Raw genomic sequence first — 57,671 nt, 5'->3', positions numbered from 1 at the left:
AAATTAAGGCCGATCCTTATGATGATACCGAAGAAAAGCAATTAAAATTGATGTACGATGCAGTGCGGGAGTTGGGCGATATTGACAAAGCCTTGGTCTTCCTTTATCTGGAAGACAAAAATTATTCTGAAATCGCTGAGACACTCGGTATAACCGAGGTGAATGCCCGAGTGAAAATGAATAGGGTAAAAACTAAATTAAGAACCATATTAAATCCTTAGGTTATGGTGGATGAACTGGAACTTTTAAAAAGAGACTGGCAAAAAAAGGAAGCCACCCTTCCCAAATTGTCCTATGACCAAATCTATAAGATGATCTGGAAAAAATCATCGTCCATCGTAAAATGGATTTTTTACATCAGCATTATTGAATTCATTTTTTGGGCTGGATTGAACATTATTTTCAGCGATGCCGAATCCATGCAAGAGCTAAAGGCCATGCATATCTACTGGGTCATCATGGTTCTGAATTTCATTAATTATGGAATTATTTTATACTTTATCTATAAATTCTACATCAATTACCGGAAAATCTCCTTTACGGATTCATCCAAAAAACTGATGGGAACCATATTGAGCGTCAAAAGAACAGTGACCCAATACGTTTGGTTTAACCTGAGCATCTTCACTATTTCAATGCTCATTAGTATTTATGGAGCCTTTGTATACGGTCCTGAAGGCGAAAAGCTTATGGAAGCCGCTTCCCAAGATGGTAACACCACCATGTTTTGGGTAATACTGATTGTGGTTTCCATGGTTTTTATTGCCGTACTATTGGTGCTTATATGGCTTTTCTACAAACTGCTCTACGGAATTCTTTTAAAGCGGTTGCGGGAGAATTATAAAGAGTTGAAAAAGTTGGAGGTTTAATTCCCTTTGTAGCTATATCTTCTTTTTTGGTTCTCCTCCTCATAAGCGGCCAACTCTTCTTTAGAGATTACTTTTAAGAAAGATGGATGTTGCTCAATGGCGTATTCCAATTTTTCCAAAATGGAATCAATGGATTCATTATCGTAATCAATTTCCAGAGGAGCCTTGATCTGCATGGACTGTAAAATACCTTTCTTTTTTACCCGAAGTCCCTTTTTGTCAAAAGAGCGTCGAAACCCATCGATTACCACTGGCACAACTACAGGTTTGTATCTTTTTATGATATGGGCCGTGCCCTTGCGCAAAGGTTTCCATGGAGTTGTGGTCCCTTGTGGGAAGGTAATCACCCAACCATCATCCAAAGCTTTGGCAATATTGCTGATGTCACTGAACTTCACTTGCCGGTTCACTTCTTGGCCATCGGCACGCCACGTCCGTTCAATACTTATGGAACCCGCGTAGGCCAGAATCTTGGTGAGCAGACTTTTCCCCATGGTTTCCTTAGCGGCCACATAATAAATATTGAGTTTAGGCTTCCACAAATACCCCAAGTTCTTGATGTTGTCATCCCTCCCTTTTAGACTGGCATTAAATACATGGAACATGGCCACTACATCGGCAAAATAAGTTTGATGGTTGCTCACAAAGAGCACATTGGTTTCGGGCAGATCCCGTATAATCTGGGAACCTTCAATTTCAAGGGTATTGAATCCCTTATATCGTTGGTGGGTGATCATACCGGCAATACGAATCAACCAACGTTTTAAGAACAGAATATGACCGAAAGGATTTGTTTTGAATAGGCCCATGGGGTAACTGTTGTTGGCAAATTTACAAAATAGCCGTCAAAGCACTTGCCGTAAAAGCTCCCTGATTTCACTCAACATCATAGCTGTGGCGCCCCAGACCGTATAACCGTTTAATTTATAAGCAGGTACGTTTATACTTTTTGCATACGATGTGCTCAATAATTCTTCAATGAGATTGGCATCGTCCAAAAAATCCTTCACGTAGGCCTCCACTACCTGTTCCACTTCATCCTCTTGGGGTACAAAAGGTTGGGGGTTTGGATAAATTCCCATAAAGGGTTGAACCATAAAATTGCTTGGCGGTATATAGACCTCGCTCAATTCCCGTATCACTTGCACCGATGAGGGCGGTACGCCTACCTCTTCATGGGTCTCACGAAGCGCCGTATGCATTAAATCTTTATCCTGTTTTTCAACCTTCCCTCCGGGAAAACCAATCTGGTTGGAGTGCACTCCCTCATACGTTTTACGTAAAATGAGCAGCAATCGGGTCTGCATGTATACATCGGGGTAAAAAAGAGCCATTACCCCTGCTCTTTTAGGGTTTATTTTTTTGATATTGTTCTGCTTTAACCACTGTATCCGCTCTGCAGGCGACATTTTATAGTGGGATTCTTCTCCTGGAAGAGGGAGATTTTTTAATTTTAAAGCTATTTCACAAAATTCATCAAAATTCATGTTGTTAAGACCATCAGCTTTAACTACAAGTATACTACTAATTTTTTTCGTCTCCTGTGGAGAGGCACCAAAAAAGAAAACTGTTACCAAAGAAGAAACAGCTGTTAAAATAGATTCTGTACAACAAAAGGCCCCTGAAGATACATCCGAAGAGGAGGAGGAAGAGGATACATTTGTTTTGACCGAGGAAAATGCCATAGATTTCTTTTTTGATTATGCCAAAAAGCTCAAAAAAAATAGGGTAAAAATCACCACTACCATGGGCAGTTTCACCTTACAGTTATATGACGATGTGCCGTACCACAAAGCCAACTTTATCTATCTGGCACGAAAGAAGTATTTTGACAGCACCCAATTTCACCGTGTGGTGAAGGATTTTATTATCCAAGGTGGTAATTCAGATGACAGAAAAACCGCAAGAAAACGTGGTGATATTGGAAGATACCTGCTACCACCCGATGCCAAAAAGGGCTATAAACATCATAGGGGTACTATATCCATGCCCAGCAGTGAGCGGGACAATCCACACAAATTGGCCTCACCTTATGAGTTCTTTATTGTGGTCACCAATCCTGGTTCCTATCATTTAGATGGTTCCTATACTCCTTTTGGGCGTGTCATTGAAGGGATGGACGTAGTGGATGCCATAAACAATGTTCCCGTTGGAGATGGCGATTGGCCCCTAAAAAATGTTTACATTCTAACAGTTGAAGTGTTGTGAACCAATTAAAAAATACTATAATTTAGACAACCTATGGAATAACTCAAACTAATGATACAAACAACTCAACTCACTTACTCAGACAAACAACAATCCTACGAAGGCGTAATTGCCTATGACGACACCATTAAAGGCAAACGTCCCGTGGTTTTGATTGCCCACACTTGGGTAGGACAATCCGATTTTGAAGAAGACAAAGCCAAGGAATTGGCCAAATTGGGCTACTTGGCCTTTGCCATTGACGTTTTTGGACAAGGACGGCGGGCAAAAAATGCCGATGAGGCCGAAGCCTTGATGAACGAAATGTTGGAAGACCGACAAGAACTCTTGAACCGCTTACTTCTGGCAGTGGATACCATAAAAGAAAATGAAATGGCCGATACCAAAAAAATGGGGGCCATAGGCTTCTGTTTTGGTGGAAAATGTGTCCTGGATTTGGCACGCTCCGGAATCAACATGAAAGGTGCGGTCTGTTTCCACGGTATTTTTGACCCGCCAGGCATTGAACACGAAGGCGATATTAAGGCCAAAATTCTGGTGCTCCACGGTTGGGAAGACCCACTGGCGTTTCCAAAAGATATTGTTTCATTGGGCTATGAGCTTACCGAACGCAATGCCGTTTGGGAAATGGATGTTTTTGGAAATACAGGCCATGCCTTTACCAACCCAAAAGCCAATGACCCTGATGGAGGAATGCAATTTAACCCATTGGCCAATGATCGCTCGTGGCAACGGATGACCCACTTTTTTGAAGAGGTTTTTAAATAAAAAGTAGAACATTTTTGGGGTCACTACATTTTTAGGTTGACCCCAAAAATGATTTGTCGAAAACCGCCTGCAAAAACTCCGGACGTGGCTCGGTTTAATCTAGAGGCCCGGTACACTTGGTCGGTTATGTTTTTACCATTCACAAAGACCGTGGCGTCTATCTTTTTACCCATTTTAAAATCGTAATTGACAAAGGCATCCACTGTGGTGAACGATGGAAGTTGACCAATAGCGCCATCCGCTGACTCCGACTCAAAATTATGGAATTCGGTGAATTGCTCGCCAACATGGTGCACGTTAAAACCACTGGAAAGCCCCTTCCAATCATAATTGAGGCCTATGCTCATGTTTATTTTTGGAGTATAGGGTGCTTCTGCGTCCTTGATCCCCCCATCTCCAAAAGTGATGATACCTCGGGTGATATTGGGAAAATCTGCAGCATCGATGGTCTCATCGGTAAGTAAGGTTTCTCCTCCCCCATCATCCACATAAACTTCATAAGCATTTCTATTGGAATTTACTTTGGCGACGTACTCATTTTGAGTGGCCGCACCATGAATTACTTGTGAAAAGAGGTCTCTGTCCTCCAATCTGCCGTCTATTACCTTGGAATGCATATACGTTGCGTTTCCCAAGAGATGAATTTGGTGCTCCTCATTTTTGAACAATTCGGCATCAAACGCCAATTCCACACCTCGCACATTTACTTTGCCCAATTCTTGGAACACCTCGTTACGGCCTCCGGCATAAAAATTTCTGCTCGCATTATGGAAATAGGTCATCTGTCCATTGATACAATTGTTCAATAGGCTACCACGCCATCCCAATTCTTTGTTCCAACTCAGCTCAGGATCAATGTTGATGCTCTGTCCTTCCAACGGATTGGTCACAACACCATCTTGCTCCACCAGAAACCCAAATACTTTTGAAGGCGCAATCATACCTTGGTACACACTTCCAAAAATTTCTCCTCTACTCTTTTTGTAATTTATGGTGATTCCTGGTAAAAACTGATTGTAGACATTGGGCTCCCTTCCTTCTGAAGTACTTCCCAAATTAGGATCTTCTGCTAGGACCATAAGGTCCTGTCGGTACATATCTACATGCTCAAACCGTAAAATGGGGGTCACACCCAAATTTCCAAAGTTGAATTCATTACGGATATATCCATTAACGGACCATAATCGATACCATAAGTCTTTGGTGGTTGTTCCACTGCGGGCCCAACGGGAATTATCCGCCACCAAAAAGACATCTTTAAAGGTCTCCCGGTGCAAATTGAAACTGGCTTCCAGTTCGCTGGGCGCATCAAAAACTTCCCACATGGCCCTCATGGTTTCTTTTATTCCGGATACTTTGTAAATCCAACGGCTATCCGTTGTACTTTCAAGCCCGTTCATCACTCTACCAACAATCACATAATCTTCATCATTAAAAGTTCTACCGTCCAAGTACCTATATCGGTCATTGTAAATGGCATCCCCCACATAATCCTGTACGTCTGAAGCCCTAACTTTTGCGGTAACTTGCCTCCACCAGTCCCGTTCAAAATCCGAAGCATATAGTTTTGATGTGAAACTGAGTTTTTCATTGGGCAACCATTTATGGATGATATCCAGTCCATATCGCCGCATGGTAAACTGATCAGCATCCAAGGGATTTTGAGTAGGGTCGGTCTCAAAAGTAAAAGGCGTTTGCGAACTCAAAGAGGCTTGGTTATCCTCAAATTGGCCACTCACCTTAAAATAAAGGGATTGATTTTCGGATAATTGGGCAAATACCTTGGCATTAAGATTCAAGACTTCCACTGAGGAATTATCCGTAAACCCATCAAATTTTTTATAAACCCCTTCCACCAAGGCTCCCATATTGTTCCAAGTACCACCATAGGAGAACAGGCCAGAAGCATAATTGCGCTGCCCTCCAGTCAATTTCAACCGTAAAGTTGGTTTTTGGGGTGGCAAGGCCGTAATATAATTGACGGCTCCGTACATATTGTTGGGACCAAATCGTAATAAATCTGCTCCTTTGTAGACTTCAATTGAGGTGATTCGGTCACTGACGGGGTTGTAATATGCCCCAGGTGCAATGTATGGCGCTGGTGCCGATGGCGTTCCGTCTTCCATTAGTAGAACTTTCTTGGACCGTCTGCCCCAAGATCCCCTTATACTTATATTGGGCCTGTTGGACAAACCCATATCACCCACAATATTCACCCCCGGAATGGTTCGCAATACCTCCTCCGTGCTCAACGGATTTATATTTTGTAGCGTAACTGGATTGATTCTAAAATTACTTCCCTTAAACTCGGTCTTATAATTATGGGGCGAGGCACTAACGATGACCTCATCCAATGTAGTGTTGGCCCTAACAAGTTCAATTGTTCCTAAATTGGTAGTGGACGATGAAAAATCCAATGTTTTTTCCTCGTAACCCAAATACTTTATAGTGATTGCCCCTGCTTGTGAGCGTGGGATGATTTCAAAATGTCCAAAATCATCGGTTACAACTCCCAATTGTTCCTCTTGAATTATAATCTGTGCTCCAATCAAAGGTTGAAGATCGGTAGCACCAATTACCTTACCTGTGAGTTTGGTTTGGGAGAAAACCGAAAAACTGCATAAAATGGTTAATAAGAACAATACTTTGAGGTGGGGAAATCTTTTTTTCTTCATTATCCTTGATCGGGATGTTTTTGAGTAGTTCCATCATCTGCAGGACTGAACTTAAAGGTTCGCATAAATAATGGAAATTGTTGCTTAAAACTGATTTTAGTTTTGAATGAGAAGGCTCTCGAATCAACATTAAGCAATGAGAGCAATGCTGCGATAATAATCAGGTTCTTTATGATGTACTGCCCCAATAAGGTTAAATACAACGGTCCTTCATTAAATACTTGATCGGGGAAAAACATTAGGGGCGTAAATGTAAAAACGATATGCACCAAAGCGAACATTGTGACTGTTTTCCTTGCCACATTGAAGATCAAAAAGATGCCTATCCCTGTTTCCCAGAGTGCCAAAAGTATAATGGACACATTATCAGGAATCAATCCAAAGGTAAGGACATGTATGGTACTTTTGGCCAATCCTTCGGCCGGGCTGAGGTCTGGAAAAAACTTTAGCATTCCAAACCACAAATAGACCAAGCCTATGGAAATTGCCAAAAGGTTGTTTTTTGGGGTTTGTTTCAAAATATTTAAACGTATTAATTACTGAATTCGTTCATTAGTTCTGGGTCTACCTTTACCTTTTTGTTTGGGAAACGGAACGAAACCCCAACATTGATCAAGTAATCTGCAAAAGCCGCATCCCCAGCCCTTGGATTCCCAGTTGCTTCCTGTGTTTGTAAATCGGTAACACTTTGGGGACGCTCTCGTCGCACTGCAAAAGGTACATTCAAATTGAGTGAAAAGTTATCCTTCATAAAGGCAATTCCAGGGTCAATGGACAACACATTTCCCGGTCTTCTAAATCCTTCATTGCCCCCAATAAGATCCTTTACCGGAACACCTTCATATCTAGCTCCCAATGAGCCAGAAATGGTATTGGAAAAGCTTTGGCTTACTCCAGCCCTAATGGAATATTGATCGGGAACGGCCATAATGGCTTCATTCTGAAGAATTGGACTCAAGGTTTCCCGAAACGTTCGGGTACCATTGGTTTCTCTTGGATTGATCAAATAAAATCCACCTCCATAGGCAAACAATTTCTCGGCAATCTTTTGGTAGAATTGAAAATCCAACGTAACCCCAAAACCACCATCACCGGGCTGAATGCTCTGATCAACCGGTCTTACCTGGGGGCCACCCTCTGGACCTACATTGTAAAAAATATCGGATGCATTCCAATTACCCGTGGGCAATTTAAGGCCCAATCCCACTGCCAAGTTTCCGTTTTGGTGCTTTTCAAGGTCGAACAGCCAATAGCCAACCCCTACCCGAATATCAGCCAAGCCCCGGGAATAGGTAACATTTCTTTCTTCACGACCATGTTCGTACAAAGAAGATCGTGTATTGATAACGGTTGGAATGGTAATGCTGGTATACAACCTATCGGTTATGCCATAGGTGAGGAAAAAATCCCAAGAATGGGAATGGTTGATCACCTCTGAGCCATTGGCTACCCTATCCGGTTCTTCCTCAGTTCCCCTAAAGTGACGGAATGATCTAAAATACCGATAATTACTTCCTATTTGAATATCACCCGGGCCCAAAAGGTTACTTTCCAAGGTATTTCCCACACAGGATGAAAAATGACGGATTGCCACACAGCCTTGTGCGTTTGAGGTTTTAATTCCCAAAAAAGATGCTGCAATAAAAAGGAAAAGATAAAGTGTTCTTTGAGTTTTCATGTTAATTGATTGGTTGGTTGTCCGATAAAAAAAGCCGACCTAATGTAAGGACGGCCCTCTATCTTGAATGCGCTACTTATTATTTAAAACTAAACTTGAGGCCAAAGTAGGATGTTTAGCGAACAGCTGCGGCTAACAAAAGGGTAAAAAAGATTAATGAAAAGTTAATACGGCTAAGAAATGGTTAACCGGTTCATCTATCACACGCACCACCTAATCCTCTCTTAAATAACTAAAATGTATTATGCTTTTTCTTTGTAGATGTTGGGCAATCGTATCCCAAAAAGCACGGCCAATGTTCTCAGGGCAATAACCACCAAAATAGCGGCTATGTAGGCATAATCTTCCCTCATGGAGAGCCCTGTGAAGAGAAAATAACTTGCTCCACCCAAAATGCACGTAGTTGCGTAAATTTCCTTCCTACGGAAAATAATTGGAATTTCATTGCATAGCATATCCCGAATCACTCCACCAAAACAGGCGGTCATGGTGCCCAATGCTATACATACCACGGGCAACAGCTCGGCCTGCAACCCCTTCTCCACCCCTACCATGGTATACAAACCAATTCCGATGGTATCAAACAAAAACAATGAGCGTCTAAGATATTTGAGTTGGTTCACAAAAATGATGGCTAATACAACGGCTATGAAAATGGTGATCATATAGGTGATATCCATCATCCAAGCCACAGGTGTATTACCAATAAGAAGATCCCGCAGCGTTCCACCCCCAATAGCCGTCACAAAAGCAATAATGAGCACCCCAAACAAGTCCAGCCGCTTTTCCATGGCTACCAAAACTCCGGAAATGGCAAAGGCCACTGTCCCCAAAATATCTATGGTCTGATAGAGCATACCTACATTTTTTGGGTATAGTAATTATAATCTTTTAAAACCGTATCTATGAAAGGGACATCATAGAGTTTGGAATTGGTCTGAAGGATACTCTCGACCTTCACCCGAAGCGCCGTCAATGTCCTAAAATCCCCACTCTTTTTGGCGATATAAAAGGTTTCCTTGATCAATCGTACATCCTTGTCCGTCAACAAGGTCACATTGGTAAACTGCGGCACATACTCTTCATTGATTTCTTCCAAAATAGTATGCGAAACCTTGGTCTTTTTTTTGGTGCTGATGACCACCGTACCCGCAGCGGCATCGCCCACTCGTTGTCTTTTTTCAGAAAATAGGATGCTCAATATGCCAATGGAGCCCAAAAAAATCCAAATGTCCACCAGCCGAAGCATCCATCGCACCAACAAATTGCTCCAATGTACCGGTGTGCCATCCAACCGTACCACACGCATCTTCATCAACATCTTGCCCACGGTCTGTCCGTTGAAAAGGCTGTGCATCAAAAGCGAATAGAACATGGCTGGCAGAAAAATCAGGGCTACCAGTCCACGCTGGGTCCAAGCATCTTCATACACATACCCAATGGCATCACCTATGAGATTCACCAAGTAGGCATACATATAAAGAATGAATCCATCAATCAAAAATGCCACAATACGTTCACCAATGCTTACGATCTTATAATCTAAGTTGACATTTTGCGTTGTATTGATTTGGAGGTTACCCATATAACCGTAATTTTAACTGTACGAATTTCTACGTATGCGCGAGGCTGCCTTTGTGAAACAAAATAAGGAAAAATGGATTGCATTTGAAAAAGCAATCGCATTGGGTTCCCATACCGACCCCGATGCCCTTGTGGATGGCTACATCCAGCTCACAAACGATTTGGCCTATGCACAGACGTATTACGCAGAAAGCAAGACTTTATTGTATCTGAATTCTCTAGCCTCACAGGCGCATCAAAAAATATATAGGAACAAAAAAGAATCCGGAAACCGGATCGTTGAGTTTTGGGCACGGGAGTTTCCGCTTTTTTTCAAGCAATACCACAAGACACTGTTGGTGGCTTTCCTGATTTTTATGGTGGCCTCCGCTATTGGATGTATCTCCGCCCTTAACGACTCATCTTTTGTGCGTCTAATACTAGGTGATGCCTATGTAAATGAAACCTTGAACAATATTGCCATGGGTGAACCCACGGCCATTTACAAAAGTGGCAGTGAGGTGGGAACATTTTTGGGGATCACCATAAATAATATTCGAGTGGGGTTTCTGGCCTTTGCCTTTGGGGTAATTACCAGTATTGGAACAGCCTATATCCTGTTCAGCAATGGAGTGATGTTGGGCGCGTTCATCACCTTTTTTTATACCAAAGGGGTGTTTTTTGAGGCCAACCGACAAATTTGGCTGCATGGTACCATCGAAATTTCGGTGATCATTATTGCCGGATGTGCCGGACTTATTATGGGCAACAGTATCTTATTTCCCAAAACATTTTCAAGAAGGGTTTCCTTTATGAAAGGTGCAAAGGATGGGCTCAAAGTAGTAGTGAGCACCATTCCCTTTTTCATTATTGCCGGGTTTATCGAAGGATTCATTACCCGCTATGCCACCATGCCGGATTGGCTGGCCTTTTTAATCATTGGTGGGTCGCTTTGCCTTATAATTTACTATTATATCATATATCCAATCTTACTAAACCGGTCTTATGAAGGACAAGTACCTAGAACTTAGGATCAATCGCGATTTTGGCGATATTCTCACCGTTTACTTTGATTTTTTAAAGCAGAATATCAAAAAATTTACCAACGTTTTTCTCAGTTATAATGGGGTTTTCTTGATTGGACTTTTGATTACCAGTTATTTGTTGGTTTCGGGTTTTATAGGTTTAATATCTGAGAGTTCTAATTCCTATGGAATCGGCCTAGTTGAAAATAGCGAAGACACTTATTTAACCCTTTTAATAGCAGGAGGCATTCTTTTCGTTGTCATTTTTTTAATGGCCACGGGATTAAATTTCAGTCTCAGTACATCATATATCATAAAATATGTAGAACACAAGGGATTAAAGCTTGATAAAACTGAGATTTGGAACCATACTAAGAGTAAATTTGGAAATACAGTTGTTTTCATTCTACTCTTAATTCCAATTTACTTAGTCCTAGTTATATTTCTAGTAATTGTTTCTTTCATTCCTCTTTTGGGTAATTTAATTCAAATATTCATGACAGCATGGATAGGTGTTTCTTACGTATGCATGATTGATGAAAATAAAGGAGTAACCGAAGCTCTTGGAGAAGGCTGGAACTTGGTCAGTAAAAATTTTTGGAAGTCAATTGGGGCTAACTTCATTCTTTCTTTCTTAAACTTTCTATTGCTTTTTTTATGCATGCTAATCCCCATTATAATCTTATCAGTTTTCACATTTCATGTTGTAGCAAACAATGTTGACATCGGTGCTTCAATTACACCTAATATTATCTATACTGTGGGATTTTGTTTATTGATCATTTTATCCCTGTACGCCCAATGCCTTTCGCAGTTCATCAATGGAATCCTTTTCTATACATTGCATGAGAAAACCTATAACCTCAACACACGTAGTAAAATTGAACAAATAGGACAATCCGAGCAGTGATCCAACGTATTTCAGTCATATTTCTTTTGTTTTGGGCTTCATTATCCACTGCCCAAAACGATACCATTTCAATACCTATTGATGAAGGTTCCACTTTGACCGAACGCCAAATCGATGGGGACCTAAGCCAAAAATACACGGGTGAGGAATTCAATTATGATGTAAAAACCGGGGAATCTGCCAATCTATTGGCACGTTTCATCCGATGGATTTTGAACAGCCTCGGAGAGACTTTTGGTTTGGACATTTCCCCCCAAACATTGCTCATTCTGGAATATACCATCTATGTTCTCATGGGTACCCTTGTCATTTACTTGTTGGTGCGGGTGTTCATCAATGAAAAGTTCAACGCTATTTTTTCCAAAAAAGCGAAGTCTATTGTAGATATTGATTTAGCAGAACAGCATATTGAATCCATAGATTTGGATGCCTTGATGAACGATGCCGTAAAGAACAAAGATTACCGACTTGCGGTACGTTATCAGTTTCTCAAAATCCTGAAACTGCTTTCCCAAAATAATATCATCGATTGGCATTTCGAAAAAACCAATGTGGACTATGAACGTGAAATAAAAGAGGGGAGCCTCCAAACTGAATTCAAAAAGGCATCCTATCTCTACGAGAACATATGGTACGGTGAGCAACCCATTGATGAAAACGGGTATGCCAAAACCAGTTTACGCTTCACCAGTTTGAACAATTTAATACGGCAATGACCATGGACCGGAGATCTAAAATAGTCATTGCGCTTTTTGCCTTGGTTGTGGTGGTGATAATCATCACCGAAATAGCCCGCCCCAAACCCATTAATTGGAGACCCTCTTACACGGCAACGGATAAAATTCCCTTTGGTTGCTATGTGCTTTATAACGAATTGCCCACAATATTCCCTAACAATTCCATTGAAACCGTTGAAAAAAGTGTGTATGACCTTATGGCGGATCGGGATAGTACTGTTGCCTCCAACTATATTTTTATCAACGAATATATTGAGCTGGACGAACAGGAGACCAACCAACTTTTGAATTATGTGGATCAGGGAAACACCGTTTTTATTTCGGCAACAAATTTCGGATGGCCTTTGTTGGACACCTTAAATATTACCCTGGCTTCGGACTACAACCTAAAAGAAGGCACCGCCATCCTTAATTTGACCCATAATAGATTCAATGGCGAGGAATTTAAACTCTCTCGTGGAGTGTTCAACTCCCATTTTACCAGTGTCGACTCAACGAACACCACCATTTTGGGTCATATCACCTATACCAAGGAAAACTTTTTGGAAGAGCAGCCTGAAGTAACCGTTACCAAACCCAATTTCATCAAGACCCAATTTGGAAAAGGACATTTTATCATCAGTAGTACCCCACAGGCCTATTCCAATTTTTATATGCTCAAAGGAAATCAGGACTACGTGGCGCACACCTTTTCGTACCTACAGGACCATGGGCTCCTGTATTGGGACAATTATAAAAAAGCAGGGCGTATTATCATAAATTCACCCATGCGCTTTGTTTTGACGCAGGACGCCTTAAAATGGGCCTATTATCTGGGTGTTTTGGGCATTTTGTTGTTTGTCCTGTTCCGAGGGAAGCGGGAACAACGTATCATACCAGTGATAGAACCCTTAAAAAACTCTTCCGTGGAGTTTGCCCAAGCCGTTGGGTCTTTGTACCATCAAAACAAAGACCACACAGACTTAATCCATAAAAAATTGAACTACTTTTTGGCCTATTTACGGAATCGGTACCATATTGACACCTCCCAACTCGATGAAAAAACCATTCAAGTTTTGGCTTCCAGGGCAGGTAAAGACGTGGGAGAAATCAAAAATTTGATTGAATATATCCTTTCCCTAAAGAACAAAAGTACCCATACGGAACAGGACAGTATAGAATTCAATAAAAGAATAAACGCATTTAAGCAGTAACATATGGAAGAAAACGAACAACAGGAAGACGCTTTGCAATTCAACAGCCGGATTGAACTGACCCAACTGCAGGAGGCCGTTTCGCAAATTAAATCAGAATTGGGAAAAGTAATCATTGGTCAGCAAGATATGATCGAATTGCTCATCGTATCCATATTGGCCAACGGGCATTCGCTCATTGAAGGGGTTCCTGGAGTGGCCAAGACGGTGACCGCCAAATTATTGGCCAAAACCATGAACGTGGATTTTAGTCGAATCCAGTTCACCCCAGATTTAATGCCCAGTGATATTTTGGGAACATCGGTCTTTAATGTCAAAACCTCTGAGTTTGAGTTTAAAAAAGGCCCCCTGTTCTCCAATATCATTTTAATTGATGAGATCAACCGGGCGCCGGCAAAAACACAGGCCGCCCTATTTGAGGCCATGGCGGAGCGGCAAATTACCATGGATGGGACGGAGTATGCCATGCAACCACCCTTTTTGGTGTTTGCCACCCAAAACCCCATTGAGCAAGAAGGCACCTACCGCCTGCCCGAAGCCCAATTGGATCGTTTTCTGTTCAAAATCAATGTGAATTACCCCTCCTTGGAAGAGGAAATACGGATTTTGGAAAGCAAACACGAGCAGAAGACCAAAATTGAAGAAGAATTGATCAACAGCTTGCTTTCCGGCCAACAGATAGCAGACTATCAAAAGATCATCAAGGAAATCATTGTTGAAAAAAACCTGCTCAAATACATCGCCTCCATTGTGGACAACACCCGAACCAATGCCAATCTGTATTTAGGGGCGTCACCAAGGGCATCCATTGCCATCATGGATGCATCAAAGGCTTTGGCCGCCATAAGAGGTCGGGATTTTATTACCCCAGACGATATCAAAAAAGTGGCGGGCCCGGTTTTGGGACATAGGATTATGCTGACCCCGGAACGTGAAATGGAAGGATTGACCTCGCAACAAGTGGTCAATCAAATTGTAGACAGTATAGAAATTCCCAGATAATCCGTGAAGCGACTTTTTAGACCCATATATCTGCAAAAACGGTTTTTCATAGCCTTGACAGTCCTAATTTTGGGCTTTGTTGTCTCGTTTATGGTACCGGTCCTATATGGAGCTATTAAAGTGCTGTTCTTTGTTTTTGTTCTTTTCTTTACTGTTGATGCACTCCTATTGTTTGCTTCCAAGGGAAAAATTGAAGGCAAACGTGTATTGCCGGACAAACTTTCCAATGGTGATGACAATCCCATTCAATTGAAAGTGGCCAACACCTACCTTTTTCCCGTCATAGTGAAACTAATTGATGAGATTCCATTTCAATTTCAAAAACGGGATTTTGGCCTGACCAGCAAGATTTCCAGTGGCGGAAACAAAGTTTATAATTATCAATTACGCCCAACCGAACGGGGAGTATATTCTTTTGGTAGTTTAAATATTTTTGCGGTTTCACCCATTGGCCTTTTGGCCAAAAAATATTTGTTCGATCAAGCGCAGGAAGTACCTGTTTACCCATCCTTCCTACAATTGCAGAAATACGACCTGATTGCTTTCACCAATCGACTTCACGAGTATGGTCTCAAAAAAATCCGGAGGATTGGCCATACCATGGAGTTTGAACAAATCAAGGATTATGTTTTGGGGGACGACATCCGAAACATCAACTGGAAGGCCACGGCCAAACGAGGGCAACTTATGGTGAACCAGTACCAGGATGAAAAATCCCAACCAATCTATTCCGTAATAGACAAGGGCCGGGTTATGAAAATGCCCTTCAATGGGTTGAGTCTATTGGATTATGCTATCAATGCCACTTTGGTCATCAGCAACATCGCCCTCAAAAAACAGGATAAGGCGGGAATGTTCTCCTTTAGCAATAAAATTGAAAATCGGGTGGTGGCCGAGCGGAGAAGCGCCCAAATGAATCTTATTCTGGAGACCCTTTACAATCTGGACACCAATTTTATTGAAAGTGATTTCAGCAGGCTTTATATTGATGTAAAACGGAACCTCAACCAACGGAGTTTGTTGTTGCTGTACACCAATTTTGAAACCTTGGATGCGCTCCATCGGCAGCTCCCCTATTTGGTGGCCATGGCCAAGCAGCATTTGTTGGTGGTCATATTTTTTGAAAATACCGAGCTCAATGAATTTGCGAATCAAAAAGCCAATACAGTACACCAAATCTTTGAACAAACCATAGCGGAAAAGTTCATTTATGAAAAAAGGCTCATTGTAAACGAGTTACGGAAACATGGTATACAGACCATCTTGACCAAACCTGAGGATTTGACCATCAATACCATCAACAAATATTTGGAAATAAAGGCGAGAGGGCTTATTTAATCTTGAAGAAAGCCATAGGAAAGGCCCAATGAATGCAACGACAGGGGTACGGTTTCCAACACCAAGGCCTCGGTGCTCTCTTTCAATTGGAAATTAAAATCATTTTCGCCGTTCTTGGTATAGTTGCCCCGAAGTCTTTTTTTATCCTTTTTTTTGGAAAAGATATCAATAGTAACTCCAACCGTAACACCTCCAAGAACAGTGGCAGCCAGATCATCGTTGTCCCATTGGTTTCCATCTTGGCCAGAGTCGATAGCTTCTTTAGCAACTCCAGCCACTGCACTCCCTGCCACAGAACCTAAAAAGGTCCAGACTCTATTACCTTCCGAGGCTTGCTTGGCAATTCCTGCTCCAGCAAGACCAAAGAGATTCCCGCCCAAAAAATGGAGTGCTTTGTCCCGTTCTACCTGACCGTAGCCATGCAGAGCGAGCACAAAAAAGAGTAGTGTGGGGATTAGTGTTCTCATTGCGCAGGCTAAATGTATGAAAACTTATTGAGTAATTCCCCTATTTTTAAAGGCCCTGCACCTCTTTTTTGGCCAAATTGAACTCTTGCACGAGATTTTGGACAATCTCCGCAGCTGGTTTAATATCATGGATCAACCCCGAAACCTGTCCAATTTCGAGTTCTCCTTCTTCCATATCGCCTTCAAACATGCCTTTTTTGGCCCGTGCCCTACCCAACAAGGTTTTCAACTCCTCAACAGATGCGCCTTTGGCATACGCCTCTTGCACATCTTGATAGAATTTGTTTTTGAGGAGTCGTACCGGTGCCAATTCCTTGAGGGTGAGATGGGTGTCTCCTTCCTTTGCATTTACCACCCATTGTTTAAAGAGCTCATGGGAGGATGCTTCTGGACTGGCCACAAACCGGCTCCCCACCTGAACACCATCGGCACCAAGCACCATGGCCGCCAACATAGCCCTACCCGTGGCAATTCCCCCTGCCGCTATCAATGGAATATTGATTTTCTCTTTTACTGATGGGATAAGCACCATAGTCGTGGTCTCATCCCTTCCATTATGCCCACCCGCTTCAAAACCTTCAGCCACAATGGCATCCACTCCAGCTTCGTGGGCTTTCAACGCAAACTTTACACTGCTCACTACATGAACCACGGTGATGCCCTTTTCTTTAAGAAAAGGGGTCCAGGTTTTAGGGTTTCCTGCCGACGTGAACACAATCTTGACCTTTTGGTCGACAATAATCTGCATCAACCGGTCAATATCTGGATATAGCATGGGAACGTTCACCCCAAAAGGTTTATCCGTGGCTTTTTTACATTTTTCAATGTGTTCTTCAAGGACTTCAGGGTACATACTACCTGCACCCAATAATCCCAATCCGCCCGCATTGGAAACAGCCGACGCCAAACGCCAACCACTGGCCCAGACCATTCCAGCTTGAATGATGGGGTATTCTATTCCAAAAAGTCGCGTGATTCTGTTGTGCACTTGAGTTAGGCAGTTTCCTTTATGGTTTAATATACTTGAAAAAGTAACAAAAAGAAAATAGTAATAAATTTTACAAGGCTAAAACATAGCTTCAAATTCTTCCTGTTTCTTTATCAGTTCAATTACCTCATCTTTATTTTTATCCAGCAGAATGGTACTGTAGTTCAAAAAGTTCTTCGGGAAACTTTCTTTTTATAAGGCTTAATATTTCATTTTGCCAATATAGATGTTCCAAATCCTCAATCTTAAGTTTAGAGTAACGTTTCCTTGATTTTGGATACTTTGCCCAAGAACCTTTATAATCGTTATAAAGTTGGTAAGCAATTAAATTTGAAACATCCCTTAAAACATTAATAGGTATTCTTCCATTTGAACGAATGTTAAAATAAGAATAGATTTTATTTTTAAATCGCTTTTGGGATTCAACTCCATATATTCCAAAAAACTGACAGAAATTCATAACAACTACGAAATTACCCCAGACCCCACCAGTTCATCCTCTATGTACCAGGCCACAAACTGCCCTTCGGTGATGGCGGATTGCTTTTCCTTGAAGTCCACATAAAGTCCATTCTCTATTTTATAGAGCGTTGCGGGCTGCAAGGGTTGTCTATATCTAATTCGTGCCATAACTTCAAGGGTTCCATCTACTTGTAAGGCCAAATCAGGACGTACCCAATGCAACTCATCCTCATTCACAAAAAGGGTATGGCGGTACAATCCGGGATGCAATTTCCCCTGTCCGGTGTAGATAATGTTTTTCTCCACATCGGTATCAATAACGAACAAAGGTTCCTTGGTGCCCCCCACATTGAGTCCCTTACGCTGACCAATGGTAAAATAATGAGCACCTTGATGTTCGCCCACCACTTTTCCATCAGCTTCTGAATACAGCGGTTTTTCCGCATTGAAAGCCAATTCTTCCCGTTTATTCTGAAAAGCGGGAACCGTAACCGAAAATTGTGAGGCATCCGTTGGCACTTCCACAATGACCCCTTTTTTGGGACTCAACTTTTGCTGCAAAAATTCAGGCAAGTGAACTTTGCCCACAAAACAAAGTCCTTGGGAATCCTTTTTATCCGCTGTGATCAAATCATTTTCGGCAGCAATCTTTCGTACCTCGGGCTTGGTCAACCCACCAATAGGAAACAGCGCTTTTGAAAGCTGCTCTTGTGATAATTGACACAGAAAATAGGATTGGTCCTTGTTTTTGTCCACCCCGGCCAAAAGTTGGTAGGTTTCGGTACCATCTGCATTTTTGATGGTTCCCTTTCGGCAATAATGACCGGTGGCCACATAATCTGCACCTAATTGTAGGGCAATTTTTAGGAACACATCAAATTTTATCTCACGATTGCAGAGTACATCGGGGTTGGGCGTTCTTCCTTTTTCATATTCACTGAACATATAGTCCACAATGCGCTCTTTGTATTCAGCGCTCAAATCCACAGTTTGGAAGGGAATTCCGAGCTTTTCGGCCACAATCAGGGCGTCATTGCTATCCTCTACCCAGGGGCATTCTTCGGAAATAATTACGGAATCATCCACCCAATTCTTCATGAAAAGGCCAATCACCTCGTACCCCTGCTCTTTTAAAAGATAGGCGGTAACGCTTGAATCCACACCTCCAGAAAGTCCTACAACAACCTTTTTCATTGTTCCTGATTATGGGCACAAAAATACAAAATAGTCTTCAGTGATGGTATGCAGTCCATAGTTTAGGCTCTGCCTTACAGCGTTGGGTAAATATCTAAAAAGGTGTTTTGAAAAGTTTTTGCAGCCCTTTTATCGATAGGAATTACCGTTCATCGATGTCACATCAAAAGAGGTTCATTTACCATACAAAAACCCCTGCTTTGACAACTATTAATTTTTTTACCAACCATAATGCCGCATCTTTGAAGTCCCAAATCTTTCCAAACTATACCTACAATTGGAAAACTCCCCCAAGAAAACTTGAGGGAGTTTTTTGTTTTAAGCAACCTTAAAAAGTTTCTGTTATCGCTTACCGATTTTCTTCTGCTCTTCGGCCTGTTCCATCATTTCGCGCATCTTACGTTGGAACTTGTTCTCCTTTTTCGGTTTTTTCTTGTTTTCTTGGATTTGGGCATGAATTTTATCCTCATCCAAAATGTAGTTCTTTATGGCCAACATGATGAAGATGGTAATGAGGTTGGAAACAAAGTAATACAAACTCAAACCACTCGCATAGTTGTTAAAGAAGAACAACATCATTATGGGCGATAGGTACATGATGAACTTCATGTTGGGCATACCGGGCTGTTGTTGCATCTGCATGCTCTGTCCCGTGGTCATCATCATGTAAAAGAAGATGGCCACCGATGCCAAAATTGGGAACAAACTCACATGGTCCCCATAAAAAGGAATCGTAAAGGGAAGTTCAAAAATGGTATCGTACGAAGATAGATCTTCCGCCCACAAAAAGGATTTTTGTCGTAATGAGAACGAGGTTGGGAAGAACATGAAAAGCGCATAGAAAATTGGCAACTGCAACAAGGCCGGGATACAACCGCTCATGGGACTCACCCCTGCTTTGTTGTACAGCTTCATGGTCTCCTGCTGCTTTTTCATGGCATTGTCCTTGTATTTCTCGTTGATTTCTGTAATCTCAGGCTTCAATACCTTCATCTTGGCCTGTGAGAGATACGACTTGTATGTCACCGGAGATAGCACCAAACGCACAATAATGGTCATCACAATAATGGCGATACCGAACGGCAGGAACGAGCTTAAAAATCCAAAGAACGGAGTGAATACATAACGGTTGATCCATCCGAAGATGCCCCATCCAAAAGGGATGGATTCCACAATGCCCAAATCTTTGTAATCATCCAATACCTTAACATCGGTTGGGCCATAATACCAATGCATATTTTGGGAAAGCTCCCCGCCTTGAAGCTCCAAGGGAGCCTTGGTGCTATATGCTTTGGTGAACAAGACATCCTTGCTCTCTTCTTCCACTAAATTCTTGGAGCTCAATTGAGCTGTTTTAAAGTGGTCATCTGTTGCGAGAATAGTGCTAAAAAAGTGCTGACGGTACGACAACCATTTTACATCTTCCTCGGTCTCTTCATCCAAATCACTTCCTTCTGACAGCTTACTGATTTTATCATCTTCGTGGTTGTACGTCAAACGGGTATACCTATTTTCATACTGAACACTTTGATCCTGACGAATGGCCTTGAGGTCCCAGGTCAACTCAATAGGTCGGGTACTATTGATAACGCCATTCAATCCTTGGGAGCGAATCGTAAAATCCACCAAATAATCATTCGGTTTCATTTCGTAGCGGTACTCCAAAAACTGGTTATTGGCCACTCTGGCCTTCAGTGAAAGCACCTGATTGTCACCATTTTTGGTCAATGATGGCTCAAAATACAGATCAGCTGTACTGAGGACCCTATTATCATTGGTCGAGAAATTTATAGCAAAGTTGGCATTGCCATCCTTCACCAAATAGACTGGAACGGAATCATGGGTGACATAATCCTTCATTTTGGCCTCCACAATTTGTCCGCCTTTGTTGGAAACCTCCAAATACAGTACCTCATTCTCCAATTTGGTGGTTCCATCGGAAGCTTGGGTAAAACCAAAGGCCCCAACGGCACTTTTGTAATCGGCCACTGCTGTGGAATCCTGTAAGTTAATGGGTTGTGATTGGTTTATTGGAGCGGTCTCGACTTCTTTTTCAGCTTCCTTAGCCGCAGCCTCAACTTGTTCTTGTTCTGCTTTTTGCGCCTCCAACTCTTCTGGGGTGGGCTGATTTTGGTAAAACATAAAGATGAGTATCCCAAAAATCAGTACAAATCCAATAATGGAATTGATATCCAGCTTCTTCTCTTCCATGAAAATTATTTAGTAGAAATCTTTTATCGGTATTTCAGGTGGCAAATATATGTCCAAAACCGCAGTTTATGCCAAACTGGCATTCTTTTGTTGCTGTTTCTGCACCAAAACTGCTTTTACAAACCCCACAAACAAAGGATGTGGACTGGCCACGGTACTTCTATATTCTGGGTGGTATTGCACACCAATGAACCACGGATGGGATGGAATCTCAATCACTTCCACCAATCCAGTCTTTGGGTTAAACCCTGTGGGAACCAACCCAGCTTCTTCCATTTTCTGCTTGTATTCATTGTTGAATTCAAAACGGTGACGGTGGCGCTCTGCAATATCTGTAGCTCCATAAACTTTTTGCACCAAACTGCCTTCACTTAAATGACAGTCCCAAGCACCTAAACGCATGGTACCTCCCATATCGGTGATGGATTTTTGTTCTTCCATCAAACTAATCACAGGATGGGGAGTGTCTTTGTCCATTTCGGTGGAATTGGCACCCTCCAAGCCCAAAACATTTCGGGCAAATTCAATTACAGCCATTTGCATTCCCAGACAAATCCCCAAAAATGGAATATCGTTCTCACGGGCATATTGAACGGCCTTTACCTTGCCTTCAATGCCACGTTCCCCAAAACCCGGGGCCACCAAAATTCCGTCCAAGCCCATCAATTTCTTATCGATATTCTTGGGAGTAAGGTGCTCCGAATGAATGGAACGTACCTCTACTTCAACTTCATTGGCCGCTCCGGCATGGATAAAGGATTCTTGTATGGATTTATAGGAATCTGGAAGTTCCACATATTTTCCAATCAAGCCAATGGTGACTTTGTTCTTTGGATTTTTGTGTTGTTTTAAAAACTCTTTCCATTGGTCCAAATTGGGCTCGGTATCATTGGGAAGAGCTAACTTTTCCAAGGCAACGGTGTCCAGACCTTCTTCTTGCATTAAAATCGGCACATCATATATTGTGGAAGCATCAATGGATTGGATGACGGCCTCTTTCTTCACATTACAAAACAGGGCCAGCTTTTCCTTGATATCATCCGAAATTTCATGTTCGGTACGGCAGACCAAAATATCGGCCTTTATACCACTTTCCATCAATGTTTTCACAGAGTGCTGGGTAGGTTTGGTCTTCAACTCGCCTGCAGCGGATAAAAACGGAACCAAAGTAAGGTGTATCACAATACCGTTGTGTTCGCCCAATTCCCAAAGCAATTGACGAACGGATTCAATATACGGTAGTGACTCAATGTCACCCACAGTACCGCCAATTTCGGTGATAACGATGTCATATTCACCACTTTTTCCCAAATTTTGGATGCGCTCCTTGATTTCGTTGGTAATATGGGGCACCACCTGAACGGTTTTCCCCAAAAACTCACCACGACGTTCCTTTTCAATAACACTTTGGTAAATTCTACCCGTGGTCACATTATTGGCCTGTGAGGTACGAACGTTTAAAAAACGCTCATAGTGACCCAAATCCAAATCGGTTTCGGCACCGTCATCGGTCACATAACACTCGCCATGTTCGTATGGATTCAGCGTTCCGGGATCAACATTGATGTAGGGATCTAATTTTTGTATGGTGGTGCGGTAACCCCTGGCTTGCAGCAGTTTAGCCAAGGATGCGGCGATGATTCCTTTCCCCAATGACGAGGTTACGCCTCCCGTAACGAAAATGTACTTGGTCTGTGACATATTGATCTCTCTATTACGGGGCGTAAAGTTACTAATTGCCGCGCAAAAATTAGGAGGATTCTCTTGGAAATTCTTTTTGAAGTTTTCTTATAAGCGGTTCCAGACCTTCATCTTTAATGGTAAGCATGGTGTTCAGGTAGTTGCCGAGTTTCCCCTCGGGAAAACCTTTTTGCCTAAACCAGACCAGATACGGCATGGGCAAATCCACCAAATAACGCCCTTTATATTTGCCAAAAGGCATTTTATAATGTGCCAGTTCCAAAAGTTGTTTCGAGTTGGGTTGCATTTCCATTTGTAGGTCTAAAGTACTATCTTTCGGGGAACAATCTATTCCCAAAATGAAACGAAGAAATTTTATTGCCACGGCTGCTGCGGGTTCCGCCGGTTTGGCATCGGTATCTGGCTTTGCACAGGACAAAGAAGTACATAAAGAGTTTAAACTGAAAAACAACATCAACCACAGTGTGTGCGAATGGTGTTTTAACGATATTCCCTTTGAGGAGTTTTTGCAGACCTTGAACGAATTGGGCGTAAAGTCCATTGACCTAGTGGGACCAGATAGATGGCACATCTTAAAAAAATATGACATTCATTGCTCCATGTGCAATGGGGCAGAAATCAATTTGGAAGATGGATGGAACAACCCCAAGTTCCATGAGCAACTTATCAAGAATTACACAGAAATCATTCCGAAAGTAGCGGAAGCAGGGTATACCAACCTGATTTGCTTTAGTGGCAACCGTAGGGGCATGAACGATTATGTGGGATTGCAAAACTGTGTGGACGGGCTTTCCAAGATCATGCCTTTGGCCGAAAAACACGGGGTGGTCATTCAAATGGAGCTTTTTAACCAGCAAAACCACCCCGATTATATGTGCGACAGCTCGCTTTGGGGCGTGGAGCTTTGCAAGCATTTGGGCAGCGAAAACTTTAAATTGTTGTTTGATATCTACCACATGCAGATTCAGGAAGGGGACATTATTCGAAGTATACAGAACTACCACCCCTATTTTGGACATTACCATACCGCAGGGGTTCCGGGCCGACATGAGATTGACGAAACCCAAGAACTGTACTATCCTGCCATTATGAAAGCTATTTTAGACACGGGCTTTACCGGACATGTGGCCCAAGAGTTTATTGTGACCTGGGATGATAAGATTGCTGCCTTAAAAGATGGGTTTATGCGGTGTGATGTTTAAATGTAGCCAGTATGATACTACTGATCGTTAAAGTAAAGAGCGCCTTATCTGAAGAAGAGCTGTTGCGAAGAGCCAAGGAGCGTGAACCCCAGTTCAAGGCTTTTCCTGGGCTTGTGCAAAAATATTACGTAAAACGAGGTGAGGGATTATACAGTGGCATCTATATTTGGGAATCTGGGGAAGCGTTGATGGCCTATAAGGAATCTGATTTGGCCAAAAGCATACCCCGCCTATGAAATGTCAGAGCCGCCTGAAATTGAGGTGATGGATTTGCTGTTTCAGTTGAGGGAGTGATTTTATGAAAATACCACTTAAAATTCTACTTAGCGTTCCATCAATTTTATCAGTCCTTGTTGTTCTCTACAATTTCTTTTCTGATCTAGGAGGAGAAGAATATGAAATGCTTTTTAATTTTATGATAGCTCTTCAAGTTGTCTATTTAATTACACTGGTCTACATATTGATGACATTATGGAAAGATTCATCAAAAACAAAGTCAACTAAATGGACATGGACAATTCTAATGATTTTATGTATGCAACCCATAACCACCCTGGTTTACCTCTGGGCGGTTGAACCCAAAAGTGGAATTTGATTTATTAAGATTGAGGGATTTAAATGAATGAAAAGGAAGATTATTTTAGAATCCACCGCAACGGTCAAATACATACTTTAAGTGACCGGATTCCCTTCAGATGGAAGGAACTCTTACTTTTCTCATCAGCTTCAATTTTGTTTCTCATTTTTTGGCTAAGTTGGTTTGCTGCTATTTATGTAGCCATTCTGACCACAATCGTCTACGTATTTTACAGATTTGCCGCTTGGATTTACTACTTGGAGATTCAAATTGATGTAAGGAATGGCAAAATTACCAAACTGAAAAAACTCCTTAATAAGGTACAAAAGGTGGAATTGATTACTGATAAGTTCAATCCAAATCGATTTGAATATATTGAGCTATCCCGGAGCGGAAAAACGAAGTACCTTTTGAATTATAGAACTCATAAGAATAATGAACTATTGATTTTAAAAAACAAGAGAGACAAAGAAATAGTGGAAAACTATATCAAAGAACATATTGGCTCTCAGATTAATTAGTTTGAACTTTTTCTTATTCTCAGCACCACCGTTAATTTTCTCAGCGCCGTAGCCACTTCCTGCAACTCCACCCGAGAAAAGGTGTCCTCTTCCACATAAAACAACATTTCTATGGCCAAATCTAGCCAATTGGCCAAAGTTTCGGCTGAGCCGTATTGGTCTCTTATAAGTTCTCGTAATTCGTTTTCTTTTATCATGGTTGGATATTTCTTGGTCTTGAAGCAAGTTGGTCAATTTTGTTTGATTCTGTAGCCCGATATATCGGACACTGAAGAATTATTTTAACCCTTCATTTCCAAATAGAAATCCAAATCTTTAAATTGGCTTTTACCTTAAAACGATACTGATAATAATTTTTGAATGACTTTAGATTCCCAACACTATTTCAACACCTATCTAAAAGAATTTAGTCATGCCAATGCTGCCGAAATCGATTTTATTCGTCCCCACCTTACCCTAAAGGAAATCAAAAAAGGAGATTTTTATTTAAAAAATGGGGAGGTACAGACCCAGATGGGCTACGTTTGTGCTGGGCTCCTGCGGCGGTATTACATTAATGAAAAAGGTAACGAAATAACCACAGGATTTACCAAAGAGAACGAATACGTTACGGATTATCCTGCGTTTATCCGGCAAAAGCCCACCAAGTATTTTCTGAAATGCCTTGAACCGTGCATCATCATTAATTTACCGTATAACATCATCCAAGAAAGCTATAAAAAGTCCAAGAACAGTGAAATGCAGGGACGTCTTATCGCAGAAAGTGTACTCACTATTTTAAGTGACCGTGTGGAAAGTTTCTTGTTCCTAACTGCCGAAGAACGGTACCTGAACTTCATTTCGGAAAACCCAGACCTTATGAACCGCATCAGCTTAACCCATTTGTCTTCATTTCTCGGTATTGAGCGGCAATCTTTAAGTCGAATCCGGAAAAGAATCGCTGAAAACTGATTTTGTCACATAGGTGACAGCCCCAACTGAGGGGATAGGCCCATATTTGCAGCATGATACATCAAAAAACAAAACATACTCCGCATCAAATCATCACATGGGCCTGTTTTTCCCTGTTCCTTTTTATGGGACCACTGGTCAACGCCCAAACTCCGAATCCTGCCAGTTCAGTGCATAAAGTCATTCAAAATCAAACTAATGCCATTTTTGATAGCTTGGTGGCCATCCGAAGGGATTTTCACAAACATCCTGAAACGGGTGGTCATGAAAAACGGACCGCGGCATTCATTACAAAGTATTTAAAAAATCTTGGGTTTGAAGTGAAATCCGGTATTGGTGGCTATGGGGTAGTCGGAATCCTAAAGGGAAACCCAAACGGTAAAAAAATAGCCTGGCGTGCAGATATTGATGCCATGCTATGGGATACTCCAGAGACTGCTGAATTTGCATCAGTCAACAAAGGGGTACGGCATATTTGCGGTCATGATGTGCATACCACCATTGCTTTGGGAATGGCCAATGTACTGGCTAATCAGAAAGAACAGCTGAACGGAACGGTGTATCTTATTTTTCAACCTTCTGAAGAAAATTACCAAGGTGCTAGGAACATGATTGCAGATGAATTGTTCAGCCTAATCTCACCCGATGAGATGTATGCCGCACACATTTCACCCATGCCTGCCGGACTGGTGGCTTCAAAACCTGGATATTTGTATGCCGACTATAAGCAAATCAATATTTCCTTTAAAAAAAATCAAGAGCAAGATTCCATCGTTGCATTTACCAAGGATTTATTGTTGAAGCTACAAAATGTTGCCCCAGACGGTAAATTTTGGAACACCCAAAACCTGATGGACCCGAATATTGGCATTGGTAATCCCAACACCATTTTCAAAGATTACACCACCGTAAGCAACAAAATTAAAGTTGAAGAGAAAGACAAATCCATTACAATACGAGCCTTTGTAAGTGCGAGCAGCAAGTACAGAATGGAATCCATTCCCGAATTGCTTCGGCAACAAATAGCAAAATCAAAGTATGTTGACGATTTGATTGATATTATTTATGCCTCGGAAATTTTTACCTACTCGCCCGAAAGAGGAAACATTAACAATGACGGGGCATTGACAACCAAAGCCCTAAAAACCATTTCCGGAATTTATGGCGCATCGAGTGCTATTCCATTGTACGGTGCCATTCCCGATGGTCGTGGGGATGACTTTGCCTATTTTCAACAGGAAATACCGGGCACTTACTTCTTACTAGGGGGGTCAAATTTTGAAAAAGGAATCATTGCCATGCCGCATTCAAATAATTTTAGAGTTGATGAAAGCTGCATTAAAACTGGTGTGAACTACTTTTCTTCCCTGATTTTAGAACGCGTGAACAATTAAAAAGTCCACCTTTTACCAAATACTTCCCAAAAAAATCTGTAACAAAAAGTGAGCTTGTTCGTTGAGCATGCAGAGAACAACATACAAACCCATGAGATTACAATTTTTAATCCTTTTTTTCTGTTTAGTATCGTTCAATTGCTTTGGGCAATTCACTGCAAAATTCTCTAAAGAAGCCGTATTGGACGATTTAAAAACCTTACGAGAATCCTTGGAAGATGCTCACTACAATCTTTATGCGTACACTCCAAAAAAAGAGTTTGATGCTACTTATACTAACATAAAAAACTCCATTCAAAAAGACTCCTTCAGCTTGTTGGAGGCCACCAGTATTTTTCAGCGACTGATTTCCGTAGTGAACAATGGGCATACCGAGATTGACTTCCCAGGACAATCCTATGGAACTTATGCCTATGTAGGAGGAACTATTTTTCCTTTGGAAATTGCGTTTGAAAATGGAAAATCCTTAGTGCGAAAGAATTTTTCTGATGACAAGAGTATTCCAATAGGGGCTGAAATTCTAAGTATAAATGGAAGCTCCATGGCAGAAATCCTATCGAAAATATATCCGCAGGTATCCGCAGAACGCCCCTATTTTAAAAATGTAAAAATCGAATTATACTCCTTCCCCAGATATTATTGGCAGATTTTTGGAAAACAGGATGATTTTGTGGTTGAAATTCAAACAAATGAAAGTATCACAAAACATGCTTTTAAAGCGGTAACCGTAATCGATGGTTATGAAATGAAGCGGAATGAGGTGGCAAATGCCAAAATGGAACTCAAATTCCTGCTAAATTCAGTCTACCTGAACCCTGGGAACTTTAGTGGTGATGAAGAAAAGTACCAACAATTTATCGATTCGGCTTTTGTGGTCATCAAGGAACGACAAAGTAAAAATTTGATCGTAGACCTGAGGAACAATCTTGGTGGGAATAATTCATTCAGTGATTATTTGGTTTCTTATTTTGCCGATAAACCTTTTACATGGAATTCCAGTTTTACCCTGAAGACAAGCAAGTTCCTTAAAAATCATGTACGGCAGCATAATGATACCACATCGGTATTTTTTCAAAAAATTCTTTCCCATGAAGATGGGGAAGTCTACCCCTACACTTTTGATGCCTATCAACCCCAGCCACAACCCAAACGATTTAAGGGCGAAGTATATGTGTTGATCAATAGACAATCGCACTCCCAAGCTGCCGTAACCGCGGCCCAAATCCAAGATTACAAATTCGGTACCCTTGTTGGGGAAGAAACAGGCGATTACCCCTCGTTATATGCTTCGCAGTTTCAATATACGCTTCCCAACACTGGCATTCCTGTTAAAGTATCCAAAGGCTATATTGTACGGGTCAATGGAAGCACCAAAGAAGAAGGAGTAATTCCCGATGTGTATATTCAAGACCATTTACTGGATGAAAAGGATGAGATTTTGGAAGGTTTATTGGAGAAAATCGGAGGTTAAATAGCCTCCTTTTTCCATAAAACCCAAGTTTTATCCAAACCAAAGTTTATGCATATCGTATCTTTAAAGAGAACAGTGAATACGAAATCCATTTTTGTTTCACTGAGTAGAATTTAAAATCATACGAATACAATTTGCATGCTCAATTCCATAAATCCATATACCCTAAAAGAAGTTTACAGCGTAGCAGAATTTTCATCGGAACAGGTCAATAACGCCATTGACAGGGCTGATTCTTGTTTTACCACATGGAGAAAACGTTCTTTTGCCGAAAGAAGCACATTACTATTGGCCGCCGCAAAGGAGCTCAAACAAAACAAAAGCGAGTATGCAGCTGATATTACCTTGGAAATGGGAAAGCCCATAAGCCAGTCCATCGCGGAGGTTGAAAAATGTGCCTGGGCGTGTGAATTTTATGCCGAAAATGCGGAACAACAATTGGCTAACAAGCCCATACAAACTGATGCGCGGGAAAGTTATGTGAGCTATGAGCCCTTGGGGGCTGTTTTGGCGGTAATGCCTTGGAACTACCCTTTTTGGCAGGTATTTCGGTTTGCTGCCCCAGCCTTAATGGCCGGGAATGTCGGTCTGCTGAAGCATGCTAGTAATGTGATGAAAAGTGCTGCCAATATTGAAAAAGTTTTTCAGCGGGCCGGTTTTCCCGAAGGATGTTTTACCAATCTTCCCATTAGCAGTGGAAAGGTTGAGGACATCATAAAGAACAAAAAAATAAAAGCGGTGACTCTAACCGGAAGTAAGCCCGCTGGAAGTGCTGTGGCTTCTGTTGCTGGAAGTAAAATCAAAAAATCGGTTTTGGAATTGGGTGGTAGTAACGCACTTGTGGTATTTCCCGACTGCAATGTGGAAGAAACTCTCAAAACTTGCGTTCAAGCGCGTTTTCAGAATACGGGACAAAGTTGCATTGCGGGCAAGCGATTGTTGTTGCATACATCCATTGCTAAAGAATTTATGGAAAAGTTCTTGTCAGCTGTTCATAATCTTAAAAGTGGAGACCCCATGGATTCAGACACCTACATTGGTCCCATGGCACGGGTAGACCTTGCTGAAGAACTTGAACAGCAATTGCAAGAATCTGTGGAACAGGGGGCAAAAATCCTGTTAGGAGGAAATCGAAAAAATGCCCATTTTGAACCGACGGTTGTGGGCAATGTAACACCGGGTATGACCATTTTCAAGGAAGAAACCTTCGGTCCCTTGATTGGCATCACTGTTTTTGAAACAGCAGAAGAAGCCGTTAACTTGGTTAACCAAAGTGATTTTGGATTAGGCGTCTCCCTTTTTACAAAAAATATTGAAATGGCAAAAGAACTGATTCCGCAATTTGAGGATGGCGCTGTATTTGTAAATGAACTGGTAAAAAGTGACCCTCGATTGCCTTTTGGAGGCACCAAAATTTCAGGGTATGGTCGGGAATTATCGGCAGACGGCATTCAGGAATTTGTGAATAAGAAGACGGTCTACATTCACTAGTGCCCGAAAGACTTCGCTACTCTTGTCCTTCTTGCAGTGCCTTTGCAATTTTTTGGTTCCACTCCAATTGCTTTTCCCGGTTTCGCGAGAAATTGGTCTCCCAATCGTATTGATCTTGATAGTCTTGGAGCTCTTGCAATATTTCTTTGTAGATTTTTCGGATTTCAGCTTTTACATCATCAGAAAAAGAAGTGCGTTCCAATCGGTCCCGCATTTTTCGAGCGAAGAGTTCCGAAATATCAAAATGAAGCTGCTCATGGCTCAAGGTATTCTCATCACAAAGGGTAGGTCTATACCAAGATTCATTGGGATAGAAATAGGCGTTAACCTCATAATCCAAATGAACTTCATGGTGCAATAAATTTGCCGAATAGGTATAGCTGATGCCACTGGCTGTTGTGGCAGCCGGCTCTGCTGCGGGAGGCACTTTTCCTTTAAAATCAGCCCAAGTGAGCCGAATATTGGGATTCCATGGGACACCTTCCTCGATTTCCTGCGCAACACCCAAAAAACCAAGAAACACAAAACATCCTATGGCGATTATTTTACCCAATGAAAATCGATTACTCTTTCAATATCTGGATGCAAGCTGTACTCCACAGGACAGGTTCTTGCCGTATTCTCCAAAATCTTTCGGTGTTTTTCAGAAACTTCTTTTGGAAGTTCCAACTTCACCTCAATTTTGGCGATTCGTCTTGGATCAGCGGCCATGTGCTTGGTCACTTCGGCAGTGGAGCCGTTTAAGTCCACCTCCAAATTTCCAGCCTTTATGCCCATTGTGGTCAACATACAATTGGCCAGCCCCGTGGCCACGGTATCGGTAGGCGAAAAGGCCTCACCCTTGCCATTATTGTCGATGGGCGCATCGGTAATGTACTCGTTTCCTGATCGAATATGCACACAGGTAGTGCGCAAATTCCCGTTATAGGTTACTTTTGAGGTCATCCAATTTTACTTCTTTAATTTCCAAATTATCATACTCCATTATGTAGCATGCCCTGTTGAAATAGCCAGAGGTCCAATTGTTGAAGTAATCAAAACTGTTTCCGGTGTATTCGGTCAGGCCGATGATTTTGGAGGTTTCAAATAGATTGTTCTTGTGGGCCAGTTTCAACAAGACATCAAAGGTCACATCAAACCCTCGTACCGCATAACGATCAGGCTTTAATCCATTGAATTTTTTCTGATATGCCCTTACAAAAGAGTCATTCCCCGCCTCTCTATTCAAAGAAGGATAGGTAAAACGCAAGTTGGATAGATGCGTGCTGGAAACAGCATCATCCTCAAACGCATTATTATAACTTGTTGTGAACATGCGAACGTTGATTTGGGTCTCTTTTTCAGAAGTGAGGCTGGCGGTGTTGGCTGAATTCAAAATTGAAGTAACACTTGCCACCATATTGGGTTGATCGGTTTCCAAGAACACCCAATTTTCCTTGTCTTCGGAAAGTTGAATCAAAAATTCATCCAAATGGAGAGATTTATTATCGATGACCTTTGCAATTTGAGCCGCAGGAAATTTACTTAAAATGGAATCATGGGCCACTTGATGGGTAGAATCGGCTATAATGATCACATTTTCATCCGTATAGATTTTTTCCATATAGGAAAGCATTTTATCTCGAAGCACTTCTTCCCGGGGCACCGAAAAGAACACATTGGAATGGCCGAATTGACTATCCGAAGAAATGGGAGCGATCACAGGAATATTTTTTGATGCCGCTTGCACCGCAACCTCGTTCAAGGCACCAGAGGCCACTGGACCAATAATGGCCTTTACGCCCTGCAAGTTTTCCCTAAAAAGGATTTCCTTCACCTTGGCCTGGCTCAACTCCGTATCATAGGTCTTTACATCAACGGAAACGCCCAACTTTTTAATGGAATCCAAAGCCACCAGTGCTCCTGAATAAAACCCAAGACTAAGGGTTAAATCCCTTCTGGTCTTGATTTGGCTTTCGGTTTTTTCCTTGTCATTTACATTAACTCGATCTAACCGAAAAGGTAACATGAACACCACCTTGGGCCTATTCTCCACATTTATGCTGTCCAACAAGTTTATTTTATCCAACACCAAGGCATTCTTTACTTCGAGCACCTCAGCCTTTTCCTTTGGAAGTTTAAGTACCATTCCTGCCTTGAGCCCATTCTCCAACGCAGGGTTCAATCGGAATAGTTCTTCACGGGTCATTTTAAGATTTTGGGTAAGCCTAAAGATATTTTGTTTGGGTTTAACCTCGTAAAAAATGTAGTTGTCCGTATTTACAACTCCCGCTTTATCCTGTTTTTTAGGAAGACGGATGACCATGCCCTCTTTTAAACCACCCTGTTCCATAATTTCAGGGTTCAACCTTACAATGGAATCGGAAGGGATACCATATTCCCTGCCCAAGCTGTACAAGGTCATTTTAGGTGGTACGGTATACGAAGTGAAAATCTCAACTTTTTGTTCCTTAAGGCTATCGCCTTTGGGTCTGGGTAATTTTAATTCATGCCCTGCGGCCAGGTAATTGGATGTTTTGCTCAAATCTGGATTAAGCACGAGAAGACTGTCCACTGTGATACCGTACTTGTGAGCAATGCTCCATCGGGTTTCCTTGGGCTGAACGATGTACGTCTCAAAATCCAATTCTCGCTCCTCATTTGGGTCTATCTCTGGATATTTTGGAACCTGCAATACCATTCCCTTTTTCAACGGTTCTGAATACAACTGCGTGTTGTAACGTTTCAGTTGTTCTTCGTTTATCTCATATTTTTGGGTAAGTCCAAAGAGCGTTTCTTTTCTTCGTACTCGGTGCCTTGTAAATCCGATGGGTTTTGGTTCTTGCTGAACTTCCTCTTTGGGTTTTTCTTTTTCAACCGTAACCGAACCGCTCAAAGGAATGATCAAAATGGTGTTTTCCTTTACATCCGCAGCACTTTTGATTTCCTTATTGGCCTGAAGGATACTATACGGTGTAACCCGATACTGCTGTGAAATACTCTGAAGGGTCTCCCCTTCCTTTACAGCATGTGTTTCATACTTGTTCTGTGCAGAAACCGAGATTGAGGCCAACAAAAAGACCACAAAACCCAGTTGTAAAAAATATTTTTTCATTCCCATTCTATAGTTGCTGGTGGCTTTGAGCTAATGTCATACACTACTCTATTAACGCCTTTGACCTTATTTATTATATCATTGGAGGTCTTTTGTAGAAATTCATACGGCAGATTTACCCAATCTGCTGTCATTCCATCCGTACTTTCAACCGCACGGAGTGCCACGCACTTTTCATACGTGCGCTCATCTCCCATGACCCCTACACTATCTACGGGCAAAAGCATGGCTCCGGCCTGCCAGACCTTGTCATAAAGTCCCCATTTTTTTAATCCATCAATAAAAATGGCATCCACTTCTTGTAAAATGGCCACTTTTTCTGCGGTAATATCTCCTAAGATACGGATTCCCAAACCAGGTCCCGGAAAAGGGTGTCTCCCCAAAATAAAATCTTCCATTCCCATGCTGGCTCCTACTCTTCGCACTTCATCCTTGAACAACATTTTTAGGGGTTCCACAATTTTTAGTTTCATGTAATCTGGCAATCCACCAACATTATGGTGGCTTTTAATCACTGCCGATGGCCCTCCACTGGCCGAAACCGATTCAATCCTGTCCGGATAAATGGTGCCTTGGGCCAACCATTTCGCATTTTCCACTTTATGGGCCTCATCGTCAAAAACATCAATAAAAATGCCTCCAATAATTTTTCGTTTCTTTTCTGGATCAGATTCACCTTTTAAGGCATCCAAAAAACGTGCCGAAGCATCCACACCCTTCACATTGAGCCCCATGTGCTTGTATTGGTCGAGCACACTATCAAACTCATTTTTGCGGAGCAGACCATTGTTCACAAAAATGCAATGCAGGTGTTTTCCAATGGCCTTGTGCAGCAACATGGCCGCCACGCTGGAATCCACACCCCCTGAGAGACCCAAAATTACTTTATCATCACCAATCTGCTTTTTGAGTTCCTCCACAGTGGTCTCCACAAAGGCATCTGGAGTCCAGTCTTGTTTCAGACCTGCTATTTTAACCAAAAAGTTTTCCAACAGTTTTTTTCCATCGGTGGTATGGTACACCTCAGGATGAAACTGGATGCCGTAGGTAGGTTCACCTTCAATTTTGTAGGCCGCATTTTCCACATCGTGGGTACTGGCCAACCGGATTCCTCCTTCGGGCAGTTCTTTAATGGTATCACTATGGCTCATCCAAACTTGGCTGCCTTCACCCAATCCTTCTAAAAATTCCTCTCCACCTTTCACAAAAGATAGATTGGCCCTTCCATATTCACGCGTTGCGGAAGGTGCTACACTGCCACCATTGAAATGGGAGAGATATTGGGCCCCATAACAAATCCCCAGCAGTGGCTTTTTCCCCTTTATCTCCGATAAATCAGGATGCGGAGCATTGTCTCCCCTCACAGAAGAAGGTGAGCCAGAAAGAATCACAGCCTTATATTCCGAAAGGTCTTCGGGTAGCTTGTTGTACGGTTTTATTTCAGAGTAAATGTTGAGTTCCCTAACGCGCCTTGCGATCAACTGAGTGTACTGGGAACCAAAATCCAGGATGAGTACGTTGTTCTGCATGGGCAAAAATAGCAATTTGGTTTTTCTGAAAAAGTATCTTTTAAGGGATATTTATGACAACTTTGTAAACAACTTATTTTGCTTAGGTTTTTGCAACATTTTTTACTTGTATACCCTAAGGGATGAATAACTTGCTAACAAAATGAATGGGTTTCATTTCAGCGAATATAACCTTATGTAGTTTTTTTCTTAACACATTTCGTTATTTCTTTGCGGTTCTTAAATACTTAACCATGATCAAGGGGTTTATCTTCGATTTGGATGGCGTAATTACGGACACTGCCGAACTACACTACGAAGCTTGGAAGGCATTGGCCGATGAAATGGGTTGGGAATTTGACCGAGAAGTCAATGAAAAACTGCGTGGTATCTCCCGTATGGATTCCATTAAGGTAATTATGGAGCACAATAAGGTCTCTTTAGATGAAAGTACCATTGTTGAATTGGCCACCAAAAAGAACGATTTGTATGTCGCCAGTTTGGATAAGGTCACCCCGGAGGATTATTTGCCAGGAGCACGCGAACTGTTGACCCACCTGAGAAGTGAGGGATTCAGCGTTGCCTTGGGAAGTGCCAGCAAAAATGCAGAAAAAGTGCTACAGCAACTCAACGCAACGGGCTATTTTGATGTTATTGGCGATGGGAACAGTGTGGCCAAAAGCAAACCAGCTCCAGATATTTTCCTGTATGCTTCGGAAAAATTACAACTCCCACCAGCCAATTGTATTGTTTTTGAAGATGCCGAAAAAGGTATCGATGCTGCCAAAGCAGGAGGTTTTCATAGTGTGGGCATTGGTCCAAAGGAACGTGTGGGCCATGCCGATATTCGATTCGACACCATGAAGGAAGCCACTCTATTTGAGGTAAAGTCACATTTCAAGGAGTTGTTCTAACAGACCTTACAATTCCCTTTCATCGACTCAAACCGCTCTTTTTCATAAAGTTGGGGCAAAATGTCTATTTTTAGGTGGTAATTCAGCCTCCATGAAGACCCGGCTTTTTGTTTTAATCTGCTTATTTTTCTTTTGCTTCGCCCTTCAAGCCCAAAAAGAGGAGCGACTCGATAGCCTTTTCAAAGTCTATGAAAACCAACCGGACGGGATTGAAAAAATTGAAACGCTTGACCAACTCTACTATGGGGTATTTCATCTTAGAAAACCTGAAGATGTACTGCCCTACGTAAAGGAACAGCTTCAACTCTCCAAAACCTTCAATTACAAAAAAGGAGAAGGGGATGCCCTTTTTAATTACGGCAATTACTACCGCCGTATTTACACTTTTGATTCGGCCCACTACTATTTTGAACGTGCAGCATCCATTTGGGAAGAATTGGATAACAATGAGGGTAAGTTTAAAACCTTTAATGGACTCGCTAAGATTGAACAATTACAGGGCAATTTTACCAAGTCACTTGAATTGTATGAAAAGGTCATGGAAACCGCCAAAAACATGAAAAGTGGTATCCGCATTGTGGAAACCAATAGAGAAATCGCCACTATATACATGGACAAAGCGAGTTATGAAATTGGCATAAAATACATGTTGAATGGCCTCCGTGGATTGGATTCCCTTGAGAAACCATACTTAGAAAAACGTGCCGACATGCTGGTTGGAGTAGGTAGAATAGAAAGCCTTCGAGGAAACGATGAAGCCGCCCTACCCCCACTACTGGAAGGTCTTAAAATTTTTGAGGAACAAGGAAATCCCCTTTGGCAATGTATTACCCATACCGAAATCGGCTATGCTTACCTTGGTCTTGATGACATCGACAAAGGCATTGAACATTTCAATAAAAGCCTGGAAATATCTATTTCTTCGGGCAGGAAAGGTTTTGAAGCCATCTGCTACCACAATTTGGGATTGGCCAACAGAAAAAAGGGGAATCTAGATGTAGCGGAAGATTACCTCAACAAAAGTATAGCATTGGGCAAGACAACGGCCAATAACAATGTGAGTTCCTACAACGAATTGGGAAGTTTGTTTCTGGAGAAAAATCAGACGGCTGAAGCCATAGAAAATCACACCAAAGCCATTCAATTGGCTGATTCCATACAAAGTTTGGCCGAACTAAAGGATGGTTATGAAGGAAGGTCGCTTGCTTATGAAAAGAGTGGGCAGTTTCAGAAAGCCTTGGAAGACCAAAAACAATTCATAAGGCTTAACGATTCCATTTTCAATACGGCAAAGTCACAACAAATTGAAGAACTGCGAACCATTTATGAAACGGAAAAAAAAGAGCAGCAGATTGTACTCTTGGAGCAAGAAGCCAAAGTAAGCCGTCTTCAAAAAATGCTTTTAGGGGGTGGACTTGGATTATCAGTCCTGGTATTTGGGTTTGGTTTTTATGGTATCCGACAAAAGCTGAAGCGCAATGAACTGGAAAAAGAAAAGGTCGATGCCGAACTCGCTTTCAAAAAGAAGGAGTTGACCACCCATGCACTGCATCTGGCCAAAAAGAACGAAGTTTTGGAAGGTCTCAAACAAAAGGCAGAGGAACTCAAACAAAAAGAAGAATCAAAAAAGGGATACCAACAATTGATTCGCACCATTAATTTTGATTTACAGGACGATAATAATTGGGAGAATTTTTCACGGTATTTTGAAGAGGTCCATAAAGATTTCAACAGTAATGTAAAGGCGAAATATCCCCAGGTAACCTCCAACGAACTTCGCCTTTTATCACTTTTAAAGATGAATTTATCCTCCAAAGAAATTGCGAACATTCTCAATATTTCTCCCGAGGGCATCAAAAAAGCACGGTATCGACTTCGAAAAAAATTGGATATTACTACCGAAGATTCTTTGCAAGATTTGGTGTTATCCCTTTAAAAATAGGCCCTCATGGAGGTGTCCGCCGATTGTCCCTTAATTAATTTAAGGATGTCCACCTGTTGTCCACCTCCAATATTTCATTGCTCGTAATCAGTGATTTAGGTTTGTTGTGTAATGAATTTGACGAATGTTTTGTGGTCTTGCTCGGCTAAGGGCTGCAGACCGTTACCGGGCGGGTCACACAAAACAACAATCAAGTTTAACCACAAAACTATAAATCATGAAAACAATGTGTAAACCATTCCATGGAATTGCCGTACTACTAATGCTGGTATTGGCTATTTCCTGTAGTAAAGGAGATAATATTGAGCCTATCGGAACCGACCCATGTAAAGAAAACCCATGCGGCAATCCTGAACAATGTCCCAATCAATGCGATATTGAAAATCCAACTGACCCTGCTGGAATAACCGAAGATGACCTTGAACCGGAAGGCGACGTCACCGAAACGGAGAACGGCTATCTGGTCGAGGGTTCATTGACCATGAATACCGATTCTGGTGAACCCATTGTTTTTGCTGAAGCAGATTTGGACGTGCAATTTAATGATGATGGCACATTAAAAAGCATGAGCGGCACTACGGAAATCCCCGCACCCTCCAACTACTTTGAATTTGAAACCCCCGTCCAAGCCGATATTGGTTTTTTTACTGGCAAATTTTTGAATGAGAATCGGGATTTTGAAATACAACTGGTAGATGAGCGCTCTTATTTTGTCTTTGCCATTTCTGCCGGCTTGGAGTTGAAACTCGGCGTCAATGATGATCCAGATGCACACAAACCCCTTTCCATTGAGGCTCCTGTGGGCGGACACATCACCTTTATTGCAGATTATACCGATCCCATGTTCTTCTTTTCACTGGGAGGTGATGCACTCGGAGGTGGAGACGAAGGTGACAATAACAATGGTGGAAGCGATGGGGATTCAAGCCACAACAAACTGTCCAGTGTTAGTTTCGGTGGATCGTTCGGTTCCAATTTCATGTATTTGCCCACCAACCCGGTAGATGGCAATGTGGTTTCATTTCAAGCGAATCAAGTGACTGGCGGAACCGTTTCCTTTTTTAAAGTATTGGAAGCTACGGGTATGTATTACCAAAATAGAGGTTTTAGTGCAGACTTGAACTTTGATGAGCCCATGGAATCCGATTTTGGGGTGAACTATCGCTCTGGTATCAACGGGCAGCTGGATTTATCCCTAGAAATAACCTCCTTTATTTCCTTCGGTTTTCCCATTGGGTCGGGAAGTGCAGCCGTGGTGGCAGAAGCTTCCACCAACGATGGGGTAATTGCCAAGGCCTTTATCAATGGTTTGGTGGACCCGGACTTGTCATGGTGGCCCAATTTTATACCCTTAATGCCTGATGGAGACCTCAACGCTTATGGCTTTGTGGAGCAAACCGGGAATTTTGACATAGGAATGTCGGGCTCCTTTGAAATTCAAATGCCAACAGGTAATCAAGGCATGGAAGGTTCAGTTCGGGCTACACCAGAGGCCTTTACCATGGAAGGTCAGGTGGTTTCGGGTGATGATGTTTGGGGAGCATCCGCAGTTTTTACTGAAAGTGAAACCAAGTGTATCGCCACAATCCCGGATAATTTTACCGATGGCATTTCTGAAACGGTAACCGAACAAATCGATGCGGCCATTGCAACTACGGAACAAGCAATCCAAGACCTTCAAGATGCTGAAGATCAGTATGAATTGGAACTCAGTCTAAGAGGGTTGAGGGCCGCATTGCCCGGAATCATCGATCAAGCCCAAGACGCCATTGATGATGCAGTGGCCGCTGGCTTGGCCACGGGAAGAAGTACCATCAATTCCTATTTAAGCGATTACGACCGTATTCTTTGCAGCGACAATCTTTCTGGACAGATTGATGCCATTGTGCGAGGGCACAGAAACGCCCTGACTCGATTAAAAAATGCGGTAAACGAAACAAATGACAATGCCACTACACGAACTGAATTGGAAGCAGCACTCCGTGACTTGGCCAGCTTAGATCGCATCAATAGAACATTTACGGTAACCATTATCCATGGACACAAGACCTTTGGTTGCGGTGACTTATGGAAGATGACCGCAACACGAAGCGTGACCATTAATGAAACCATTTTGACAAGTAGTCAAAAAGCGCAGCTTCTTGAGGCTGCGGATAATGTAAAATATATTGAAGAAGCAGATGGTATCCGGATTGAAGCACAGGATATTGTAGATCAGTTACCCACTGTGGAAGAATTGGAGAGTTTGAAAGATAATGTGGAAGCCTGCGTTGAGGAACTGACCAACGGAATTGGTGGTGCAGGATTTGTTTATAATCACGATACAGAGGTATTCACCCATTTTGTCGTCATCAATGGGGAAGAAAAAGAAGTGGGTTCATTTAATATTTTCAGCAAGAACGAATTGATTGCGGCTTCAAGAGCTGAATTGGATGGGTGTGACCCCAATGATGCCCTCAATAAATTAGTTGAAAATGCTAAAAGGAGATAATTCCCTGTTTATAATCTTAAGTTGATACCTAATCGAAAGTAGTAAAAAGGCAAAAGCCCCGGGAACCACTCCGGGGCTTTTAAATAAAATCAAAACCAACCTAAACATATGAGTTAACCAACTCAAATTTAAATTTTCATAGCAATTTTCAGTAATGGAACAATTGTAAGAAAAAATACCCTACCCCATTTTCAAATTTTTTTGAAAAAAATAGATTAAAACAACTCAACTATTTATATATCAGTACTTTAAAATGGTAAAATCACCACTCAATGGATCTAGTGATTCCAGCAGGGTTGGAATCAAGGTATCACCCATTTCCAAATAGAGTTCCGAAAAATTAAGCTGTCGTTCCTGAAGTGATCTGTTGGGAAAAAGTTCATTTTGGATGTCGGTCATCCTGATGACATGATCTTTGAGCTTTCTTTTCTGGGCTTTTAGCAAACGTTTTTCCAGGGCATCCAAGCCTTTCTTTTGTTTTACCTCTTGTGCCTTTACCGCTCCCAAAAAACTTTTGTCCGTTTGTTCGGCCAGTTCATATAAGTGCTGAAACTGTTCCTCCAACAACTTTTTTTGAGGTGAAAAATCAATATCGATATTGGAGATTTCCCGAATCTTTTTGTTGATAAAACGATGTTGTTTTAAAAAGAGGTGGGAGACTTTTAAATCCAATTTTTCCAACTTTCTGGACTGTTTCTCTGTAATGACCAAGGCCGAATTTCGCAACAAAAGCATTGGAAAGGCTACATTCAGCTTCCCAAAATAAGATTTTAATTCCAGCCAATAAGCAAGCTCCCCTCCCCCCCCAATGTAACAGAGATTGGGTAAAATCACTTCTTGGTACAACGGACGTGCCACCACATTAGGTGAGAATCTTTCGGGATGATGATGTAATTCCTCGCGCAGTTCTTCGGCAGAAAAATTTATTTCGGTGTTGAACACATGATATTTTCCATGGTTCTTTATGATACGTTCCCGAACACCATCCTTAAGATAGAAATAATTGATTTCCCTTGGGTTCACCTGAATGGAATAGTCCGAAGATACTTTGGACAATGCTGCGATGGACTCAGATATTTTTTGAAAAGGAACGTGTTCAAAAATGTCCTTCTCTGCATAAGGAATCAGCATTTTTTTCAGTGCCGCATCATCACCATCAATAATCACCAAGCCTTCTTCACCAAATAACGTATTGGCCAAATAGCGGGTGGCATCTGTTAAATTGGTATGTTCCAAATATGCCTTTTTGAAAAGTTTTTTGAGTTCCTCAGCATTTCGCGTATTTCCCAATTCCGCAGATAACATTTCGAACACAGCATCCAGTCCATCGGTGCTCAGTGCACCTACTGCTCCCGATGCCGAACGGTTCCATTGGATTTTTTTCCCGTGGAGGTTAAAATAATTGATCTCATCAAAATCATGATCCTCCGTGGCCATCCAATACACCGGAACAAAATGAGCATCGATATGGGAATTTTTGAGTTCCCTGGCCAAATTTAGGGTCGATACTATCTTATAAAGAAAATACAACGGTCCAGTGAACAAATTCAGCTGATGGCCCGTTACAATGGTGAATGTTGTCTCATTGCCCAGGGCTGCAATGTTCGCCTCGGTGGCTTCAGAAACCTCAAATCCTTTATATTGATTCTTTAGAGCTTCGACCAGTATTTTTCGGTGAGCCGTTGGGTAATTGGCCTTCTTTTCATCTATTTGGTCCTTAAAATTTTCAGCTGAGGGAAATCGGTTATAAAATGGTTTCAAATCTTCACGTTGATCCAAATAGTCGCAAATAAGCTTGGAAAAATAACCGGTTTCTTTAAAGGGTATACAATCTACTTCCATTAACACTGCAATGAGGTGGTCAAAGATAACCCTCTTCTTTTTTTCTCATCCTAAAAATACGTTAATTACAAATCGCCCTTCTTGAACAAAAATTATGACAATAGGTCAATTTATTGTTAGATTTGGTTTCTATTAATCACCTCATTCATGTCAAAATTTTTACTCTCGTTCGTTGCAATTTTCACCTTTTTTGGTTCCGCTTCAGCACAATTACTGTCCCCTTCAGAATTTTTAGGGTATGAATTGGGTTCCCAATTTACCCGCCACCATGAGGTGGTTGATTACTATGAATATTTGGCCAACGAAGCTCCAGATAGGGTAAAGTTGACTGTTTATGGTAAAACGAACGAGCGTAGGCCTTTACTTTTGGCCTATGTGTCTTCTGCTGAGAATATCTCCAATTTGGAAAACATCCGTCAAGAGCATTTAAAAGATACCCAAGAGGGCGGAAATACCTCCAAGGCCATTGTTTGGTTGAGCTACAACGTACACGGGAATGAAAGTGTGAGCACCGAGGCTTCCATGAAGACCATTTACGAGCTTTTGACAGCCAAAAGTCAGTATTTGGAAAATACAGTGGTGATTATAGACCCCTGTATCAACCCTGATGGACGTGACCGATACAGCAATTGGTACAACCAATACAAAAACACGCCTTATCAAGTGGATTACAACAGTAAGGAACACCACGAAGGTTGGTGGAATGGGCGGAGTAACCACTACATGTTCGATCTGAACCGTGATTGGGCCTGGTTGACACAGGTAGAGAGCCAACAACGACTCAAGGTCTATAATGAATGGCTGCCCCATGTGCATGTGGACTTTCATGAGCAAGGCATGAACAATCCGTATTATTTTGCCCCTGCTGCTGAGCCCTATCACGAAGTGATAACCAGCTTCCAGCGCGATTTTCAGGTTACTTTGGGTAAAAACCACGCCAAATATTTTGATGCAAACGGTTGGTTTTACTTTACCAAAGAGGTTTTTGACCTATTTTATCCCAGTTATGGAGATACCTACCCAACATACAATGGCGCCATTGGAATGACCTATGAGCAAGGTGGCGGTGGCCAGGGTGGATTGGGCGTAATCACAGCAATTGGTGATACACTTACCCTAAAGGACCGAATTGCCCATCACTTCACCACGGGAATGTCCACCGTTGAGGTTTCTTCCCAAAATGCGGAGCGTTTGAATACGGAATTCAAAAAATTCTACAAAAACCAAAATTTTAAATTCAAAAGCTATGTGCTCAATGGCGATAAGGATAAAATTGATGCCTTAAAATCGCTGCTTGACAAGCATAAAATAGAGTACGGCAGTCCTTCCAACGGAACCGTAAAAGGATTTGACTACAGCACTGGAGATAATGGAAGCATGTCAACCACCAACAACAGTCTGGTCGTTTCAACCAATCAGACTAAGGGCACTTTGGTAAAGGTCTTGTTTGAGCCCAATGCCAAGTTGAGTGATTCCCTCACCTATGATATCACAGCATGGTCACTTCCCTACGCCTATGGATTGGATGCGATTGCTTCCACTTCATTGGTTTCTGCCAATGCGGAAGTAAACCAAACAGCTTCCAGTAGTACCATCGTCCCGGATAGTTATGCTTATATCACGGATTGGAACAGCTTAAAAGATGCCAGATTCCTAGCAGAATTGTTTAAATCAGGTATTCGCATTCGTAAAGCAGACCATCCTTTTTCCATGGAAGGGCAATCTTTTGATCGAGGCACCTTGATCATTACCAAAGGTGACAACCAATACAAAGAAGATTTTCTGGATGTGCTCAAAACCACTTCTGAGAAGTACGGAAAAACCATAACCAGTTCCAAAACAGGTTTTGTGGATTCGGGCAAGGATTTTGGTTCATCTTCCATTAAAATGATTACCGAACCGAAGATTGCGGTATTGTCAGGCGGCCCCACCTCCACCCTTCGCTTTGGCGAAATATGGCACTTTTTTGAGCAACAATTACACTATCCCATTACTGTGATAGATGACGAATATGCCGACCGAGTGGACTTGGACGAATACAACATTTTGATTCTTCCCGGAGGGCGGTACGGTGACCATTTCAATGAAAAGCAGCTCAAGCAATTGCAACAGTGGGTCAAAAAAGGCGGAAAAATCATTGCCATGGGTGGCGCCATTGATGCTCTTGATGGTGAAGATGGCTTCGGAATTCGCAAAAAAGAAATGGAAAATGACTCAGCAGCCAACGCACTAAGTCCCCATAAGAACTCAGAAAGAGAACGCATCAAGGATGCCATCACTGGTGCTATCTTCAAGACCAAAGTGGACAACACCCATCCTTTGGCCTATGGGTATAACAACGATTATTTCACCCTAAAACTAGGAAATGCCAGTTATAATTACCTGGATAGTGGCAATGTGGTGTATTTGGAGAAAAACACCAAACCGTTTTCGGGGTTTGCTGGAAGTGAAGCCCGGAAAAAGGTGAAAGAATCCCTTGTTTTTGGAGTGGATAACGTTGGCTCCGGTCAGGTTATATATATGGTGGACAACCCCTTGTTCCGTGGTTTTTGGGAAAACGGAAAACTGTTTTTTGCCAATGCACTTTTTATGGTGGACTAAATTTCCTTATTATTGATTTTAAACCGTTTAAGTCCAAAATTTTAAGAAAACCAAGGGAATTTTGATATCCTAAATTTTGTATCTTTAGTAGAATCTTTAGGTATAAATTATATGGATATGCGCTTGATGACCCTTTTTTCCAAAAGAATAACTTTCCTTTTTTTGATGTTGGTCGGTCTGTTGTTTTTTCCGACCCATTCTTGGGCTTTTCAAGAAGGTCAGGATGACAATGACTACAACCAATATCGGGGTGAAGTGGTTGATGAATCCACCAATAAACCTTTGGTATTTGCCACAATTTCTGTGGAAGGTACCAATATCAGCACCATTACCAATACCGAAGGTGATTTTCTATTGAAGGTTCCCAAAGATATTACAGACGGCAATGTCATTGTATCATTCTTGGGATACAGGACCAAAACCATTCCTTTGCTTCAATTTCAGCCGGAAGACAACACAATTGGTTTGCTTGTATCGGTGACACAGCTTTCCGAAATCAACATCAACGCCCCCAAGGATGCCACTGCCCTGGTTAAGGAGACCTTGGCCCGAAAAGGCGATAATTATTTTGACGACCACACCTTAATGACTGCATTTTACAGGGAGACCATCAAAAAAAGAAGGAGAAATGTGTCCCTGTCCGAAGCCGTGGTAAGTATCTACAAAACACCCTACAATTCTCCTAGAAATGATGCCGTTGAATTGTACAAAGCCCGAAAGAGCACAGACTACAGCAAACTGGATACGGTTGCATTAAAACTGCAGGGAGGGCCGTTCAACACCCTTTATGTGGATATCATGAAATATCCCGAATACATTTTTGCAGATGGTTCCGTTGACAATTATAAATTTTCTTTTGACCGTTCTACACGAATCAACAATCGTTTGATCTATGTCATTAAATTCAACCAGTTGGAAACTATTTTGGAACCGCTCTACGGAGGTGAACTTTTTATTGATGTGGAAAACAAAACGTTGACCAGTGCCATTTATCATTTGAATATTACAGATAGGGATATGGCCGCCCGACTCTTTGTGCGCAGAAAACCATCAGGTGTGGATGTTTGGCCCACCGAAGTGGCCTACCGGGTGGATTATCGCGAAAAAGGAGGTAAATGGTATTATGGCTATAGCAGTGTAATGATGGAGTTCAAGGTGGACTGGGCGGACAAACTGTTCAACTCTGTTTACAGCATGACTGCTGAAATGGCCGTGACCGATTGGGAAAAGAATGAAAGTGGTCAGCTGCCCAGAAATCGGGAAAGGGTTAAAAAATCAATAATTTTGAGTGATGAGGCCATTGGCTTCTCCGATCCTGATTTTTGGGGCGAGTACAATATTATCGAACCTGAAAAGTCCATTGAGTCCGCTATCCGAAAAATTCAGAGGCAATTGAGACGTTCTCAGCGCAATAGCAAATAATAGCAGCAAAACAATTCATTATTTTTTTGCATTTTTACCATGGCAATTTACCGTTGGTCATATTAATGCAACTTCGATTCCATGTCTAAAAGAAGAGTCTTTTTAAAATCCCTCGCTGCACTGGGGACCACAACTTTGTTACATAAAACAGGTTGGAGCCAGGTTCCACTTGAATCCAGACAAACCAGGATCAAACCAAAAAAGCTTAAAAAAGGTGGTACCATTGGGCTGGTGGCTCCTGGGTATTCCATAGATCCCGAAAAATTCTACCTTGCCGTGGAAACGTTGGAAAAAATGGGGTTCAAGACCCATCATACCCATCGCATTTTAGACTACGAGGGATATTTTAGCAATACCGATGAGGAACGGGCAAAGGATCTCATGGAAATGTTCACCAATCCAAATGTAGATGCCATTCTTTGTGCCCGTGGTGGCTATGGCTGTACCAGAATCTTGGACTTGTTGGATTATGACACAATCAAGCAAAACCCTAAACCCCTCATTGGTTTTAGTGATATTACGGCATTGATCAATACCATTTACAAAGAAACAGGACTTGTTGGCTTCCATGGTCCGGTGGGTACAACACTGGATGATGAATACAGCCAAACTTATTTTAAGCGCATCGTAATGGAAGGACCGGAAATCCTGCCCATGAAAAATGTAATTTTATCTGATCCTGAGGATTACATGAACTCCGAATACCATAGGTATACTATTTACGGTGGCACCGGTGAGGGCGAACTGGTAGGGGGCAATCTTTCTTTGGTAACAGCCATGATGGGAACTCCTTACGAAATTGACTTTACGGATAAATTGGTCTTTTTGGAAGAGGTGGAAGAAGCCCCTTATCGAATTGACCGTATGCTCACACAATTTGCAGCAAGTGCCACATTACCCAAAGCCAAAGGAATAATACTCGGTGTGTTTAAAGGTTGCGATAGGCTAAAAACAAGCGATAACTTTACACTAAAAGAGGTAATTATGGATCGGATAGCCCCTTTAGGAATTCCTGCTATGTATGGAATGAGCTTTGGGCATGTTCCCCACAATCTAACGATTCCCATTGGCATAAACGCCTATTTTGATGCCCATAAAAAACGGCTCCGTTTACTAGAGCCGGCCGTGTCCTAAAAGCTACTCAAAAAGTAGAATTCTATAAGAAAAAACTTTCTTTTTTAGCCTCTTCTACTGATAAAAAATAAATTCTTCATTCAATTATATTTCTATATTTGCCGGCTAAACATAAATTTTAGACAAACATGAAAAAACTTTTTTTAGTAGTCGTTGTAGTATTTGGATGTGTTTCTTTTTCACAAGCGCAGGAGGCTAGGTTTGGTGCAACAGCAGGATATCTTAATGCCCGGGGAAGTGTAAAAGCTGACGGTATTAGCATATCTGCATCAGAATCTGGTTTTTACTTAGGTGCTGTGGCTGATTTTAACGTCGCTGAAAATTTCAATGTGCAGCCAGAACTTCTTTTTGCCAGTATAGATGGATCTAATGGTTTAATGCTGCCCATTCTAGGTAAGTTTGCCATTTCTGAGAAATTCAACTTTCAAGCTGGTCCCCAATTGGTATTCTCTTTTGAAGACACCCCAGAGGATTTTAGCAGCGTTGAATTTGATATTGCTGGAGGCGTTGGCTATGATATTGATGAAGACTTTTTCATTGAAGCCAGATACACATTCCAAATCAATAATTCCTATACCGGAGACGAAGATGTCAAGGTTAGGGGAAATTATTTGACCGTGGGAGTTGGTTACAAGTTTTTATAAGAAACTAGTATTGATACTACCAAGAAAGGGCCGTGAATTCACGGCCCTTTTTATTTTAAAACACATAAATTCTATTTAGAGAAATTCTGCAAGGTCTTGATGATAATCGAGACACAATCCAGCAATTGCTCATGGTTCATTACCAAAGGTGGTGCAAAACGAATGATGTTCCCGTGGGTGGGTTTCGCCAAGAGGCCATTCTTCTTTAACGCCATGCAAATGTCCCACGCAGTGGAACTATCTTCCGAATCGTTAATAACGATGGCATTGAGCAATCCTTTTCCACGTACCTTCTCCACCAAAGCGCAAGTGGGAATAAATTTGTTGAGCTCATCCCTAAAAACCTTCCCCAATTCTTCAGCGTTTTGGGCCAACCCTTCCTCTTTGATTACTTCAAGGGCGGCCATGCCAACAGCTGCAGCAATAGGATTACCGCCAAAAGTACTTCCATGACTTCCTGGGGTTATAACTTCCATGATCTCATCATTGGCCAAAACTGCCGAAACCGGATAGGCCCCTCCCGAGAGGGCTTTGCCTAAAATCAATATATCGGGTTTTACATTTTCATGATCAACGGCCAACATTTTTCCAGTCCTACCTATTCCTGTCTGAACTTCATCAGCAATAAAAAGCACATTGTACTTTTCACATAATGCTTTGGCCTTTTTTAAATATCCCTCCGAGGGGACGTAAACCCCGGCTTCACCTTGAATGGGTTCCACCAAAAAACCTGCCGCATGTGGGTTGCTTTCCAAAGCTCTCTCCAAAGCATCCAAATTGTCGTATTCTATTTTTATAAACCCTTGGGTATAGGGGCCATAATCTTCCTTTGCCACGGGGTCATTGGAAAAAGAAATAATGGTTGTGGTACGCCCGTGAAAGTTGTTCTCACACACAATAATTTGAGCTTGGTTCTCAGGGATTTCCTTTTTTTGATAGGCCCATCGTCTACAAACTTTCAATGCAGTTTCAACAGCTTCCGCTCCTGTGTTCATGGGCAAAAGCTTATCGAACCCAAAGGTGGAGGTGGCGTATTCCTCAAATCTGCCCAACATGTCATTGTAAAATGCTCTTGAGGTCAGGGTCAAGGTTTTGGCCTGATCTAGCATTGCCCCAACAATCTTGGGGTGACAATGCCCTTGGTTCACTGCGGAATAGGCCGACAAAAAATCGTAATACCTATTGCCTTCCACGTCCCAAACATACACACCTTCACCTCGGCTCAAAACCACAGGTAGCGGGTGATAGTTATGGGCTCCATACTTGTTTTCCAAATCAATCGCTTGCTGCGATGTTAAATGCTCTAAAACAGCCATTTTAAATAGTTTTAAATCAATAAAATAACCATTCCTACCTTACCTTTATTCTTTCGAAGTCTCGAAAAAGCAGCGTGGGAGAGAAATCATCCCTTGAAGTGCCCGCAAATTACAAATTATTGATTAAAACCAAAGCGTATTCCAATAGTAAGAATGTCAATAAAGTTTAGGGTCAATTTAAGAAGCTGCCCGATGCCAAATACCAAAAAGAACTTACTTTTGCCCCATGCGGAAAAAGAACAGGAGACAGACATTTGAACAGGTAGAGGTCATTGATGCGGGAGCCAAGGGCAAGTCGGTTGGGAAAGCCCCGGATGGTCGGGTCATATTTCTATCCAACGCCGTGCCGGGCGATGTGGTGGATGTAATGACCACCAAAAAAAGAAAGGCCTATTTTGAAGGAATGGCCACCCATTTTCATAGCTTATCCCCAAAACGAACGACACCCGAATGTGAGCATTTTGGGGTTTGTGGGGGATGCAAATGGCAGAATATGGCCTATGAACATCAATTGTCTTTTAAACAACGTGAGGTAGAGAACAACCTTAGGCGTATTGGGCATCTGGAATTACCGGAAACCACCCCCATTTTAGGCTCAAAAAAGCAATATTTCTACCGAAATAAAATGGAATTTTCCTTTTCCAATAGCAGATGGCTCACCCAAGAGGAAATCAATTCTGATACTGACATTGAAGACAGAAATGCACTGGGCTTTCATATTCCCGGAATGTGGGACAAAATATTGGACATCAAAAAATGCCATTTGCAGCAAGACCCGTCCAATGCCATTCGTCTGGAAACCAAAAACTTTGCCCAAAAAAATGGGCTTTCCTTTTTCGATCCCAGAAAGCAGGAAGGCCTTTTACGGACATTGATGATCAGAACGGCTTCAACCGGGGAAATCATGGTTTTGATTCAATTTTACGAGGATAATTTGGAGCAACGAGAGCTTTTACTAAACCACTTAAAAGAACGTTTCCCGGAAATCACAGCTTTGCTGTATGTCATCAATTCCAAACAAAACGATACTATTTACGATCAAGAGGTCATCTGTTTTTCGGGCCGTGATCATATTGTTGAGGAAATGGAAGGGCTGCAGTTCAAGATCAATGCAAAATCGTTCTACCAGACCAATTCGGAACAAGCCTACGAGCTGTACAAAGTGGCACGTGATTTTGCCAATCTCTCAGGAAACGAAGTGGTATATGACTTTTACACAGGAACTGGTACCATTGCCCAATTTGTGGCCAAAAAAGCGAAAAAAGTGATTGGGGTTGAATCCGTTCCGGAAGCTATTGAGGATGCAATTGCCAATGCAGAGCACAATAATATAGGCAATGTGGAATTCTTTGTAGGAGATATGAAGAATGTCTTTAACCAATCATTCATTGCCCTGCACGGAAAACCCGACATCATTATTACCGACCCACCGAGGGATGGTATGCATAAAGATGTGGTGGAACAACTGATACAGGTAGCCCCAGGAAAAATTGTGTACGTAAGTTGCAATAGTGCCACCCAGGCACGGGACCTGGCCCTAATGAAAGAAATGTACCAAGTAACCAAGGTGCAGCCCGTGGACATGTTCCCACAGACCCACCACGTTGAAAATGTTGTACTTTTGGAAAAACGGGTATAATTTTTGATTTTAAAACCTGCATAATACTGGAATGAAAAAAATTCTCCCCATCTTACTTGTCACCGCACTACTTATCCAAATTTCATCCTGTGAAAAAGATGACATTTGCATAGATGGTGACACCCCACTGTTGGTCATTGGCTTTTTTGACATTGAAGATACCACCGTTGCCAAGGAAGTACCTTCATTACGAATTAGGGCTTTGGATAATGACAGCGTTTTAGACAATGATAGTTTTAATGATAGGGCCGATTCACCGGATTCTTTGCTTGTTCCCCTGCGGATAAATGCCACAAATACCTCTTATGAATTTATTATGGATTCAGCGGATGATGAAGAAACCGAAATGGAAACCGGAGACGTTGATCCTTTGACCATTTCCTACACAACCAGTGAAGCTTTCGTTTCAAGGGCTTGCGGTTTTGTAATCAATTATGATGGTTTATCCATAACATTGCAAGAAAGCGAGAACAACTGGATTCAAGACATTCGCATAGTGCAACCAACTGTAGAAAATTCTAACAATATCCATGTCAAAATATTTCATTAGTCTCTTTATCGCATCCCTTCCTTTCTTGGCAATGGGACAAAGCAAGCCTATAGATCTTCAACAAAAGGATACGGTGGAATATAAAGATGAGTTTGGGCTGCGCGTTGGTGCCGATTTAAGTAGGTTAACGTTTTCCTTTATTGATGAGGACTATACCGGGCTCGAGCTTGTGGGCGACTACCGACTCACCCGAAAATTGTATCTGGCCGCCGAAATAGGCAATGAAACAAAGCTCCAGGATGAAACTCTGGGCCACACCATATTGTATGAATATGAAACTTCTGGCAGCTACATTAAAGCCGGGGTGGACATTAACACCTATGAAAACTGGTTTGGGATGAACAATGCCATTACCATTGGTGGACGTTATGCCGTTGCCAGCTTTAGCCAAACCCTGAATGAATACAATATTTTTGAAAGCAACCAATTCTTTAATCCCGATTTTTTACCGGGCTCGGATCCCAATGTGGAGTTTAGTGGACTCAGCGCTTCTTGGTTGGAATTTGTTATGGGTGTAAAAGTGGAACTTTTTGCCAATATTTACATTGGCATGAGTGCACGATTGGGTTTTTTGATAACGAACAAAGAGGATGAGCGTTTTCCCAACCTTTGGATTCCCGGATTCAATAAGGTGACCGATGGCAGCAATTTTGGCGTGGGATACAACTATTCCCTCTCCTACTTTATTCCATTGTATAAGAAGTCAAAAAAGAAAAAGGAAGCTGTCCCAGAATCACAATAAGCCCATCTGAAATCCCCTTGCCAATAGCTTTTTTCCAAAAAAAGAAAGTTCCATCAATTATATTGGTCAATCCACCAATTTATAGGATCGTTTTTGTACCAACAGTTGTATACTTGACTTTCAATAAACAAAAGGAATGTACAACCAGTATTGCAATAAATTAATCTATATCCTATGCATGCTATTTTTTTGCAATTGTTCATCCACAGTCCAAATACAAAAGGCGGAAATTAAAAATGGGCCCGATGGGAAAGGCCACCTGAACGGGGATTGGGAGATTGATTATCCATCCAGTTTTTCGGAAGAGGATGGTGGTATTTTTTTTGAAAGCCTATCTTTTAAAGAAGACCCTTCCAAGATTCAGGACATAAAAACTCAATTGTCCAATTTTAAAGAAAATGATGAAACAAAGTTTATAGAAAGCATAGAGTTACTTATTTATGAAAATGCTCTTACCCATGATCCAATCGAAGCAGGTTCATTTAATGTAAGCATTAGAGCCATCAGAAGTGAAAAACTGATAGATGCTCATGGTATTTATGCGCTGACGGAAATTGGCCCCATAATACGTTTGGCCATGTTCTTTTTGGACGATGAGGCTCAAAAGGAATTCAAAGATGGGCTCATTTTTGAGTTTGTAGACTTTTGCAATAAGACGTTCACTATTAAAAATGCAGAGTTGAAAAGTGTCTTTCGTTATAAAAAAGGTCAGCAACTTGTAAAACCTTTGGTTGAAAAAGTGAATACGCAAAAAACATTGAATTATCTGTGTCTAAGGGATAAGGTTTCCAGCGTTGAAACATACACCTACGATATTTTCCCATTGGGAAACAGAAGTTATGTTACTCGAAAAATCATTTCTGTGGACAAACTATTTTTTGATTCAAAAGGAGAGATTACCAAGAATGAATCTGAGAATTTTCGTTGGAACATCAAAACAACTCTAGAATTTCATGGGGATTATTATAACAATACCGCTATTAAAATCATTGGCTCTGATACATATGCAGTTTCCATAAAGATCATAAGAACAGATTCAAGTGAACTTAAGTCATTAGTAAAGCAAGACCAAACCTTCTATTCGGAAAAAACTACTATTCAGAATGGCCTTAGAACCCACACTACCTTTCAAAATGAAAATACAAAAACAACCTCACATAAGACTCAAGGAACAATTCGCTATAACTATAATGATTTGGGACATATGGACTCATATCTTATATTTTCTTCCAATCATGATGCCATGGATTCATCTTACTACAAATACATACTTTTAGATGAAAAGAAAAACTGGACACAACGCATTGTTTTTGAAGACAAATACTATCAAAAACCTAAAGCTATAGAGATTAGAGTCATTCACTATTCAGATAAATAAGTAAATTGAGGAACAATTACTTATGGAAATGAACAATACTATACTAATCAACTATGTAGAGTTTAAGGCTAAGGACCTTGAGAAAACAAAAGCGTTCTACACTGGAGCCTTTGGATGGACCTTTACCGATTATGGACCGGATTACACCGCTTTCTCGGAAAGTGGCCTTGAGGGTGGATTTGAAAAAACAAAAGAAAATATTGTAAATGGCGCGCTTATTGTGCTTTATCATGAAAATTTGGAGGACATTCAAAAAAGAGTGGTGCAAGCAGGAGGAACCGTCGTAAAGGACATTTTTTCATTTCCAGGTGGACGTAGGTTTCATTTTACAGATCCATCGGGCAATGAATTGGCCATCTGGTCCGATAAATGAAAAAAGACTGAAAATAAAAAAGAGCCTGCATTGCAGGCTCTTTTCGTCAGTAATTAATTTGAGTTAGTTAGCAATCTAAATTTTCTTGAGTTAGTTAGCTTGCTTTTTCAAGAGTTCAAATGTAAACATTTTGGTAAACTTAAGTAAATTTTAACTTAACATTGATCTCATTAATGAAATGCCTGTCATCAGCTGTCCTTAAATTTTGCCTTCTTACTGCCTTCATACATTTCATAGTGGACCAATCGGGCCTCCAGTTTTCCATTGAAAGCCCTTATTTTACGAGACGTCTTAAGCCCAACATACTTTAAGGCCTCCATATTGGAAGTAATCAGCCAAGCGTCCGTTCCTGGGTAGTTTTGTTTTAGGGTATCCCCTATTCTAGTGTAAAATTCCTCCATTTCAATGGGAAGACGTTCGCCATAAGGCGGATTGAATACCATGTGCAATTTTCCTTCAACCGGCTTTTCCGTCCTAAAAAAATCCTTTCGTTCTATGGTTATGTATTCAGATAGATTGGCATTGTCAACATTCTCCTGCGACTTTCGCACCGCAGAAGGTGCCTTGTCATAACCAATAATTTTGTGATGGAATTCCCGAGTTTTGTTCAAACTGGAATCAACAATTTTTTTATGCAGTTCTGCATCATAATCCGCCCAATTCATAAAGGCATAGGATTCCCTATTAATGTTTGCCGGAATATTACAGGCTATCATTCCCGCTTCAATCAAAATTGTGCCACTACCGCACATGGGGTCAAGAAAATCCGTTTGCCCGTCCCAACCGCTTTTTAAAAGCAGGCCTGCGGCCAAAACTTCATTTATGGGAGCAATATTCGTCAAAATCCGATACCCTCGCTGGTGGAGGGAGTTACCCGAACTGTCCAATGAAACCGTACAATCATTCTTATGGATATGAATGTTGATACGCACATCGGCATCTTGGGAATTTACATTGGGCCGTTGCCTTACCACCTCCCGAAACTTATCCACTAGGGCATCTTTGGACTTCAAGGAGACGAACATGGAGTTGTTGAAAACCTCCGAACTCATTGTGGTGTCAATGGCAAAGGTCTTGTCTTGATGAAATAAACCGGGCCAATCCAACGTATAGATATTGTTGTAAAGGTCCTTTTCATTGTAAACCTTAAACGTGGCTATCGGTTTCAGCACTTTTAGCGCAGTGCGCAAGCAGAGGTTGGCCTTATAGAGAAATCCTGTGTCCCCTTCAAAAGTTACGTTTCTAACACCCTCCTCTACATGGCCCGCGCCTAAATTCCGTAGCTCTTTTGCCAGAAGTGGTTCAAATCCATAAAGGGTCTTGGCCAACATCTTAAAATTCCCTACCATCTTTTCTTTAAATCTTTCCACAAAAATAGGCTATTTTTAACCCTTCAACCCAGCTTATGGATTTTCCTTTTTTAATCGTGTTCCTAATCCCCATTGTGGCTGTCTGGGCCAGTTTTTTCTTTGTTTGGGGGGTGAAACCCAAAAACACAAGCAACATAAAGCTACTGCTGGCCTTTAGCGGTGCATTTTTGTTGGCCCTGACTTTTTTTGAACTGCTTCCCGAAGTATATGAGGGCCATGACCCAAAAATCATTGCCTTGTTCATTCTGGCGGGAATACTACTCCAAATTTTCTTGGAGTTCTTTTCAAAAGGTGCGGAACACGGGCATATGCATTTTAATCTGGAAGAAAATAAATTTCCTTTTTTGCTTTTCTTGAGCCTTTGCATACATGCTTTGGTGGAAGGAGTGCCCATACACGGCAATGCTCCCATTTTGTATGGCATCATTATCCATAAAATCCCAGTGGCCATCATTCTCAGCACTTTCTTGATCAACTCGAAAATGAAGCTTGCATGGAGCCTGCTCTTTGTGGCCCTGTTTTCATTGATGACCCCAATAGGAAGTTATGTGGCCACACAATCTGAATGGGTGGGCCATTATGGATTCATTTTGACCTCTTTGGCCATTGGGGTGTTCCTTCATATTTCAACCATTATTCTGTTTGAAAGCTCGCAAGGACATGCCTTCAATTTGAGAAAGTTAGTGGTTATTATTCTAGGAATCGGGATTGCTTATTTGATATAGATTAGGTCATAGCCTATATGAAAATTTATCGGGATATTATTTTAAGAATCATGATCCAATGACTAATGGCTCCGCCCAAAACAAAGAAATGCCATATCAAATGATTGTATGGTATTTTTTTTACCGCATAAAAAATGATTCCTAATGTATAAAAGGCCCCACCCAAGGATAAGTACACTAATTCTGATCTAGAAAAATTTTCAAGTAAATAGGGTAAATCAATTACAATGATCCAACCCATGATTCCATAAAGTACAAGGGAAAAAACTTCGAATCTACCCGTAAAGAAAAGCTTTAGGATTGTCCCGAACAAAGCAATTCCCCAAACCAAATAAAACAACAGCCACCCTTTGGAAGGTAGAAGTATGGTAAGACAAACGGGCGTATAGGTACCGGCTATCAAATAATAAATACTGATATGGTCCCAGATGCGAAATTTCTTTTTCAACTTCGGATTTTGAACAGAATGATAAACCGTGGAAGCCGTAAACAAATGAACCAAGGACAAACAATAGACCAAAACACTTCCATACAAATAAGGTGTTCCAATCAAATCTTCCTGAAATAAAACCCTACTACCCATTATAGACAGGAATATCCCAAAGGCATGCGAATAGGCATTCCATTTTTCTTCCAGTAGAACAGGGTCTGATTTAGGTGTCAAGAAAATTTATTTATACCGTTTACCGTGTTTAACCACCAAATCCACATCTTGAAGCAAGTCAATATACCGCAACACATCCCCTTTAACAGCAATAATATCGGCATACTTGCCTGGTGTAACCGTACCCACATCATCGGCAACACCCATCCAAAGGGCAGGCCAGTAGGTAGCAGAGCGAATGGCATACATGGGGTCTATTCCAAATTCGTTTACCCAAACATCCAGCTCATTCCAGGTGGATTGACTGTGAAATTTCATGGGAATCCCACTATCGGTTCCAATCAACAATACAACACCAGCATCCAATAACTGTTGCACCTTGGTCTGCAACGTTGGTCTTCTAGAAGGGGTTAATTGAAAGTAAGGAAGTCTATCTGGATGTTTAAAACTGTTTTTAATGTCCGCTATGACCGTATCAGGCAATCCCAAATGCCATGAATCATTATCCAATACTTCTTGATTATCTCTTAAATATTCGTAATTGTAGAGTCCTTCAACGGTAGGACACCAAAACATGGGGCCTTTGTTCATTTGGGCTGTACGCTCCTCAATCATTTTGATAACATCATCTGGATAACGCGGTGCTGATGACAATCCAGTATGTTCAAAACAATCAACGCCAACTTCCAGTCCTCTGCGGATTTCTTCAGGTCGATGTCCATGCGCTACAACCTTCAAACCATGTTTATGGGCTTCATCAACAACAGCACTGAGTTCTTCCATGGT

53 protein-coding genes (2 of these 53 cut by a window edge) are annotated in these 57,671 nt (G+C 41.6%); 30 read left to right on the top strand and 23 right to left on the bottom strand.

From position 1 onward, the window contains the following. Together FG28_RS12735 and FG28_RS12730 are read left to right on the top strand one after the other, a co-directional pair. Positions 1 to 221 carry the 3' end of an RNA polymerase sigma factor gene (locus tag FG28_RS12735; protein ID WP_036383383.1) on the top strand. 274 nt of this gene lie to the left of the window's left edge, so 221 of the gene's 495 nt are visible here — the last part of the coding sequence; its start codon lies beyond the left edge, outside the window; the stop codon is at positions 219 to 221. Between the two features lie 3 nt (positions 222 to 224). Further along, complete coding sequence (locus FG28_RS12730) at positions 225 to 869, top strand: hypothetical protein (RefSeq protein ID WP_051947299.1); 645 nt, start codon at positions 225 to 227, stop codon at positions 867 to 869. Here the strand turns inward: FG28_RS12730 and FG28_RS12725 are convergent. Both FG28_RS12725 and FG28_RS12720 read right to left on the bottom strand, forming a co-directional pair. After that, entirely contained in the window at positions 866 to 1,678 is an 813-nt protein-coding gene (locus FG28_RS12725) for a 1-acyl-sn-glycerol-3-phosphate acyltransferase (RefSeq protein ID WP_036383380.1), read from the bottom strand. The genes FG28_RS12730 and FG28_RS12725 overlap by 4 nt on opposite strands. Positions 1,679 to 1,714: 36 nt before the next feature. Then, positions 1,715 to 2,356 carry a CoA pyrophosphatase gene (locus tag FG28_RS12720; RefSeq protein WP_036383379.1) on the bottom strand — a complete coding sequence of 214 codons (642 nt, stop codon included), beginning with the start codon at positions 2,354 to 2,356 and terminating at the stop codon, positions 1,715 to 1,717. Between FG28_RS12720 and FG28_RS12715 the strand changes: the two genes are divergently transcribed. Both FG28_RS12715 and FG28_RS12710 read left to right on the top strand, forming a co-directional pair. Then, complete coding sequence (locus FG28_RS12715; protein WP_036383377.1) at positions 2,355 to 3,077, top strand: peptidylprolyl isomerase; 723 nt, start codon at positions 2,355 to 2,357, stop codon at positions 3,075 to 3,077. The two genes, FG28_RS12720 and FG28_RS12715, sit on opposite strands and share 2 nt — an antisense overlap. A 51-nt stretch (positions 3,078 to 3,128) precedes the next feature. Next, positions 3,129 to 3,845 carry a dienelactone hydrolase family protein gene (locus FG28_RS12710; protein ID WP_036383375.1) on the top strand — a complete coding sequence of 239 codons (717 nt, stop codon included), beginning with the start codon at positions 3,129 to 3,131 and terminating at the stop codon, positions 3,843 to 3,845. Positions 3,846 to 3,868: 23 nt separating this feature from the next. Here the strand turns inward: FG28_RS12710 and FG28_RS12705 are convergent, their stop codons facing one another. The 5 genes from FG28_RS12705 to FG28_RS12685 all read right to left on the bottom strand — a co-directional run bounded on the left by FG28_RS12705 (position 3,869) and on the right by FG28_RS12685 (position 9,783). Further along, positions 3,869 to 6,520 (bottom strand): carboxypeptidase-like regulatory domain-containing protein, encoded by a 2,652-nt coding sequence (locus FG28_RS12705; protein ID WP_036383373.1) that lies wholly within the window; start codon positions 6,518 to 6,520, stop codon positions 3,869 to 3,871. Then, positions 6,520 to 7,011 (bottom strand): DoxX family protein, encoded by a 492-nt coding sequence (locus tag FG28_RS12700; protein WP_197062596.1) that lies wholly within the window; start codon positions 7,009 to 7,011, stop codon positions 6,520 to 6,522. Before FG28_RS12700 ends, FG28_RS12705 begins: the two co-directional genes overlap by 1 nt. A gap of 41 nt (positions 7,012 to 7,052) precedes the next feature. Further along, positions 7,053 to 8,198, bottom strand: coding sequence for a phenol degradation protein (locus FG28_RS12695; protein ID WP_036383371.1), 1,146 nt, complete (start codon positions 8,196 to 8,198; stop codon positions 7,053 to 7,055). 242 nt (positions 8,199 to 8,440) lie between these two features. Continuing rightward, positions 8,441 to 9,055: a trimeric intracellular cation channel family protein gene (locus FG28_RS12690; RefSeq protein WP_036383369.1), complete on the bottom strand. Its 615-nt coding sequence runs from the start codon at positions 9,053 to 9,055 to the stop codon at positions 8,441 to 8,443. A gap of 2 nt (positions 9,056 to 9,057) precedes the next feature. Next, complete coding sequence (locus FG28_RS12685) at positions 9,058 to 9,783, bottom strand: RDD family protein (protein ID WP_036383367.1); 726 nt, start codon at positions 9,781 to 9,783, stop codon at positions 9,058 to 9,060. Positions 9,784 to 9,817: 34 nt separating this feature from the next. Here FG28_RS12685 and FG28_RS12680 point away from each other — a divergent pair, with 34 nt between their 5' ends. From FG28_RS12680 to FG28_RS12655, 6 genes are read left to right on the top strand one after another with little or no spacing between them, the layout of a single operon-like run. Then, positions 9,818 to 10,792, top strand: coding sequence for a stage II sporulation protein M (locus tag FG28_RS12680; protein ID WP_036383365.1), 975 nt, complete (start codon positions 9,818 to 9,820; stop codon positions 10,790 to 10,792). Then, positions 10,767 to 11,696 (top strand): hypothetical protein, encoded by a 930-nt coding sequence (locus FG28_RS12675; RefSeq protein WP_036383363.1) that lies wholly within the window; start codon positions 10,767 to 10,769, stop codon positions 11,694 to 11,696. Before FG28_RS12680 ends, FG28_RS12675 begins: the two co-directional genes overlap by 26 nt. Beyond that, positions 11,693 to 12,412 carry a DUF4129 domain-containing protein gene (locus FG28_RS20175; RefSeq protein ID WP_051947298.1) on the top strand — a complete coding sequence of 240 codons (720 nt, stop codon included), beginning with the start codon at positions 11,693 to 11,695 and terminating at the stop codon, positions 12,410 to 12,412. The genes FG28_RS12675 and FG28_RS20175 overlap by 4 nt, the downstream gene beginning before the upstream one ends. A 2-nt stretch (positions 12,413 to 12,414) precedes the next feature. Next, positions 12,415 to 13,626 carry a DUF4350 domain-containing protein gene (locus FG28_RS12665; protein ID WP_197062595.1) on the top strand — a complete coding sequence of 404 codons (1,212 nt, stop codon included), beginning with the start codon at positions 12,415 to 12,417 and terminating at the stop codon, positions 13,624 to 13,626. A 3-nt stretch (positions 13,627 to 13,629) separates the two neighbouring features. Beyond that, entirely contained in the window at positions 13,630 to 14,628 is a 999-nt protein-coding gene (locus FG28_RS12660; RefSeq protein ID WP_036383359.1) for a MoxR family ATPase, read from the top strand. Positions 14,629 to 14,682: 54 nt separating this feature from the next. Further along, entirely contained in the window at positions 14,683 to 15,966 is a 1,284-nt protein-coding gene (locus tag FG28_RS12655) for a DUF58 domain-containing protein (protein ID WP_394297362.1), read from the top strand. On the opposite strand, the gene FG28_RS12650 is transcribed toward FG28_RS12655, so the two are convergent. From FG28_RS12650 to FG28_RS12620, 6 genes are all read right to left on the bottom strand, one after another. Next, positions 15,963 to 16,433, bottom strand: coding sequence for a hypothetical protein (locus tag FG28_RS12650; RefSeq protein WP_197062594.1), 471 nt, complete (start codon positions 16,431 to 16,433; stop codon positions 15,963 to 15,965). The two genes, FG28_RS12655 and FG28_RS12650, sit on opposite strands and share 4 nt — an antisense overlap. A gap of 46 nt (positions 16,434 to 16,479) precedes the next feature. Continuing rightward, a complete protein-coding gene (locus tag FG28_RS12645) occupies positions 16,480 to 17,421 on the bottom strand; it encodes a nitronate monooxygenase family protein (RefSeq protein WP_036383357.1) in 942 nt (313 codons plus the stop codon). A 465-nt stretch (positions 17,422 to 17,886) separates the two neighbouring features. After that, the gene (gene mnmA, locus FG28_RS12635; RefSeq protein ID WP_036383353.1) at positions 17,887 to 19,077 is read right to left on the bottom strand and encodes a tRNA 2-thiouridine(34) synthase MnmA; all 1,191 of its coding nucleotides are present in this window, start codon (positions 19,075 to 19,077) and stop codon (positions 17,887 to 17,889) included. A gap of 342 nt (positions 19,078 to 19,419) precedes the next feature. Beyond that, a complete protein-coding gene (yidC, locus tag FG28_RS12630) occupies positions 19,420 to 21,288 on the bottom strand; it encodes a membrane protein insertase YidC (protein ID WP_036383351.1) in 1,869 nt (622 codons plus the stop codon). 66 nt (positions 21,289 to 21,354) lie between these two features. After that, a complete protein-coding gene (locus FG28_RS12625) occupies positions 21,355 to 22,989 on the bottom strand; it encodes a CTP synthase (protein WP_036383349.1) in 1,635 nt (544 codons plus the stop codon). Between the two features lie 49 nt (positions 22,990 to 23,038). Then, entirely contained in the window at positions 23,039 to 23,281 is a 243-nt protein-coding gene (locus FG28_RS12620; RefSeq protein ID WP_036383347.1) for a DUF3820 family protein, read from the bottom strand. A 46-nt stretch (positions 23,282 to 23,327) separates the two neighbouring features. Between FG28_RS12620 and FG28_RS12615 the strand changes: the two genes are divergently transcribed. From FG28_RS12615 to FG28_RS12600, 3 genes are all read left to right on the top strand, one after another. Then, a complete protein-coding gene (locus FG28_RS12615; RefSeq protein WP_036383345.1) occupies positions 23,328 to 24,191 on the top strand; it encodes a hydroxypyruvate isomerase family protein in 864 nt (287 codons plus the stop codon). Between the two features lie 11 nt (positions 24,192 to 24,202). Beyond that, positions 24,203 to 24,427, top strand: a complete 225-nt coding sequence (locus FG28_RS12610) for a hypothetical protein (RefSeq protein WP_036383343.1) — start codon at positions 24,203 to 24,205, stop codon at positions 24,425 to 24,427. Positions 24,428 to 24,809: 382 nt separating this feature from the next. Continuing rightward, complete coding sequence (locus FG28_RS12600) at positions 24,810 to 25,289, top strand: hypothetical protein (protein ID WP_036383339.1); 480 nt, start codon at positions 24,810 to 24,812, stop codon at positions 25,287 to 25,289. Here FG28_RS12600 and FG28_RS12595 read toward each other — a convergent pair. Next, entirely contained in the window at positions 25,286 to 25,486 is a 201-nt protein-coding gene (locus FG28_RS12595; protein ID WP_036383337.1) for a hypothetical protein, read from the bottom strand. The genes FG28_RS12600 and FG28_RS12595 overlap by 4 nt on opposite strands. A 163-nt stretch (positions 25,487 to 25,649) precedes the next feature. Here FG28_RS12595 and FG28_RS12590 point away from each other — a divergent pair, with 163 nt between their 5' ends. From FG28_RS12590 to FG28_RS12575, 4 genes are all read left to right on the top strand, one after another. Further along, on the top strand, positions 25,650 to 26,240 hold the full coding sequence (locus tag FG28_RS12590) for a Crp/Fnr family transcriptional regulator (protein ID WP_036383335.1): 591 nt from the start codon (positions 25,650 to 25,652) through the stop codon (positions 26,238 to 26,240). A 53-nt stretch (positions 26,241 to 26,293) separates the two neighbouring features. Further along, positions 26,294 to 27,634, top strand: a complete 1,341-nt coding sequence (locus FG28_RS12585) for a M20 family metallopeptidase (RefSeq protein ID WP_051947296.1) — start codon at positions 26,294 to 26,296, stop codon at positions 27,632 to 27,634. A 91-nt stretch (positions 27,635 to 27,725) separates the two neighbouring features. Next, positions 27,726 to 29,105: a S41 family peptidase gene (locus FG28_RS12580; protein WP_036383333.1), complete on the top strand. Its 1,380-nt coding sequence runs from the start codon at positions 27,726 to 27,728 to the stop codon at positions 29,103 to 29,105. Between the two features lie 138 nt (positions 29,106 to 29,243). After that, positions 29,244 to 30,596, top strand: a complete 1,353-nt coding sequence (locus FG28_RS12575) for an NAD-dependent succinate-semialdehyde dehydrogenase (protein ID WP_036383331.1) — start codon at positions 29,244 to 29,246, stop codon at positions 30,594 to 30,596. A 16-nt stretch (positions 30,597 to 30,612) separates the two neighbouring features. On the opposite strand, the gene FG28_RS12570 is transcribed toward FG28_RS12575, so the two are convergent. Genes FG28_RS12570 through guaA form a run of 4 tightly spaced genes read right to left on the bottom strand, consistent with a single transcriptional unit; the run spans position 30,613 to position 35,219 of the window. Continuing rightward, entirely contained in the window at positions 30,613 to 31,149 is a 537-nt protein-coding gene (locus tag FG28_RS12570; RefSeq protein WP_036383329.1) for a DUF922 domain-containing protein, read from the bottom strand. Then, entirely contained in the window at positions 31,137 to 31,541 is a 405-nt protein-coding gene (locus FG28_RS12565) for an OsmC family protein (protein ID WP_036383328.1), read from the bottom strand. The genes FG28_RS12570 and FG28_RS12565 overlap by 13 nt, the downstream gene beginning before the upstream one ends. Continuing rightward, positions 31,519 to 33,690, bottom strand: coding sequence for a LysM peptidoglycan-binding domain-containing protein (locus FG28_RS12560; protein WP_081894508.1), 2,172 nt, complete (start codon positions 33,688 to 33,690; stop codon positions 31,519 to 31,521). Before FG28_RS12560 ends, FG28_RS12565 begins: the two co-directional genes overlap by 23 nt. Continuing rightward, positions 33,687 to 35,219 (bottom strand): glutamine-hydrolyzing GMP synthase, encoded by a 1,533-nt coding sequence (gene guaA / locus FG28_RS12555; RefSeq protein WP_036383323.1) that lies wholly within the window; start codon positions 35,217 to 35,219, stop codon positions 33,687 to 33,689. The genes FG28_RS12560 and guaA overlap by 4 nt, the downstream gene beginning before the upstream one ends. A 233-nt stretch (positions 35,220 to 35,452) precedes the next feature. On the opposite strand from guaA, the gene pgmB reads away from it, so the two are divergent. From pgmB to FG28_RS12540, 3 genes are all read left to right on the top strand, one after another. Further along, positions 35,453 to 36,112: a beta-phosphoglucomutase gene (gene pgmB / locus FG28_RS12550; RefSeq protein ID WP_036383321.1), complete on the top strand. Its 660-nt coding sequence runs from the start codon at positions 35,453 to 35,455 to the stop codon at positions 36,110 to 36,112. A gap of 91 nt (positions 36,113 to 36,203) precedes the next feature. Next, complete coding sequence (locus tag FG28_RS12545; protein WP_036383319.1) at positions 36,204 to 38,048, top strand: tetratricopeptide repeat protein; 1,845 nt, start codon at positions 36,204 to 36,206, stop codon at positions 38,046 to 38,048. Between the two features lie 223 nt (positions 38,049 to 38,271). Beyond that, positions 38,272 to 40,545 carry a hypothetical protein gene (locus FG28_RS12540; RefSeq protein ID WP_156102273.1) on the top strand — a complete coding sequence of 758 codons (2,274 nt, stop codon included), beginning with the start codon at positions 38,272 to 38,274 and terminating at the stop codon, positions 40,543 to 40,545. A 240-nt stretch (positions 40,546 to 40,785) separates the two neighbouring features. Here the strand turns inward: FG28_RS12540 and bshC are convergent, their stop codons facing one another. Further along, positions 40,786 to 42,387 carry a bacillithiol biosynthesis cysteine-adding enzyme BshC gene (gene bshC, locus FG28_RS12535; RefSeq protein WP_036383315.1) on the bottom strand — a complete coding sequence of 534 codons (1,602 nt, stop codon included), beginning with the start codon at positions 42,385 to 42,387 and terminating at the stop codon, positions 40,786 to 40,788. A gap of 147 nt (positions 42,388 to 42,534) precedes the next feature. On the opposite strand from bshC, the gene FG28_RS12530 reads away from it, so the two are divergent. From FG28_RS12530 to FG28_RS12515, 4 genes are all read left to right on the top strand, one after another. Further along, entirely contained in the window at positions 42,535 to 44,988 is a 2,454-nt protein-coding gene (locus FG28_RS12530) for a M14 family metallopeptidase (protein ID WP_036383314.1), read from the top strand. A 117-nt stretch (positions 44,989 to 45,105) separates the two neighbouring features. Continuing rightward, positions 45,106 to 46,410, top strand: a complete 1,305-nt coding sequence (locus FG28_RS12525; RefSeq protein WP_036386546.1) for a carboxypeptidase-like regulatory domain-containing protein — start codon at positions 45,106 to 45,108, stop codon at positions 46,408 to 46,410. An 81-nt stretch (positions 46,411 to 46,491) separates the two neighbouring features. Next, positions 46,492 to 47,544 carry an LD-carboxypeptidase gene (locus FG28_RS12520; protein WP_036383313.1) on the top strand — a complete coding sequence of 351 codons (1,053 nt, stop codon included), beginning with the start codon at positions 46,492 to 46,494 and terminating at the stop codon, positions 47,542 to 47,544. Positions 47,545 to 47,672: 128 nt separating this feature from the next. Further along, positions 47,673 to 48,188, top strand: coding sequence for a porin family protein (locus tag FG28_RS12515; RefSeq protein ID WP_036383311.1), 516 nt, complete (start codon positions 47,673 to 47,675; stop codon positions 48,186 to 48,188). 71 nt (positions 48,189 to 48,259) lie between these two features. Here the strand turns inward: FG28_RS12515 and rocD are convergent, their stop codons facing one another. Then, complete coding sequence (rocD, locus tag FG28_RS12510; RefSeq protein WP_036383308.1) at positions 48,260 to 49,504, bottom strand: ornithine--oxo-acid transaminase; 1,245 nt, start codon at positions 49,502 to 49,504, stop codon at positions 48,260 to 48,262. 226 nt (positions 49,505 to 49,730) lie between these two features. On the opposite strand from rocD, the gene rlmD reads away from it, so the two are divergent. The 5 genes from rlmD to FG28_RS12485 all read left to right on the top strand — a co-directional run bounded on the left by rlmD (position 49,731) and on the right by FG28_RS12485 (position 54,186). Further along, the gene (gene rlmD / locus FG28_RS12505; RefSeq protein ID WP_036383306.1) at positions 49,731 to 51,143 is read left to right on the top strand and encodes a 23S rRNA (uracil(1939)-C(5))-methyltransferase RlmD; all 1,413 of its coding nucleotides are present in this window, start codon (positions 49,731 to 49,733) and stop codon (positions 51,141 to 51,143) included. Between the two features lie 31 nt (positions 51,144 to 51,174). Further along, the gene (locus FG28_RS12500; RefSeq protein ID WP_036383304.1) at positions 51,175 to 51,693 is read left to right on the top strand and encodes a DUF6452 family protein; all 519 of its coding nucleotides are present in this window, start codon (positions 51,175 to 51,177) and stop codon (positions 51,691 to 51,693) included. After that, complete coding sequence (locus FG28_RS12495; protein ID WP_036383302.1) at positions 51,674 to 52,435, top strand: DUF6048 family protein; 762 nt, start codon at positions 51,674 to 51,676, stop codon at positions 52,433 to 52,435. Before FG28_RS12500 ends, FG28_RS12495 begins: the two co-directional genes overlap by 20 nt. Before the next feature lie 178 nt (positions 52,436 to 52,613). Beyond that, on the top strand, positions 52,614 to 53,813 hold the full coding sequence (locus FG28_RS12490) for a hypothetical protein (RefSeq protein ID WP_036383299.1): 1,200 nt from the start codon (positions 52,614 to 52,616) through the stop codon (positions 53,811 to 53,813). Positions 53,814 to 53,841: 28 nt separating this feature from the next. Continuing rightward, entirely contained in the window at positions 53,842 to 54,186 is a 345-nt protein-coding gene (locus tag FG28_RS12485) for a VOC family protein (protein ID WP_036386544.1), read from the top strand. Positions 54,187 to 54,374: 188 nt separating this feature from the next. Here FG28_RS12485 and FG28_RS12480 read toward each other — a convergent pair whose 3' ends face one another. After that, the gene (locus FG28_RS12480) at positions 54,375 to 55,535 is read right to left on the bottom strand and encodes a class I SAM-dependent RNA methyltransferase (RefSeq protein ID WP_036383297.1); all 1,161 of its coding nucleotides are present in this window, start codon (positions 55,533 to 55,535) and stop codon (positions 54,375 to 54,377) included. Between the two features lie 56 nt (positions 55,536 to 55,591). On the opposite strand from FG28_RS12480, the gene FG28_RS12475 reads away from it, so the two are divergent. Continuing rightward, on the top strand, positions 55,592 to 56,281 hold the full coding sequence (locus tag FG28_RS12475; RefSeq protein ID WP_036383294.1) for a ZIP family metal transporter: 690 nt from the start codon (positions 55,592 to 55,594) through the stop codon (positions 56,279 to 56,281). A gap of 25 nt (positions 56,282 to 56,306) precedes the next feature. Here the strand turns inward: FG28_RS12475 and FG28_RS12470 are convergent, their stop codons facing one another. Together FG28_RS12470 and FG28_RS12465 are read right to left on the bottom strand one after the other, a co-directional pair. Then, positions 56,307 to 56,945: a hemolysin III family protein gene (locus FG28_RS12470; RefSeq protein WP_036383292.1), complete on the bottom strand. Its 639-nt coding sequence runs from the start codon at positions 56,943 to 56,945 to the stop codon at positions 56,307 to 56,309. Between the two features lie 6 nt (positions 56,946 to 56,951). Beyond that, positions 56,952 to 57,671 carry the 3' portion of an amidohydrolase family protein gene (locus tag FG28_RS12465; protein ID WP_036383291.1) on the bottom strand. 618 nt of this gene lie beyond the right edge of the window, so only the last 720 of its 1,338 coding nucleotides appear in the window; the start codon falls outside the window, past its right edge — the gene reads right to left on this strand; it ends in the stop codon at positions 56,952 to 56,954.

Origin of the sequence: Muricauda sp. MAR_2010_75, from assembly GCF_000745185.1 — a bacterium.
Classification (GTDB): Bacteria; Bacteroidota; Bacteroidia; order Flavobacteriales; family Flavobacteriaceae; genus Flagellimonas.
This window is presented reverse-complemented; position numbering and strand designations above follow the sequence as displayed.

Coding starts and splice junctions, on each gene's coding strand:
- FG28_RS12620 (WP_036383347.1), bottom strand. CDS start 23,281: ATGGAAATGCAACCCAACTCGAAACAACTTTTGGAACTGGCACATTAT.
- mnmA (WP_036383353.1), bottom strand. CDS start 19,077: ATGAAAAAGGTTGTTGTAGGACTTTCTGGAGGTGTGGATTCAAGCGTT.
- FG28_RS12475 (WP_036383294.1), top strand. CDS start 55,592: ATGGATTTTCCTTTTTTAATCGTGTTCCTAATCCCCATTGTGGCTGTC.
- FG28_RS12675 (WP_036383363.1), top strand. CDS start 10,767: ATGAAGGACAAGTACCTAGAACTTAGGATCAATCGCGATTTTGGCGAT.
- FG28_RS12595 (WP_036383337.1), bottom strand. CDS start 25,486: ATGATAAAAGAAAACGAATTACGAGAACTTATAAGAGACCAATACGGC.
- FG28_RS12525 (WP_036386546.1), top strand. CDS start 45,106: ATGCGCTTGATGACCCTTTTTTCCAAAAGAATAACTTTCCTTTTTTTG.
- FG28_RS12685 (WP_036383367.1), bottom strand. CDS start 9,783: ATGGGTAACCTCCAAATCAATACAACGCAAAATGTCAACTTAGATTAT.
- FG28_RS12715 (WP_036383377.1), top strand. CDS start 2,355: ATGTTGTTAAGACCATCAGCTTTAACTACAAGTATACTACTAATTTTT.
- guaA (WP_036383323.1), bottom strand. CDS start 35,219: ATGCAGAACAACGTACTCATCCTGGATTTTGGTTCCCAGTACACTCAG.
- FG28_RS12590 (WP_036383335.1), top strand. CDS start 25,650: ATGACTTTAGATTCCCAACACTATTTCAACACCTATCTAAAAGAATTT.
- FG28_RS12615 (WP_036383345.1), top strand. CDS start 23,328: ATGAAACGAAGAAATTTTATTGCCACGGCTGCTGCGGGTTCCGCCGGT.
- FG28_RS12545 (WP_036383319.1), top strand. CDS start 36,204: ATGAAGACCCGGCTTTTTGTTTTAATCTGCTTATTTTTCTTTTGCTTC.
- FG28_RS12540 (WP_156102273.1), top strand. CDS start 38,272: ATGAAAACAATGTGTAAACCATTCCATGGAATTGCCGTACTACTAATG.
- FG28_RS12485 (WP_036386544.1), top strand. CDS start 53,842: ATGAACAATACTATACTAATCAACTATGTAGAGTTTAAGGCTAAGGAC.
- FG28_RS12680 (WP_036383365.1), top strand. CDS start 9,818: ATGCGCGAGGCTGCCTTTGTGAAACAAAATAAGGAAAAATGGATTGCA.
- FG28_RS12665 (WP_197062595.1), top strand. CDS start 12,415: ATGGACCGGAGATCTAAAATAGTCATTGCGCTTTTTGCCTTGGTTGTG.
- FG28_RS12565 (WP_036383328.1), bottom strand. CDS start 31,541: ATGACCTCAAAAGTAACCTATAACGGGAATTTGCGCACTACCTGTGTG.
- FG28_RS12500 (WP_036383304.1), top strand. CDS start 51,175: ATGAAAAAAATTCTCCCCATCTTACTTGTCACCGCACTACTTATCCAA.
- FG28_RS12690 (WP_036383369.1), bottom strand. CDS start 9,055: ATGCTCTATCAGACCATAGATATTTTGGGGACAGTGGCCTTTGCCATT.
- FG28_RS12490 (WP_036383299.1), top strand. CDS start 52,614: ATGCTATTTTTTTGCAATTGTTCATCCACAGTCCAAATACAAAAGGCG.
- FG28_RS12625 (WP_036383349.1), bottom strand. CDS start 22,989: ATGTCACAGACCAAGTACATTTTCGTTACGGGAGGCGTAACCTCGTCA.
- FG28_RS12515 (WP_036383311.1), top strand. CDS start 47,673: ATGAAAAAACTTTTTTTAGTAGTCGTTGTAGTATTTGGATGTGTTTCT.
- bshC (WP_036383315.1), bottom strand. CDS start 42,387: ATGGAAGTAGATTGTATACCCTTTAAAGAAACCGGTTATTTTTCCAAG.
- FG28_RS12695 (WP_036383371.1), bottom strand. CDS start 8,198: ATGAAAACTCAAAGAACACTTTATCTTTTCCTTTTTATTGCAGCATCT.
- FG28_RS12660 (WP_036383359.1), top strand. CDS start 13,630: ATGGAAGAAAACGAACAACAGGAAGACGCTTTGCAATTCAACAGCCGG.
- FG28_RS12495 (WP_036383302.1), top strand. CDS start 51,674: ATGTCAAAATATTTCATTAGTCTCTTTATCGCATCCCTTCCTTTCTTG.
- FG28_RS12730 (WP_051947299.1), top strand. CDS start 225: ATGGTGGATGAACTGGAACTTTTAAAAAGAGACTGGCAAAAAAAGGAA.
- yidC (WP_036383351.1), bottom strand. CDS start 21,288: ATGGAAGAGAAGAAGCTGGATATCAATTCCATTATTGGATTTGTACTG.
- FG28_RS12575 (WP_036383331.1), top strand. CDS start 29,244: ATGCTCAATTCCATAAATCCATATACCCTAAAAGAAGTTTACAGCGTA.
- FG28_RS12720 (WP_036383379.1), bottom strand. CDS start 2,356: ATGAATTTTGATGAATTTTGTGAAATAGCTTTAAAATTAAAAAATCTC.
- FG28_RS12650 (WP_197062594.1), bottom strand. CDS start 16,433: ATGAGAACACTAATCCCCACACTACTCTTTTTTGTGCTCGCTCTGCAT.
- FG28_RS12520 (WP_036383313.1), top strand. CDS start 46,492: ATGTCTAAAAGAAGAGTCTTTTTAAAATCCCTCGCTGCACTGGGGACC.
- FG28_RS12530 (WP_036383314.1), top strand. CDS start 42,535: ATGTCAAAATTTTTACTCTCGTTCGTTGCAATTTTCACCTTTTTTGGT.
- FG28_RS12585 (WP_051947296.1), top strand. CDS start 26,294: ATGATACATCAAAAAACAAAACATACTCCGCATCAAATCATCACATGG.
- rocD (WP_036383308.1), bottom strand. CDS start 49,504: ATGGCTGTTTTAGAGCATTTAACATCGCAGCAAGCGATTGATTTGGAA.
- pgmB (WP_036383321.1), top strand. CDS start 35,453: ATGATCAAGGGGTTTATCTTCGATTTGGATGGCGTAATTACGGACACT.
- FG28_RS12705 (WP_036383373.1), bottom strand. CDS start 6,520: ATGAAGAAAAAAAGATTTCCCCACCTCAAAGTATTGTTCTTATTAACC.
- rlmD (WP_036383306.1), top strand. CDS start 49,731: ATGCGGAAAAAGAACAGGAGACAGACATTTGAACAGGTAGAGGTCATT.
- FG28_RS12560 (WP_081894508.1), bottom strand. CDS start 33,690: ATGAAAAAATATTTTTTACAACTGGGTTTTGTGGTCTTTTTGTTGGCC.
- FG28_RS12480 (WP_036383297.1), bottom strand. CDS start 55,535: ATGGTAGGGAATTTTAAGATGTTGGCCAAGACCCTTTATGGATTTGAA.
- FG28_RS12600 (WP_036383339.1), top strand. CDS start 24,810: ATGAATGAAAAGGAAGATTATTTTAGAATCCACCGCAACGGTCAAATA.
- FG28_RS12610 (WP_036383343.1), top strand. CDS start 24,203: ATGATACTACTGATCGTTAAAGTAAAGAGCGCCTTATCTGAAGAAGAG.
- FG28_RS12580 (WP_036383333.1), top strand. CDS start 27,726: ATGAGATTACAATTTTTAATCCTTTTTTTCTGTTTAGTATCGTTCAAT.
- FG28_RS12725 (WP_036383380.1), bottom strand. CDS start 1,678: ATGGGCCTATTCAAAACAAATCCTTTCGGTCATATTCTGTTCTTAAAA.
- FG28_RS12710 (WP_036383375.1), top strand. CDS start 3,129: ATGATACAAACAACTCAACTCACTTACTCAGACAAACAACAATCCTAC.